General features: G+C 57.6%; 50 protein-coding genes (1 of these 50 only partly in view). 14 read left to right on the top strand and 36 right to left on the bottom strand.

Going from position 1 to position 57,671, the window contains the following annotated elements:
• The 12 genes from ACJ8HT_RS03280 to ACJ8HT_RS03225 form a co-directional block, all read right to left on the bottom strand.
• Positions 1-639: the 5' portion of a glycosyltransferase family 2 protein gene (locus ACJ8HT_RS03280; RefSeq protein WP_060424048.1), read on the bottom strand. It extends 105 nt beyond the left edge of the window; 639 of the gene's 744 nt are visible here — the first part of the coding sequence; the start codon lies at positions 637-639; its stop codon lies beyond the left edge, outside the window.
• A 7-nt stretch (positions 640-646) separates the two neighbouring features.
• The gene (locus ACJ8HT_RS03275; RefSeq protein WP_195873486.1) at positions 647-1,702 is read right to left on the bottom strand and encodes a glycosyltransferase family 4 protein; all 1,056 of its coding nucleotides are present in this window, start codon (positions 1,700-1,702) and stop codon (positions 647-649) included.
• A gap of 1 nt (position 1,703) precedes the next feature.
• Positions 1,704-2,609, bottom strand: coding sequence for a glycosyltransferase family 2 protein (locus tag ACJ8HT_RS03270; protein WP_049202058.1), 906 nt, complete (start codon positions 2,607-2,609; stop codon positions 1,704-1,706).
• Positions 2,610-2,612: 3 nt separating this feature from the next.
• Positions 2,613-3,767, bottom strand: coding sequence for a hypothetical protein (locus tag ACJ8HT_RS03265; protein ID WP_197652658.1), 1,155 nt, complete (start codon positions 3,765-3,767; stop codon positions 2,613-2,615).
• Positions 3,768-3,773: 6 nt separating this feature from the next.
• Positions 3,774-4,622: an ATP-grasp fold amidoligase family protein gene (locus ACJ8HT_RS03260; protein ID WP_197652657.1), complete on the bottom strand. Its 849-nt coding sequence runs from the start codon at positions 4,620-4,622 to the stop codon at positions 3,774-3,776.
• Positions 4,603-5,901, bottom strand: coding sequence for an oligosaccharide flippase family protein (locus ACJ8HT_RS03255; protein ID WP_197652656.1), 1,299 nt, complete (start codon positions 5,899-5,901; stop codon positions 4,603-4,605). Before ACJ8HT_RS03255 ends, ACJ8HT_RS03260 begins: the two co-directional genes overlap by 20 nt.
• Before the next feature lie 4 nt (positions 5,902-5,905).
• Positions 5,906-8,086, bottom strand: coding sequence for a polysaccharide biosynthesis tyrosine autokinase (locus tag ACJ8HT_RS03250; RefSeq protein ID WP_194572476.1), 2,181 nt, complete (start codon positions 8,084-8,086; stop codon positions 5,906-5,908).
• Positions 8,087-8,113: 27 nt separating this feature from the next.
• Positions 8,114-9,247, bottom strand: coding sequence for a polysaccharide export protein (locus tag ACJ8HT_RS03245; protein WP_197652655.1), 1,134 nt, complete (start codon positions 9,245-9,247; stop codon positions 8,114-8,116).
• 45 nt (positions 9,248-9,292) lie between these two features.
• Positions 9,293-10,342 (bottom strand): UDP-N-acetylglucosamine--undecaprenyl-phosphate N-acetylglucosaminephosphotransferase, encoded by a 1,050-nt coding sequence (gene wecA / locus ACJ8HT_RS03240; RefSeq protein ID WP_194572474.1) that lies wholly within the window; start codon positions 10,340-10,342, stop codon positions 9,293-9,295.
• A 174-nt stretch (positions 10,343-10,516) separates the two neighbouring features.
• Positions 10,517-11,479, bottom strand: a complete 963-nt coding sequence (locus ACJ8HT_RS03235) for an NAD-dependent epimerase/dehydratase family protein (RefSeq protein ID WP_038876968.1) — start codon at positions 11,477-11,479, stop codon at positions 10,517-10,519.
• 180 nt (positions 11,480-11,659) lie between these two features.
• Positions 11,660-12,559, bottom strand: coding sequence for a winged helix-turn-helix domain-containing protein (locus ACJ8HT_RS03230; RefSeq protein ID WP_197652653.1), 900 nt, complete (start codon positions 12,557-12,559; stop codon positions 11,660-11,662).
• Positions 12,560-13,332: 773 nt separating this feature from the next.
• Entirely contained in the window at positions 13,333-14,727 is a 1,395-nt protein-coding gene (locus tag ACJ8HT_RS03225; RefSeq protein WP_038876963.1) for a NarK family nitrate/nitrite MFS transporter, read from the bottom strand.
• A 351-nt stretch (positions 14,728-15,078) separates the two neighbouring features.
• Between ACJ8HT_RS03225 and narX the strand changes: the two genes are divergently transcribed.
• Together narX and narL are read left to right on the top strand one after the other, a co-directional pair.
• Entirely contained in the window at positions 15,079-16,863 is a 1,785-nt protein-coding gene (gene narX, locus ACJ8HT_RS03220; RefSeq protein WP_194572472.1) for a nitrate/nitrite two-component system sensor histidine kinase NarX, read from the top strand.
• A 10-nt stretch (positions 16,864-16,873) separates the two neighbouring features.
• Complete coding sequence (gene narL, locus ACJ8HT_RS03215; protein ID WP_004934684.1) at positions 16,874-17,524, top strand: two-component system response regulator NarL; 651 nt, start codon at positions 16,874-16,876, stop codon at positions 17,522-17,524.
• Here narL and ACJ8HT_RS03210 read toward each other — a convergent pair.
• Complete coding sequence (locus ACJ8HT_RS03210; protein ID WP_197652652.1) at positions 17,521-19,032, bottom strand: YchO/YchP family invasin; 1,512 nt, start codon at positions 19,030-19,032, stop codon at positions 17,521-17,523. The two genes, narL and ACJ8HT_RS03210, sit on opposite strands and share 4 nt — an antisense overlap.
• A 427-nt stretch (positions 19,033-19,459) precedes the next feature.
• On the opposite strand from ACJ8HT_RS03210, the gene ACJ8HT_RS03205 reads away from it, so the two are divergent.
• A complete protein-coding gene (locus tag ACJ8HT_RS03205; RefSeq protein WP_197652650.1) occupies positions 19,460-20,128 on the top strand; it encodes a prepilin peptidase in 669 nt (222 codons plus the stop codon).
• Here the strand turns inward: ACJ8HT_RS03205 and ACJ8HT_RS03200 are convergent.
• The 7 genes from ACJ8HT_RS03200 to ACJ8HT_RS03170 all read right to left on the bottom strand — a co-directional run bounded on the left by ACJ8HT_RS03200 (position 20,125) and on the right by ACJ8HT_RS03170 (position 28,663).
• Positions 20,125-21,735, bottom strand: a complete 1,611-nt coding sequence (locus ACJ8HT_RS03200) for a hypothetical protein (protein WP_197652648.1) — start codon at positions 21,733-21,735, stop codon at positions 20,125-20,127. The genes ACJ8HT_RS03205 and ACJ8HT_RS03200 overlap by 4 nt on opposite strands.
• A 231-nt stretch (positions 21,736-21,966) precedes the next feature.
• Positions 21,967-23,541 (bottom strand): ABC transporter substrate-binding protein, encoded by a 1,575-nt coding sequence (locus ACJ8HT_RS03195; protein WP_194572468.1) that lies wholly within the window; start codon positions 23,539-23,541, stop codon positions 21,967-21,969.
• Positions 23,542-23,673: 132 nt separating this feature from the next.
• On the bottom strand, positions 23,674-24,345 hold the full coding sequence (locus ACJ8HT_RS03190; protein ID WP_197652646.1) for an ABC transporter ATP-binding protein: 672 nt from the start codon (positions 24,343-24,345) through the stop codon (positions 23,674-23,676).
• The gene (locus ACJ8HT_RS03185) at positions 24,342-25,184 is read right to left on the bottom strand and encodes an ABC transporter ATP-binding protein (RefSeq protein WP_197652644.1); all 843 of its coding nucleotides are present in this window, start codon (positions 25,182-25,184) and stop codon (positions 24,342-24,344) included. Before ACJ8HT_RS03185 ends, ACJ8HT_RS03190 begins: the two co-directional genes overlap by 4 nt.
• A complete protein-coding gene (locus ACJ8HT_RS03180) occupies positions 25,174-26,043 on the bottom strand; it encodes an ABC transporter permease (RefSeq protein ID WP_033647740.1) in 870 nt (289 codons plus the stop codon). The genes ACJ8HT_RS03185 and ACJ8HT_RS03180 overlap by 11 nt, the downstream gene beginning before the upstream one ends.
• A complete protein-coding gene (locus ACJ8HT_RS03175; protein WP_033647742.1) occupies positions 26,040-27,095 on the bottom strand; it encodes an ABC transporter permease in 1,056 nt (351 codons plus the stop codon). The genes ACJ8HT_RS03180 and ACJ8HT_RS03175 overlap by 4 nt, the downstream gene beginning before the upstream one ends.
• A complete protein-coding gene (locus ACJ8HT_RS03170; protein ID WP_197652642.1) occupies positions 27,095-28,663 on the bottom strand; it encodes an ABC transporter substrate-binding protein in 1,569 nt (522 codons plus the stop codon). Before ACJ8HT_RS03170 ends, ACJ8HT_RS03175 begins: the two co-directional genes overlap by 1 nt.
• 279 nt (positions 28,664-28,942) lie before the next feature.
• Here ACJ8HT_RS03170 and ACJ8HT_RS03165 point away from each other — a divergent pair, with 279 nt between their 5' ends.
• Positions 28,943-29,590 carry a hypothetical protein gene (locus tag ACJ8HT_RS03165; protein ID WP_195873489.1) on the top strand — a complete coding sequence of 216 codons (648 nt, stop codon included), beginning with the start codon at positions 28,943-28,945 and terminating at the stop codon, positions 29,588-29,590.
• Positions 29,580-29,771: a hypothetical protein gene (locus ACJ8HT_RS03160; protein ID WP_033634949.1), complete on the top strand. Its 192-nt coding sequence runs from the start codon at positions 29,580-29,582 to the stop codon at positions 29,769-29,771. The genes ACJ8HT_RS03165 and ACJ8HT_RS03160 overlap by 11 nt, the downstream gene beginning before the upstream one ends.
• Positions 29,772-29,814: 43 nt before the next feature.
• Here the strand turns inward: ACJ8HT_RS03160 and cbl are convergent, their stop codons facing one another.
• From cbl to chaB, 3 genes are all read right to left on the bottom strand, one after another.
• Positions 29,815-30,768 (bottom strand): HTH-type transcriptional regulator Cbl, encoded by a 954-nt coding sequence (gene cbl / locus ACJ8HT_RS03155; protein ID WP_197652640.1) that lies wholly within the window; start codon positions 30,766-30,768, stop codon positions 29,815-29,817.
• A gap of 302 nt (positions 30,769-31,070) precedes the next feature.
• Positions 31,071-31,766, bottom strand: a complete 696-nt coding sequence (locus ACJ8HT_RS03150; protein WP_049202018.1) for a gamma-glutamylcyclotransferase — start codon at positions 31,764-31,766, stop codon at positions 31,071-31,073.
• 249 nt (positions 31,767-32,015) lie between these two features.
• Complete coding sequence (gene chaB / locus ACJ8HT_RS03145) at positions 32,016-32,243, bottom strand: putative cation transport regulator ChaB (RefSeq protein WP_064289935.1); 228 nt, start codon at positions 32,241-32,243, stop codon at positions 32,016-32,018.
• A 130-nt stretch (positions 32,244-32,373) separates the two neighbouring features.
• Here chaB and ACJ8HT_RS03140 point away from each other — a divergent pair, with 130 nt between their 5' ends.
• Positions 32,374-33,192 carry a siderophore-interacting protein gene (locus ACJ8HT_RS03140; RefSeq protein ID WP_194571884.1) on the top strand — a complete coding sequence of 273 codons (819 nt, stop codon included), beginning with the start codon at positions 32,374-32,376 and terminating at the stop codon, positions 33,190-33,192.
• Between the two features lie 294 nt (positions 33,193-33,486).
• Complete coding sequence (gene chaA / locus ACJ8HT_RS03135; RefSeq protein WP_025303229.1) at positions 33,487-34,590, top strand: sodium-potassium/proton antiporter ChaA; 1,104 nt, start codon at positions 33,487-33,489, stop codon at positions 34,588-34,590.
• Positions 34,591-34,626: 36 nt separating this feature from the next.
• Here the strand turns inward: chaA and lpxO are convergent, their stop codons facing one another.
• From lpxO to efeU, 5 genes are all read right to left on the bottom strand, one after another.
• On the bottom strand, positions 34,627-35,529 hold the full coding sequence (gene lpxO, locus ACJ8HT_RS03130; RefSeq protein WP_025303230.1) for a lipid A hydroxylase LpxO: 903 nt from the start codon (positions 35,527-35,529) through the stop codon (positions 34,627-34,629).
• A gap of 236 nt (positions 35,530-35,765) precedes the next feature.
• Positions 35,766-36,554 carry a phosphate starvation-inducible protein PhoH gene (gene phoH / locus ACJ8HT_RS03125; protein WP_015378226.1) on the bottom strand — a complete coding sequence of 263 codons (789 nt, stop codon included), beginning with the start codon at positions 36,552-36,554 and terminating at the stop codon, positions 35,766-35,768.
• Positions 36,555-37,271: 717 nt separating this feature from the next.
• Positions 37,272-38,570, bottom strand: coding sequence for an iron uptake transporter deferrochelatase/peroxidase subunit (gene efeB, locus ACJ8HT_RS03120; protein ID WP_197652638.1), 1,299 nt, complete (start codon positions 38,568-38,570; stop codon positions 37,272-37,274).
• An 11-nt stretch (positions 38,571-38,581) separates the two neighbouring features.
• Positions 38,582-39,718 (bottom strand): iron uptake system protein EfeO, encoded by a 1,137-nt coding sequence (gene efeO, locus ACJ8HT_RS03115; RefSeq protein ID WP_197652637.1) that lies wholly within the window; start codon positions 39,716-39,718, stop codon positions 38,582-38,584.
• Positions 39,719-39,738: 20 nt separating this feature from the next.
• A complete protein-coding gene (gene efeU, locus ACJ8HT_RS03110) occupies positions 39,739-40,584 on the bottom strand; it encodes an iron uptake transporter permease EfeU (RefSeq protein ID WP_025159831.1) in 846 nt (281 codons plus the stop codon).
• Between the two features lie 402 nt (positions 40,585-40,986).
• Here efeU and ACJ8HT_RS03105 point away from each other — a divergent pair, with 402 nt between their 5' ends.
• A complete protein-coding gene (locus ACJ8HT_RS03105; RefSeq protein WP_197652635.1) occupies positions 40,987-41,949 on the top strand; it encodes a glycosyltransferase family 2 protein in 963 nt (320 codons plus the stop codon).
• Between the two features lie 57 nt (positions 41,950-42,006).
• Here the strand turns inward: ACJ8HT_RS03105 and putP are convergent, their stop codons facing one another.
• Positions 42,007-43,491, bottom strand: coding sequence for a sodium/proline symporter PutP (gene putP, locus ACJ8HT_RS03100; protein WP_049197985.1), 1,485 nt, complete (start codon positions 43,489-43,491; stop codon positions 42,007-42,009).
• A gap of 571 nt (positions 43,492-44,062) precedes the next feature.
• Here putP and putA point away from each other — a divergent pair.
• The 3 genes from putA (at position 44,063) to ACJ8HT_RS03085 (ending at position 48,826) form a co-directional block, all read left to right on the top strand.
• Entirely contained in the window at positions 44,063-48,034 is a 3,972-nt protein-coding gene (gene putA, locus ACJ8HT_RS03095) for a trifunctional transcriptional regulator/proline dehydrogenase/L-glutamate gamma-semialdehyde dehydrogenase (protein ID WP_197652633.1), read from the top strand.
• 163 nt (positions 48,035-48,197) lie between these two features.
• Positions 48,198-48,401 (top strand): type II toxin-antitoxin system HicA family toxin, encoded by a 204-nt coding sequence (locus ACJ8HT_RS03090; protein WP_197652631.1) that lies wholly within the window; start codon positions 48,198-48,200, stop codon positions 48,399-48,401.
• Positions 48,402-48,412: 11 nt separating this feature from the next.
• Positions 48,413-48,826 carry a type II toxin-antitoxin system HicB family antitoxin gene (locus ACJ8HT_RS03085; protein WP_064289930.1) on the top strand — a complete coding sequence of 138 codons (414 nt, stop codon included), beginning with the start codon at positions 48,413-48,415 and terminating at the stop codon, positions 48,824-48,826.
• A 29-nt stretch (positions 48,827-48,855) separates the two neighbouring features.
• Here ACJ8HT_RS03085 and tcyN read toward each other — a convergent pair whose 3' ends face one another.
• The 7 genes from tcyN to ACJ8HT_RS03050 all read right to left on the bottom strand — a co-directional run bounded on the left by tcyN (position 48,856) and on the right by ACJ8HT_RS03050 (position 55,059).
• Positions 48,856-49,608 (bottom strand): L-cystine ABC transporter ATP-binding protein TcyN, encoded by a 753-nt coding sequence (gene tcyN / locus ACJ8HT_RS03080; protein WP_197652630.1) that lies wholly within the window; start codon positions 49,606-49,608, stop codon positions 48,856-48,858.
• 3 nt (positions 49,609-49,611) lie between these two features.
• A complete protein-coding gene (gene tcyL, locus ACJ8HT_RS03075) occupies positions 49,612-50,274 on the bottom strand; it encodes a cystine ABC transporter permease (protein WP_041035592.1) in 663 nt (220 codons plus the stop codon).
• On the bottom strand, positions 50,274-51,074 hold the full coding sequence (gene tcyJ / locus ACJ8HT_RS03070; protein ID WP_049271743.1) for a cystine ABC transporter substrate-binding protein: 801 nt from the start codon (positions 51,072-51,074) through the stop codon (positions 50,274-50,276). Before tcyJ ends, tcyL begins: the two co-directional genes overlap by 1 nt.
• A 115-nt stretch (positions 51,075-51,189) precedes the next feature.
• Complete coding sequence (locus tag ACJ8HT_RS03065; protein WP_197652628.1) at positions 51,190-52,182, bottom strand: D-cysteine desulfhydrase; 993 nt, start codon at positions 52,180-52,182, stop codon at positions 51,190-51,192.
• A gap of 126 nt (positions 52,183-52,308) precedes the next feature.
• A complete protein-coding gene (gene fliZ / locus ACJ8HT_RS03060; RefSeq protein WP_004934751.1) occupies positions 52,309-52,818 on the bottom strand; it encodes a flagella biosynthesis regulatory protein FliZ in 510 nt (169 codons plus the stop codon).
• A 55-nt stretch (positions 52,819-52,873) separates the two neighbouring features.
• Entirely contained in the window at positions 52,874-53,596 is a 723-nt protein-coding gene (locus ACJ8HT_RS03055; RefSeq protein ID WP_004934752.1) for an RNA polymerase sigma factor FliA, read from the bottom strand.
• Positions 53,597-53,778: 182 nt separating this feature from the next.
• Positions 53,779-55,059, bottom strand: coding sequence for a FliC/FljB family flagellin (locus tag ACJ8HT_RS03050; RefSeq protein ID WP_197652625.1), 1,281 nt, complete (start codon positions 55,057-55,059; stop codon positions 53,779-53,781).
• Between the two features lie 281 nt (positions 55,060-55,340).
• Between ACJ8HT_RS03050 and fliD the strand changes: the two genes are divergently transcribed.
• Genes fliD through fliT form a run of 3 tightly spaced genes read left to right on the top strand, consistent with a single transcriptional unit; the run spans position 55,341 to position 57,567 of the window.
• Positions 55,341-56,756, top strand: a complete 1,416-nt coding sequence (gene fliD, locus ACJ8HT_RS03045) for a flagellar filament capping protein FliD (protein WP_197652623.1) — start codon at positions 55,341-55,343, stop codon at positions 56,754-56,756.
• Positions 56,757-56,788: 32 nt separating this feature from the next.
• Positions 56,789-57,199 (top strand): flagellar export chaperone FliS, encoded by a 411-nt coding sequence (gene fliS, locus ACJ8HT_RS03040; RefSeq protein ID WP_049200238.1) that lies wholly within the window; start codon positions 56,789-56,791, stop codon positions 57,197-57,199.
• Positions 57,199-57,567 (top strand): flagella biosynthesis regulatory protein FliT, encoded by a 369-nt coding sequence (fliT, locus tag ACJ8HT_RS03035; RefSeq protein ID WP_049200239.1) that lies wholly within the window; start codon positions 57,199-57,201, stop codon positions 57,565-57,567. The genes fliS and fliT overlap by 1 nt, the downstream gene beginning before the upstream one ends.
• Positions 57,568-57,671: the final 104 nt, after the last annotated feature.

Genomic DNA, 57,671 nt, shown 5'->3' with positions numbered 1-57,671 from the left:
CGCGGCGCGGATTTTGTTGCCCGACAGCGAGTGGGTAGACAATCGGTAACAGGCCAGCGGTTCGGGAATGCAGTAGGCCAGGCCGTTACGCGCCTTCTGCAGCACCGCCAGCCACATCAAATAGTCCTCATGACCCACTTTTTGCTGATACACCTTGCCGATGCGCTTCTGGTTGTAGATGCCGGTGAGATTGCCGATCCAGTTGCTTTTCAACATGTCCTGATAGCCAATAAGCTCATCCGCGCCGCGGGTGTTTTTGATCAATTTCAGGTCGTCTTCGAAGGTGTAATAATGGGAACACACCACGTCATAGCGGCGGGTTTGCAAAATGCTCGCCTGGCGCGACAGCTTGTTGGGGAGCCATACGTCATCACTGTCGCAGAAGGCGATATAGTCGCCCTTCGCCGCCTCAATGCCGATGTTGCGCGTTTCCGCCACGCCCTGGTTATGCTCATTGCGTATGTAGGTGAGGCGATCGTGGATAAACGGCCGCACCACCTCGGCAGTATCGTCGGTGGACGCATCATCGATCACATACAGGTGATAATCGGTAAATCGCTGATTCAGCACACCCAGGATCGACTCTTTAATAGAGTGCGCCGCATTGTAGGCCGGCATTATCACGGATATCTTTTCCATTCTGTCCTCACTCGGTGAGCTGTTGCCACTGGGGATAAATACGTTCGGGAGAAAAACGACGGGACTTCTCTAACGCGGCGAGAGAAAAGTGCTCGCGCAAACCCGGATCGAGCATCAGTTTGATCACCCCTTCGCTGAAGGCGGCGGCGTCGTCATCGGGCACCAGATAGCCGTTGACGCCATCATCTATCAACTCGGCCGGGCCGGTCTTGCAGTCGTAGGCCACCAGCGGCAGGCCGAAACTCATGGCTTCGATCAGCACCATCGGCAACCCCTCATAGCGAGAAGTCATCAAATACAGGCTGGCTTGGCGATAATAGGCCGCCACGTCGGCGGTGGCCGGCAGCAGGCTCACCTGCCGCTCCAACCCGGCCTCTTCAATCTGCCGCCGCAATGCGTCGCGCTCCGGACCGTCGCCAATAATCAGCAGCTGCCAATCCGGCGCCTGCGCCGCCACTCCTCGCCACAACGCGATCAGACGATCGAAGCCTTTCTGATTGCTCAATCGCCCCACCGCCAGCGCCACCTTTTTCTGCAGCGCCGGCGCCGGCGCTTGCGCGCCAAACGGTGAAACGTTCTCGATCACCCGACATTTCCCGGCACCCACCCAGCGAGCGATGGCGTCGCTATCTTGCCGCGTCAGGAAAATCACGCAATCGGCCAGCCGATAAACCAACAACTTCAACCACTTAAATACGCACGGATACTGGTGAAAGCTGACGTGCTCACTCAATAGCAGCCGGCTGCGGGCGCAAAACAAGCGCAGAAAAGGCGTCATCACCACCGACAGTTTCCCCATGGAAACGGTAATGATCACGTCCGCGCGTTCACGCCGCAGTGCCAATGCAAGCCGCCATGGCCAGAACAACGAATCGCCACCGCCGCAGCGCAGCCGGACATCGCTCGCTAGCGGAAAGAAGCTCCGATCGCCAAACAGCGAAAACACCGCCACGTCGTAGCCCGGCAGACGCGCCAGCGCATTAGCCAATCCGCTGGCGACCCGTTCAGTACCGCCCTTACCCGCTATATTTTCGATAACGATGATTACCTTGCGTGGTTGCATATCATCTCCTGAATCCCTGGCGCACATTGCGCAGCAGCCGGCCGCCCACCGAGAACAACCCCAACCGCGCCAGACAATCGCCATACCATTTGATCATCTTGAACTTGCCGCTCAGGCTGCGCCGCACGATGCGTGACGAGTAATAATTAAACGCCTGGGCGTTTTCTGAATACAGCGAGGCCAGCAGATGCTTGCAGGCGAATCCGCTGATATGGCGATCGCTGGGGCTGAGGAACGTATTGATAAAGCGGTCGCTGGCTTCCAGATTAAGCTTCGCCGTCATGCGCCCGTAGCGCCCTACGTCGAGAAACACGCCGCCGCCGGCGTCGTGAGCCACATGCGCGCCCAAATTGGTGGCATTGACCAGAAAGCCCCAATCCTGATGCTTATTGAGAAACTCGGGAAATAAAAAGCGGCGATCGCTTTTTTTACGTATGCTGATGGTGGATGAACGAATATCGCCCATTTCCAGAAAAAGGAAATCCTCGCCGGAAGAACCCGATTTATAGTGGAAGTTGAAGTCACGTACCGAATCGCCGCTCACCTCCGCATAGTTACCGAAGATAATATCAATCTGACGATCTTCATGTTTATTCATGCGTCGAATAATATAGTTGGTCGTAAAGTAATCATCAGAGTCGAGGAAAAACACGATCTCCGATTGCGCCAGCTTGATACCCAAGTTACGTGATACCGCCGCATTGCTCTTCTTCTTTTTCTCATGCAGCATCACGTTGCTATTGGTCGCTGCTATCTGGCGAATATATTTGATGTCATCCTCGTCAGAGCAATCATCAACCAAAATCACCTGATAGTCGAACCCTTGACAAGCGTTGAAAATCCGCTTCAGAGTTTTAGGCAGGTAGCGCGCACTATTATAAATAGGGATCACGATCGAGAAATCCATTTCTTAACCCTCCAGTTTAGAATTTATCATTTCTTTTCCACGGCAAAGCAACAATAACGACACATTAAATACCGGGACCAAAAAATAGGTTTCCGTCAACGTTGTTAACAGGAAAACGACCACCACCCAGCGCATGAATCGACTCAGCCTTCGCATATTCCCCAACAGGTGAAAGTAACAGAAAAGCATGACAACAGAGGCGATGCCACCGGCCGAATAAAACATGGCAATGAAGAAGAAATCGACAGGCTTATAAGGTTCTATATTCATGCCAAACAGCGGATTGGGCAGTCCCACCGCCTGAAACATCTGCCAGGAGAACCAGACTCGCCCGGTCAACGCCTGGTTCAAGAGGACGTCCAATGCCGGATTGCTCCCCCAGAGCATAACGCTGGCGAATTGAAAGCCAACAATGATCAGCGTCAGCACGATGCAGACTTTTCTATTGGGGGCGACACGCAGCAGCGGCGCTAGCCAAAACAGCAATAACATCAACAACGCCAGCATAAAACAGGTGCGAGAATAGGAATACATCAGCACCGGGAGAATTAACGCCGACACCGCCAACGACGCGATATTTTTCATTCCACGCGTTAATTTTGCATGATCGATCAGGCACAGCAGTGTGGAGAACAAGGCAAAAGAATAATACGCCAGGGTATTCGGGTTATCGAAACCCAGCGTTAATCTGTTGCCGTAACGTTCATCAAGGTAAACAAACCCATTGGTGTAAAAGCTATAGGGAATGACCATCAGCAACCCTGCCACCACAAAGGCGATGGCAAACATTTCAGCGCCACGTCCCATGTCTATGCGGCGAAATAAAATGATCACCGCCGTGCTGAATACCGCGCCAAACAGATAATCACCATGCCCGGTGGCAATATTAACCAGAAACAACAGAGCCAAAAAACCCGCAACCGCCTTTTCCGCCAGCGTAGCGATAAAAAATGCATAACCGACATAGAGCAACATCAGGCCATTAAGCCCCATCACGGTTTTATTAATCAGCTCGCTGTTGAACGATCCCGAGGTCAGGAAGGTTTTCACGAAAAACATCAGCAGAAAGGTCAATACGATGGATTGATTGACTAAATCCCGCGACTGATTATAACCGGCGTTGGCATGCATCTGAAAATTGGAGGCGACTCTTTGCATAAGTGTTTACTCAGTAAAATAACTGCCCCATTCCTGCTCAATGTTTTTCGGCATCAGCTTGCTTAACCCCGCGCCAGGCGTAAACGTCAACTCGCCGAAATACACCTTCTCGCCGACCTGGTAGAAATCCACGCGGACATAAGAGAACTGCTGCGCGGCCTGGCGAGCCAAACGCGTCATTTCTTCCAGCCGTGTGGGGCGCGGCATCGGTTCGTCGGCATTCGGTAAGCTGATACGGATTTCGGTGCGGTTCCAGTCGATATCAAAAATGTCGCGGCGATGAGTGCCGAAACGCTGATAATCCACCTGAATGAACATGCGGATTTCATGATTGTCGTTGAAACAATGAAACTTGATATCGTTCGGCACCTGCTCGCCATCCAGCAACATGCGCTCCACCATGATGCAGGGTTCGATACCCAGATAATGTTTTTCGCGGCTCTGCTCGTAAAAGTTACTGTGCATCCAAGAGTTGCTGAGATCGTACAACTCCGCGTAGCTCACCTGCCGCTTGTCGAACACCAATCGGTTATAACCGCTGCCGTGGTTGGCTTTCAGCACGAAGGCGTTGGGCAACTGCCTGAACATGTCGTAGCTGAGCTCAGTGCCATGCGCATACAGCTCCACCAGATACTCCTCGCCCCACAGGCCGGCGATAAATTCGCGTACCTTGAACTTGTCCGACAAGGTGGTGTAGATGCTGCGCGGGTAAATCTTGCGACGCATGATCTTTTCGCTGAAACCGGTCGGTTTTGACAGGTGCGGCAGCTTCTTGAAATAGAGCGCGTATTTAACCTGATGGTGCCAGGCATCGGGTAGGCGCTTGGAAATGTTTTTAACCAGGGTATTTAACATGCTCTCTCCTTAATTTGCTGACAAGACGCGGCAGGCAGTAAAAACAGGTCAGCTGCAGTCGGGTAATTTTTCCACCACGAAATAGACTATTCAGCACAAAGAACGAAATGAATTCCGCCAACAGCGTAGACACCGCCGCCCCGGTCAGGCCATAGCGCGGGATCAGCAGCAGATTCATCACCACGTTCGCCACAGCCACCAACGGCATCTTGATGGCGATAAAGCGATAGCCGGCGAACAGCACGATGCTGCGGTAGGAAACCGTCCCCATGACCGAGAACAGCGAGGTCAGCGTACAAATAGCCAGGATGCTGGCAGCCGGTTGGAAAGCGGCACCGTACAGCAGCGCAATGGCCGGGTGGGCGAACCACCATAGGCCCAGCAACACCGGCAACGACAGGCCCAAGACCACCAGATAAAGCACCCGGATACGGTATTCCTGCTCCAACGGATCGCGACAGCTGGCAATGCCCGGCATCAACGAGGTGATCAGCGCCATCGGCACGAAAACCCAGCCTTGGCTGAGGGTGGTGGCGGCACTGAACCAGCCTACCGCCTGCTCGCCGACCAGATTGCCCAGCATGATTTGATCGATGCGGGTATAGATCACTATCGACAGGCTGGAGATGGCCAACGGCAGGCCCACCTTGAGCAAATAACGACCATAGCGCCCGGCCTGGCGTGGCGTAACCCGCAGCGAGGCCGCAGCTTCCCCACGGAATAACCAGAGGCGCGCCAGGTAAGGTACGGCGCTGCTGAGGATGTAGGGTACCGCGAACCACACCAGCGGCAGCGCGGCGCTCACCAGCGCCAGCCGCAGTCCGATCGACAGCAGCAGCGCCAGGTTGTTGATCAGCGTATTGCGTTTCGACTGCAGGCGGGCATCGTAATAAATCTTGTACACGTCCTGAATCGAGAAATAGGCGCTGACAAGCAGCAACAGCGTCATCAGTTGACTGGCGGGCGATTGGCTGAAATAGCTCCATGTCAGCATCGGCAGCGCCACCACCAGGAACAGCCAACGGCGCAGGCGTATTGACGCCAGCATCAGGCGAATGCCGCTCGGCTGTCGGCGGGCGACGCGGTTGAAAATGATGCTGTCGGCGCCCAACTGCACCAGTGGCACCACGATGGCAATCGTCGCCAACAGATAGTTGAGCGCGCCAAACTGCGCGGGCCCCAGATAGCGCGCAACGTAAATGGAGACGAAGATGCCGGACAGGCTGAGCGAAACGCGTTCGAGCATCAGCCACAGAGCATTGGTGATAATGGCCTTCACCCGCTTATTCTCCCGCCTGCGGGCGATCTTCCCGATGGCTTGGGTAGGCGAAGTTGTAGTAGCTCATGTCGGTTGCCGCCTTCTTCACCATGCCGTTGAGGATCACGCCCTTGATCCCCACCCCATTCTGTTCGAAACGGCGCATGCTGGTTTCGATCTGCTTGACGGTGTTGACCTCAAAACGCACCACCAGCAGCGAGGTGCCCGCGTGATTGCCGACGATCGCCGCATCCGTCACCGCCAGAATCGGCGGCGTATCGATCAACACCAGATCGTAGTTTTGCCCGGCCCAGCGCAGAAAATCGGCGAAACGGCGATGCATCAGCAGTTCGGACGGGTTAGGCGGCACCTGGCCGCGCGGCACGAAATCCAGATTGGCGATGGCGGTTTTCCGCACCGCCTCTTCCGCCATCACGTTGCCCACCAGCATGTCGGACAGGCCCTTATGGCCATCGTCCGCCAGCCAGCGGTGCAGGAAGCCTTTGCGCATATCGGCGTCGATCAGCAGCACCCGCTGCCCGGCCTGCGCCACCACCACCGCCAGGTTGGTACTGGTAAAGCTCTTGCCGCTTTCCGGGCTGGCACCGGAGACCATCAGAATGTTGTTTTTGGCCTCCAGCATGGCGAAATGCAGGCTGGTGCGCAGGCTGCGGATCGCTTCCACCGACAGATCCGTCGGTTCGGCCACCGCCAGGATCGGCAAGCGCCGGCCGCCGGATTTAGGTAGCAAATGACGCTGTTCGCGGTTGCGCTTCACCTGCCATGGCGACAGCGGCACGGTGGCGTAGACGTTGATGCCCCGTCTCTCCAGGGTATCGATATCATTGATGCCGCGATGGAAAGCCGCGCGCAACAGCACGACCGAGGCGGCGCCCGCCGCGCCCAGCAGCAGCGCCAACAGCACGATCAACGCCTTTTGCGGCTTAATCGGCCGGATAGCGGTTTCCGCCTCGTCGATGATGCGAACGTTGCCCACCGTGCCGGCCTTGCTGATGCTCAGCTCCTGCTGTTTGTTCATCAGTTGCATGTAAACCTGTTGATCCACCTGCACGTCGCGGGTGAGGCGCAGGATCTCCTGCTGCATTTTCGGCAGCGTCTGCACCTGTTTACCCAGCCGCGCCTTTTCCGCCTCCAGCGTGGCGCGCTTTTCCAGCAGCGCCCGGTAAGCCGGGTGCACACGGGTATAGAGCTTGGAGATCTCCGCTTCCTTGAAGGTCAGCTCGTTGAGCTGGGCCTCGAGCTGCACCTGAGTATCCAGCACCGATTTGGCTTCCAGCGACAGATCCACCGAGTCGTTTTGCTGGCGGAATTGATTGAGCTGGGTTTCGGCGTTGTTCAATGAGGTTTGCGTTTGCGGCAGCTGCTCTTGCAGGAACGCCAGCATACGCTGCGTCTCTTCCGTTTTGCGATCCACGTTCTGCTGCAGATAGTTATCGGTGATGTTCTTCAGCATCGCCTCGGCATTCTGCGGATCTTCGCTCGGCAGCGTAAAGGTTATGATGCCGCTGTCCTTGCCACCCGGCACCACGTCCAGGTATTTGCGCAGATCGTCCACCGCTTTTTGACGCGCGACTTTAACCACGGTGAAGCTGGCGCCCGGTGCCGCGTCCAGCGCCGAGACGGTCATGTTCCAATCGCCCTGCTTCACCGGCTGCCCGACAATCCCACTGAACAGTTTGTCGCCGTCATAGCTCAACTCGTAATGCTGCCCGTCGCGCACCGTCAGCGTCAGCGATTCGTCCTGCATGTCCGCCGGCGTCGTCAGCGTGGCAATGTCCAGGACCGGCGGTTTTTCGCCGCTCAGCCGGGCAAAACCTTTGCCGAACACCGGGAAATAGTCCGGGCTGACGCGCACCGTCAAGCCGAGGGCGTCCACCGTTTTGCCGAGCACGTAGCGTGACTTGACCAACGTCACCTCATCCTGCGTCGCTGAACTTTGCCCCATCGAGCTGTCCAGCGTTTCACGCAGCAGCGAATCGCCGGATAGCTGCTTCTCCACCTGCACCACCGCCGTAGCCTGATACACCGGAGTGGCCAACAGGGCGTAAGCGACACCCAGCACGCCGGCCAAACCGGTCACGACGGCGATCCGCCAACGGTTATCCCACAGCGGCCCTACCAGACGCTCCCACTCCAGCTTTTCATCTTGTTCGGCCACCATCACAGACAGCGCATTGTTTTTCATCTTCTGTTCCTTATTCACCCTGCGGAGTTACCAGTTGCGCAAGCGCAAGGTAGCCTCGCTGAGATCGTTAAAGCTGCTGATGGTCGGCACCAGCTGGCTGATCAAACGGTTCCAGCGCGCGACCGGCGCCGCAGTGACGTACACGACATCGTAAGGTTGCAGCTGGAATTCGGCGCCCATTGCCAGCGCGCTGGCGTCGGAGAGATCGAACTGATACAGCGTCGCCAGCCGCTGAGGCGCTTTACCGCCGCTCGGCCGGATCACGAACACCCCGGTCGCATCCGCCACCGTCTGGCTGATCCCTTCGGAAGATCCGAGGGCTTCGGTCAGGGTCATGCCGCTGCGATCCATCTTCAGCGTCGTTTGTTTGCCCACCTCGCCCATCACGAACACTTTCAATTCGTCATTGCGCGGAATGTAGAGGATGTCACCCGGTTGCAGCAGCGCGTTCTGGCTGATGTCGCCGCGCTGCATCAGCGCCTGCAACGAGATAGCGCGCTCCTTGCCCTGATGGGTCAGCACCACGTTGCGCCAGTCGGCGTTGTCCGTCAGGCCGCCGGCGGCGTTGATCGCATCCAGGATGGTCAACGGCACGTTGGTGATCGCCTGTTGACCGGAGGTTTTTACCTCGCCGGTCACGTAGGCCTTTTGCGAGCGGAAAGCGGCGATGCTGACGTCCACCTGCGGGCTTTCCACATACTGCGCCAGACGGCCGGCAATCAGGCTGCGCACTTCGGTGACGGTCTTGCCCACCACCGCCACGCGCCCGATATAGGGATAAAAGATCGTGCCATCTGCATGCACCCAGTTGCCGGTGTCGCTGGCGCTGCGGTACTGCCCGGCCGGCGTGGTCAACTCGGGGTGATCCCAAACCGTGACGTTCAACACGTCGCCGACGCCGATGCGGTATTGATAGCTCTGCAATCGCTGGTCCAGCGCCGGATTCGGCCGGGCGACCGGCTCTACACGCCGCATTTTCTGCAGCAGCATCGGCGACATGCGATAAACCTGTACCTGGTTATTCAAATCGAAATCGTCGTCCTGCTGCACGACGATGGCTTTTCCACTGGTCGGTAAATGCGAGCCGGGGACCACCGTACAACCGCTCAATAGCGCAGAGGTACAGACCAACGGCATCAAAAGAGGCAAATGAAAATTCATGGGGGTACCGTGATAGACGGGCTGCTGCCGCAGCCCGTGAAAAGATTAACGGCCAACGGTCGGGTTGTCGCTAAGCACCGTTGCCTGGCGCGGTTCACGCAGCATGGCGAAATAACCGCAAAAACAGAGTAGAAACGCCACCAGCATCAGGCTTTCCTGCAACTTCAACACTTCGCTGCAAATGCCGATGCAGGCCAGCGTCACCGCCAGCATGGTGCTCATCGCCAGCGCCTGACGCGCATTAAGCCCGCGACGCATCAGAATATGGTGTAAATGGTCGCGTCCCGCTTTGAAGGGGCTTTGGCGGCGCAACAGGCGACGCACCATCACGGTCACCATGTCCATCAGAGGAATGGCGATCAACCACAGCGCGGTGACCGGGCGCATCACCGCCTGCGGCCCCTGAGTCGCCAGCAATACCAGCCACAGCACGCTGAAACCAATCACCATGCTGCCGGCGTCACCCATAAAGATCTTGTTGCGCGCGCCGAACAGGCTCAGGTTAAACAAGAGGTACGCCGCCAGAGCGACGATCAGGCCCAGGCACCACAGCGCCAGGTCCTCCCGGCCGCCCAGTCCGAACACAATGGCCAACGCGACGAAGGTAACGCAGGACAAGGCGCCCAGTTGCCCATCGATACCATCGACCATGTTGTAGGCGTTGATCGCCCCCCAGACCGCCAGCGGCGTGAGCAGCAACGCGCCATAGCCAAGCATCACTTCCTGATGCCCCCAGACATAGCCCAGCGAGGAAAGCTGCATCCCTGCCGCCAGCATCATCGCCAGCGCGATCCCTCCCTGCACCATGACGCGCGGCGCCACGGGCAGATCAAAGCGGTCATCCAGCACGCCCAACACCACCAGCGCCGTGACGCACAGCAGGTAGATCGAGCTGTCGGGCAACCAGGCGGGTTGCCACAGCGTCATCAGCATCAGCGTCAGGTACACGGCGATACCACCGACCAGCGGAATATGCCCCAGATGTTGCTTGCGCGCATTGGGCTTATCCACCAGCCCCACCGCCAAGGCGGCCCGACGGGCAATAAGCACCCACGTCACCGCCAGCACAAATATCACGCTCAGTTGATATAACATCGTTCCTCCAGCGAATAAGCACGCTACCGCCCTTGAGTTACAGCTCCCAATGCGCTATTAACAAAAACAAAATTGATCCTGCCAGGATATAAGTCAGCATGAGTTAATCCTGAAAAATGCAGATTTATCCGCTTGTCGGCGGAAATAGGTAAATAACGTCAGCGTGCGGTTAAGTTATCTATCAGAAAACTCATGTTTAATGGTTCTTTCGATTGCCGAATCAAGTTCAACCGGCGCCACGAAATTATTCTGCACACTACTTTTAAATTGCGTTCTGGCGCAGAATTTCTGCACTCTGACGCGACTGATTGGGAATTTTTTTCGACTTATTTTACTCACGACATCCAATGCGGTTGCGCCGCATATTCCTACGGCGTAGGGAATGCGAATCGTCTTATTTTCTCGACCCAGCGAAGAGGAGATAACGTCGACCAATTGATTCATCGTGAAGTCCGGTTTATCGACGTAGTTGCTGACCTGATAAGTTGACTGTTGATCCAGTGCATGTTCCAGTCGAGCGGCAATATTTTCAACGTAGGCCATCGATTTCATATTATTGCCGCTGCCAATCATTACAAATCGGCCGCTGGCGATCTGACGGAATAGGTTATACACGTTGCCGCGGTTGCCTTCCCCGAATACCACCGTCGGGCGGATGATGGTCAATTTGTTGGTGCTGTCCGCCTTACGCCAGGCCTCATAAACATATTCCGCTTCGAGCTTGGACTTGCCGTAATGGTTGAAGGGTTCAAAACGTCCCCCTTCGTCGGTTTCCTGTTCAACGAACCCGTAAACGGCAACCGAAGAGGTGAAAATGATTTGGCGAATATTCAATGCGGAGGCGGTCATGCAGACATGGCGTGCGCCTTCAACGTTGACCTGATAATAGAGCGAAATGGGATCGACATTGTCCTGGTGCTCCGCCGCCAGATTAATGATGGCATCACAGCCCGCCAGTGGTTCTTGCAAAGTCTGGGGTTGCGTCACATCGCCATACTGATAGAGAGCAGGAAAATGTGCACTGGGTTGCTTATCAACGATGACCAACGACAGGTCGTCGCGCATACTGAGACGTTTCGCCAGGCGTGTTCCGATAAAACCGGAACCCCCGATAATAGCTACTTTACGCTTATCCATAATTTGTCACTCAGCAGGTTCTCATTATTCCTGTCACCATGGCGGAAACAGGACGCTAATATGCGTTAGGTAATGAGTTCCAGACTGGACAAATCGAACCTGGCTTTCAAATAACAAATAATGAAATAAAAGATTTCACTAAATGTGAAATTATCGCTAAAGATAAAACCTCATTCAGTGCTAATTTTTAACATCGTAAGCGACTTGATATTGCAAGGTTTTATTAGGCAATATGAGATTAATCCGACCCTTGCCAGGTGTAGAAGAGGTCTCATATTTTACCGGCAATTTAAGCTGGCCTTGCTTAGGGTCGACGCATTCAATGGTCGCCTGCTCCATGCTCTCTCCCTGGTACAAACAGAACAAGGTTTGCGGGCTGTTGGTATGAGGGTTGTTCAGCGTCAGCGTCAACACGACGCGCGTGTTGTTCTGAATATCATTGATCACCGGCGGGCGGGTTTGGTTACCCAGGACATATGAAAAATGTGAAATAACCAGCAAAGAAGCGAATACCGTCAGGTATTTCACTACGCGGCTGGCAGGCATGGTGAAAAAACGGCGCATCGTCGCCGACTTCTTTTCCTGTGTCGGTGTCTTGGATGACTCCATCGTTGCGACGGGCGCAGCGACAAGCGTCGATTTACGCGGCTTATCTATTTTCTCTTCGTTGATTTCAGGCGGTTCATTTTCATTTTCAGAAAGTTCCGCTTGAATATCATCACCAATATCATTGTCACCATTTAATATATCATCGCCAGCGTAGTCTTCATCTTCGGATATAAAGTGAAAAACGGCTTGATTTTCCACCTTGTAACCCAAGCGAGGAATAGTTCTGATAAGCGTGTGTTCCGCATCGCTAATTTTCTGACGAATAGATTTAATTGTTTGATTTATCGTCGAATCTGAACAATAAGTTCCTTTCCAGATATTTTCTATAATTTCCGTTCGGGTAACCAGTTCTGGTGATCTGGCGACAAGCAGCGAAAGAATTTGATACTCCTTCCAACGCAGACGGAATTTCTCCCCGGCAGGAGTCAGAACATCGAGATTCCTAATCTTTATTCTTTTATCAAGATTCACTTTTAATTTCCTTAGCGTGCCTGTCCTGCACACTTTGTATAGAAATATCAAAAAATGTTCAAGAAATTAAATGTAAACTCAACAGGTTGCATCCATTGGATATTGGCTTTTATAAAAATTTTCTGATTTCATTTTTTACATTAGGCCTTATTGAGGATGTTATGTTTATCCAAATGACTCTATTTCCCTGTTGGCAACATGGATTTCTTTCATCGTTACCGTAAAATTCAAACGAGCACCTCATTGATTTAAAAAGAAAAAACCAACAGTGTTGTTTGATTGTTAATCGAATAAAATTGTGAAATTTCATTCCGTGCCGTGAATTCATCCTGTTTTTCCACCTAATCTGATTGCCAGATAGACTACAAAAAGCCGGAAAAAACAGAATGAGAGTTATCTGATTTAACCCCGACATTCATTCCACTCGGCAGGCGCAGCATCTAAGACAAAACCCTATTGCTGATTTTATAGCAATCGCACTAATTATGCCTTACCCTCTCGGAAATTTCATTTAACCTGCGGGAAAGACATTAATATTTTAATGTAAGAATACTCCCAACAAAACGAAAAAACCGTGCAAATAATATAATCCCTTTGCGCGAAAGCATTCTGACATTGAGAGATAGTGCTATAAAAAAAGAAAAAAATGGCAAGCGGAGATGAGAATTTTACCTAAAGACAGAAAATTTCACTGAGGAGGGGAGGAGAGAAGACTCGGGATGAGCGAAATATCCCTCCCCTGCCGGGAAGGGATAGAGAAAGCCATTTGATACTCAGGCCTTTTTCTTACGGCCATACACCGCCCAGGTGATCACCACGCACAGGATATAAAACACCAGGAACACCTTCATCGCCCCGGCCGGCGAACCGGTCAGCGCCAACGAGGTGCCGAACGCCTGAGGAATGAAGAAGCCGCCGGCGGCGCCAATCGCCGAGATAAAGCCCAATGCAGCGGCGGAATCTGTCACCGCTTCACGCTGTGCGCTCTCATCGCTGCCACCGGCCGCTTTAACGCGATCGACAGTGATTTTACGGAAAATGACGGCAATCATTTGGAAAGTCGAGCCGCTGCCGAGGCCCGCGGTGAGGAACAGCACCATAAAGATACCATAGAAGGCGATGAACGAACCGCCCTCACCCGCATTCGGCAACGTCAGGAACAACAGTGCAGCGAAAACGGCCATCACCACAAAGTTGATCAACGTCACCCGTACGCCGCCGAAACGGTCAGACAGCGCACCGCCAACCGGCCGCGCCAGCGCCCCGAGGAATGGGCCGAAGAACGCATAATGCAGGATCACCACGTCCGGGAACTGCGTTTTCGACAGCATGGCGAAACCGGCGGAGAAACCGATGAAGGATCCGAAGGTTGCGAGGTACAGCAGGCTCAGCATCCACAGATGCCCGCGCTTGAGCACCGGCAGTTGCTGACGCAACGATGCCTTGGCCGCCGCCAGATCGTTCATGCCGAACCAGGCCGCCAGCGTGGCAACCAGCAGGAATGGCACCCAGATCCAGGCGGCATTTTCCAGCCACAGCTGGCCACCCTCTGCCTGATTTTGCGCCGTGCCGCCAAACAGGCCAAACAGGCTGAAAGAGATCGCCAGCGGCGCGACCAGCTGCATGACGCTGACGCCCAGATTCCCCAACCCGCCGTTGAGGCCCAGTGCGCCGCCCTGACGCGCTTTCGGGAAGAAGAAGCTGATGTTGGCCATGCTGGAGGCAAAGTTGGCGCCGGCGAAACCGCACAGCAGGGAAATGATGACGAACACGCTGTACGGCGTGCTGCTGTCCTGCACCGCGAATCCCAACCACAGGCACGGCACCAGCAGGAAGCAGGTGCTGATAGCGGTCCAGCGGCGGCCGCCAAACAGCGGGATCACGAATGAATACGGCACGCGTAAAATAGCGCCCGAGACCGACGGCAGCGCCGTCAAAAGGAACAGCTGGTCGGTGGTGAAGTTGAAGCCGACCTTGTTCAGATTGACCGCAACGGCGCTGAACAGCATCCAGACGCAGAAGGCCAATAGCAGACAGGGAATGGAAATCCACAGGTTGCGGGTGGCAATACGATGGCCACGCTGCTGCCAAAAGGCGCTGTCTTCAGGACGCCAGTCCTGAATCAGCGCACCGGTTTTCTTTGATGAAGGCGTTGCAAGTTGCGACATAAAAACCTCAGACACGGGGGATCATTCCGCACACCCTAGGGGGCGGCCCCGGCGGCAAAGTTGATGTATATCAACCCGAGTGCAAGTAGTTGGCGACGTAAATAGCGCCTTCATCCCCTTAGGGGTACGCCCCAATTAAAAATTAAATTAATTAAAATCAATGCATTGAAAATAAAATACTCATCACCTTCATCGTTTCGCCCCGCCATCGGAAACTAATGGGTACTTCATTCGAGGTATGGGGTTATGCTCAGGGATAATCAAAAATACGGCTGAATCGTTACTTGTTTACTCCCGCCGCCGCCTTCGCCCCCGAGCTTCAGCGGCGCAAAATGCCAGGAATCCGCGCTTATGAAACGCCTGTTGGCTCCGCTTTCGATCGTAAATCAGGTCGCCCTGCTGATGTTGCTGTCGGGCATTCTGGGCGTGGCCGGCATGGGGATTTCCGCCTGGATGTCGCAGAGCATTCAGGGCAACGCGCACGCCATCAACAAGGCCGGTTCGCTGCGCATGCAAAGTTACCGGCTGCTGGCGCAGGTGCCGCTGGATGAACGGCACGAAACGCTGATCCGGGAGCTGGAGCGCGACGAAAACAGCCCCGACCTGCAGCGTTCGGTGGAGCAGGAAGGGCTGACGCAACCTTTCAACGCCTTGCGCGACTATTGGCAACAAACCTTGCAGCCTCGCCTGCGAACCGCACAGCGCCCGGCTGACGCCGCGCCGCAGGTGGCGCACTTCGTACAGCTGCTGGATAAGCTGGTCTCGGATATCGACAGGCAAACCGAGCGCCGCCTGCTGATGGTGACGCTGGTGCAGGCCGGCTTCATCGCGCTGACCCTACTGCTGCTGATCGGCACCACCTGCTACCTGCGCCGCCGCTTGCTGCATCCGTGGCGACAGCTGGTGGAGATGGCGTTGGCGGTAGGCCGCGGCGATTTCAGCCGCCGCTTCGCGCAGCGCGGCCACCAGGATGAAATGGCGTCGCTCGGCGGCGCGTTGAATACCATGTCCGACGAGCTGTCGGCCACCTATAGCGGGCTGGAGCAGCGCGTGGCCGAGAAGACCGCCGACCTGCAGCAGAAAAATCAGGTGCTGAGCTTCCTCTATCGCGCCAGCCGCCTGCTGCACGCCAGCGAACCGCTGTGCAGCCGCCTGACGCCGCTGCTCAATCAACTGCAAACCCTGACGCCGCTGCGCGCCATTCAGGTACGGCTGTATGAAAACGACAGCCGGGAGCCGCTGCTGCAGCTGAGCGGCAACCAGCCGCTGCGGCCCGAGCATTGCCATAATCCGGTGTGCAGCGCCTGCCTGAACGACAGCGACCGCCAGCATCCCGACAACCCGTCGCTGAGCTGGAGCCTGAGCGACAAGCTCGGCGACTACGGCGTGATCGTGGCGCAGCATGCGCCGCAACAGCCGCTGAACGATGAGCATCGCCAGCTGATCAACACCCTGGTAGAGCAGTTGACCAGCGTGCTGGCCATCGAGCGTCAGGTCGACCACCAGCAGCAGCTGATGCTGATGGAAGAACGGGCGGCGATCGCCCGCGAGCTGCACGACTCTATCGCCCAATCGCTCTCCTGCCTGAAGATGCAGATCGCCTGCCTGCAGATGCAGGGCGAAACGCTCTCGTCCGCCAGCCAGGCGCTGGTGCAGCAGATGCGCGAAGAGCTGAACGGCGCCTATCGCCAGCTGCGTGAGCTGCTGACCACCTTCCGCCTGCAGTTGACCGAACCTGGCCTGCTGGCGGCGTTGCAATCGACGGTAGCGGAGTTCAATCCCAAACTGGGTCTGACCATCCATCTCGATTACCAACTGGGGCCGCGCACGGTGCCCGCCTACCAGGCCATTCACCTGCTGCAGATCGCCCGCGAGGCGCTCAGCAACATCCTTAAGCATGCCGCCGCCAGCCAGGTGAGCATTCAGGTCATCAACAAACGGGGCGAAGTGACCCTGAGCGTATGCGACAACGGACGCGGCCTGCCGGCCGAAACGTCTCGCCCCGACCATTACGGCTTGATCATCATGCGCGATCGCGCCAAGAGCCTGCACGGCCGCTGCGACATTTTACCGCGCAGCGGCGGCGGCACCGAGGTACGAGTCAGCTTCACGCCGGATAACCACGCCATCGACTAACGGAGACACCATGACGACAGAAACCGCCGCCACAATCTTACTGATCGACGACCACCCGATGCTGCGCAACGGCGTAAAACAGCTGATTGGCATGGACGCTCGCCTGCAGGTCATCGCCGAAGCCAGCAACGGTGAGCAAGGGGTCGCGCTGGCGGAACAGCACGATCCGGATCTGATCCTGCTCGATCTGAACATGCCCGGCATCAACGGGCTGGAAACGCTGGATCGCCTGCGCCAGACCGACCTGTCAGGGCGCGTCGTGGTGTTCAGCGTGTCCAACCATGAAGACGACGTCGTCAGCGCGCTCAAACGCGGCGCCGACGGCTATCTGTTGAAAGATATGGAGCCGGAGGATCTGCTGAAAGCGCTGCATCAGGCGGCGGCCGGGCAGATGGTGCTGAGCGAGACGCTGACGCCAATCCTCGCCGCCAGCCTGCGGGAAAACCGCCCCAGTGCCGATCGCGATATTCAGCAATTGACGCCGCGCGAACGGGATATTCTGAAGCTGATCGCTCAGGGGCTGCCGAACAAGCTGATCGCCCGCCGCCTGACCATCACCGAAAGCACCGTCAAGGTGCACGTCAAACACCTGCTGAAAAAGATGAAGCTAAAATCCCGCGTCGAGGCGGCCGTGTGGGTGCTGCAGGGTAAAAACGGTTAATCACCGCCGTACAGCGGCCCGGTTTGCGCCGGAATGGGCGGCGGCGTCAGGGTTTTGATCGGCGGCAGGTCCGCGTCTTCCCCGGTGGTCGCGGTCAGCGGCGGCGCCACTTTCAGCTCTATCCAGTTGGACGTCACGCGCTGCTGTTTATCGTCTTCCAGCGTGACCGACAGCCGATAGCTGTTGGCGGCACCCGGCGCGTCATCCCACGGCGGCACAATCGCCGTCCAGCCCTGCGGATCGTTGGCATTGTGCGGCGGCGTCAGGCTCAACGCCTGCGTATCCCCCTGCCAACTGACGTGAGAAATCCCGTTCAACGCCTTGATTTCAAGCACCAGCGGCACGGTTTCTCCCGCCTGCAGGCTCCATGGCGGCGTGGCCAGGAACACCTGCAGCGTCTTACGCTGGCGGAACTCCAGCACTGGCACGTTCTTGCGTTCGATAGGATCGTAGCGGCTACCGCGCAGCGACTTGGCCTGCGCCACATACTCCGGCGAAATCTGCTTCACCAGCGGTACGCCGAGCCGATAGCTCAACGCCAGTTCAACCTGATCCTGGCTCTGCCCGCCCGCGCCAATCTTGTGCAACGCCTTCATCGTCACCAGCGGTACCGGGGTGTAATTGAGCCCCAGTTGCATCGCGCGCGGATCATTTTGCTTTTTGCCGCTGCCGAACAGATCGACATTGTCGCCCAGGTACTGCTCATAGCTGAGCGAACCGCCGATCTGGCGGTAAAACGGCAAGTAGCCTTGCGTCGTGATGTCGTAACCGCGTGCCGGGCGGCTGAAAAACACCCCGTCGCCGGGCTGCTGCGACAGCGCCGACAGCGGGTAGTAATAGTTGGTGGAGAAACGCAGGTAGTCTCCCCAGGCTTCCGCACCGACGCTGCCACGATTGCGCTGCCGGGCGAAATCGCTGTCGAGCGCCGTGTTGTAGCCCAGCAGCCAGTCGCCGACGATCCAGCGCTGCCCCAGCGCAAAATTACCCAGCGCCCCGGCGCTTTGCTGCAGCCAGCCGATCTGGCTGTAGGTCAGCAATCCGTCGATATCGTACAACGGGCTGAATAACTGCCCGTTGCTGCCGGTAAAATCGCCCTCGCCGGTCATCTTCAGCGATAACCGGGCAGTGCCCAGCGGCGACAGCAGTTCCTGCGCCTGCTGCTGCAAAGCGCCCGTCGCCTGCCCCAACAAATAATCCTCGGCGCGGCTGCGCATTTGCTGGCGTGAAACATTGTTCAGATCTTTTTCGCCGAGCTGTTTGGCCATCTCGGCCCACTGCTTTTCGCGCGCGGCGTCGTCGGGCGTGCCGCCCAGCTCCGGCAAATTCTCGGCCGGATCCGCGGCTTGCTGTTCGGAAGGACTTACGGTATCCGGCGCCGGCGGCGACTCGGCGTACACGGGCAACGCGCCGGCCAGCCACACCAGCGGCCCGGCCAGCCACGCCGTCTGGCGGCAGCGCCAGAGTCGTTTTTTGGTCTTGATGAGTATTGCCTGAATCACGTCTTTCATGACACCGTTGGCTTGTCTCCTTCCTGGAATACACCAACTCACTGCTTTGCCGCCGCTGTTCCCGCGGCAGATCTGAAAAAACTCACGCCCCCGGCCTGGCGGGTGCGCCTCTCCCTTAAGCCTAGCGGCTTGACGAGCAGAAACAATAGGATAAACCCCAATCACATCACGTGACGCCGTCACATGGCGCCATTAACTCAGCCACGCCGTTCACCCAGTGAATTCATACCATTTTAGCGCCAATTTTGCCGATAAAACGTGCGGTAAAAGCTGCGAGCCGACACGTAGATGCTTGTTTCCTCATGCAATACGTCAAGCCACGCTGCGAACAACCACGCATATCCCGCAGGCCGCCGCATTTCACCCCGGTGAAATACGCATTTTGCCGTTATTTTAAACGTCTGTTTTACGGCTGGCGGAACCTTGAATGTTTATTCCTTTACTGTGGCACGCGCTGTTTTTCACCGCGCTGCTGTCAGCAGGCATGGTTGCCTTCTCGCTCATCACCTGGCTGGAACGAACGGAATACGTTCGCGATAACCCGCCGAGATTGCGCCGCAGCAGCCTGCTGCTGACGGCCTTCGGTTTAGCGTTGGCGACGTTGCCCTTCGACCTGCCGGCAGCGCACCGGCTGTGGCTGCCACCGGCCGCGGCGCTGCTGATCGCCCTGAGCTGGCTCGACTGGCGCCACCGATGGCTGCCGGACCGGCTCACCCAGCCGCTGCTGTGGAGCGGGCTGCTGTGTAACCTTGACGCCCGCTGGGCGCCGCTGGACGATGCGGTTATCGGCGCTGCAGCCGGTTACGGGGCGCTGTGGCTCCTCAACGCGCTTTATCGGCAGGTGCGGCGGCGTAACGGCATCGGCCAGGGCGATTTCAAACTGTTGGCGGCACTGGGCGCCTGGCTCGGTTGGACGACGTTGCCGCTGTTGGTCTGTCTGGCGGCAGCGTTCGGGTTAAGCCTGGCGGTAGCGCACGGCCTGCTTAACCGCCGCGGCTGGCGAACGCCGCAACCTTTCGGTATCGCCTTGGCGGCGGCCGGTTGGCTACAGCTCTTGATGGGCGCCGACCAAAGCGCGCTGACGTTGTTCGGTTAGGTCTTCAGCGCCTCGATCAGCCGATTGAGTAATCCGGCCACTTCTGCCGTGCTGGCCGTTGTCGGATTGGCCAGTGGCTGGACCGCCGTGAGCCTCGTCGCGGATAACATCTCATCGCTACGGATTTCCAACGCATCGGAGGGGGGCGCGCTCAACGAAGCGCCGTCCGGCCGCCAGTAACTGCCGCGTGTAGTCTGTACCTGATAACTGCCAAAGCCGAAATCCTTCTCGACGCGATAATATATTTCGCAGCTCAACGGCCCAGTGCGCCGCAACATAAAGGCGCTTTTCGCGCTATAGCTGCCTCTATTGACGACAAAGGCGGTCGCCTGCGAAGACAGGTCGAACGTGATATATAAATCGCACGCCAGCACCTTGGTACTTACGCCCTGCTGAAGCGTAATGTGCGTTGTGGGTTGCCGATCCGGCGCGGTCAGGGTGCCTAACAAAGTCCACGATGGCTGTTTTGAGATATTGCGCGGCAAATGATTGCTGGTGGAGGAAGGGGCAATAGCCCGCTCACCCAGACTGTACATCGCTTCGACCCCGCTTAAAAACGACGTAACGTCGACGGTGCTTTTGCCGGCCACCGGGATGCCGCCGTTGTATACGTTACTGAAAGTGACCTCGGTATTGTTGTTGCAGGCGGCGATCGCCACCGGGAAAGGCGTTTTCGAACCGCTGTAAAGATTCAACTGACCGATATCCCAACGGGATTCGTTGATGAATCGGCACAACACGCCCCCACTCTCCACGTTCTGCGCGTCCTGGATATTGATATTGCCTATCGTGCCCTGGGCAAAGTTGGTGGACAGCACGCTGGTGCTGGCGGCACGCTGCGTGTTGCGGTTCTCGCAGCCCAATGAATTGATCGTGCCGTTAAAGTCTTTGAAATTGTAGATATCGCCGATGCAGTCATCTGCAGCCAACGAGCCGACAGTAGAGTAAAACCCTGAAATTCTGAACGCGGTGCCTTTGGCGCGAGCGGCGTAGAGCCCGTCGATAAAATTGGTGGTGCCGGATTTGTTCATCCACAGCACCCCATCCCCCGGGCGATTGACGTTAGCTTCCATCTGCACGTTCACCAGCCAGTTAATGAACATGTCGCCCGACACAAACAGCGAATAACCGCCAACCTTGGTGTAGATGTCACGGATATCAAACTTCGTCATATTGAGATCGCTGAACCACACGCCGTGGGTATCGTCTGCGCCGGTATCATCCCGCAACGTCAAGCCGTGCAGCGTCAGATTGGCGAAGCCTTTCACCACGATCACCGCTTTCTTGGTTTCGCCTTGTTCATTGGTATAGCTGCTGTCTGCGGTCTTGACGATTTTGGTCGCCCGCCCCAATCCGACCACCCGCAAACCGATGCCGCCGTAGATGTCCGTTGTCGTCTGAATGACTACGTGCCCAGCGACCGTATACACCCGTTTGCCCAGGGACAACGTACCGCCGGCTTGCAGCGCCGCCGCCGCCGCTTTGTTGATCGCCGGCCCCCAGTTGCTTCCGTCGCTGTCCTGATAAAACTGTTCCGGCGTCACAACCTCACCGGTGGCGAGCAAGGTTGCTGCGCGCTCCACTGAAGCGTTTCCGTTATTGTCCATAATCTCTCCTGACGTGATGTGTCCGCATCATTGCGAACGACCGCGCTGAAAGACGTAAACAACGCCGCCTTTCAGCGCCAATCTATCACCGCCATATGAGCACGTTATGAAATTTCATTTTATTTCACCTTGATACAACATCTCGCGCGTCGTGGTTGCAACAGCACGCGATTTCACACGCTGTCGGCCTTTGGCGCGCCAAAAAGCCCGGCCAGGCGCGCGACGCAGTCGCTACTTACTCACCCGGTCCAGATACAGCATGCTGTTGGCGATATCCACCCGGGCATCTTCAACGTTGTCCCGCAATGCCACCAGCGTTTGCCCCTGCAGAGCCACCACATAAGGTGAACTGACCTGCAGTTCACGTTGCAACGTGACGTAACGTGCGCTGCGCGCGGCGCTGTTGCCCTCCGCGGCCGCGGCACGCGTTTCCGCGCTGATGGCGGGAATGCCCCACTGGGTGCGCCAGGCCAGGGTTTTCGGCCCACCGGGCACGTTGTAGGCAAAGGCGCTGGCGTTGGTGTTAGGATCCAGGTAGTCGGCGCCCCAGTAGGTGAAGATCGCCTGAAAATCGCGGCCGCGCATCTTGCCCCACAGATCGCTCTCCACCACCGGCTGGATATCCAGCCGCAGCCCGGCCTGCGCAAAGCTGGCCTGCAACGCCTGCGCGATGTCGGTATACGGCGGCTGGTTGATGACGATCAGACTGATGCGCGTCCCTTCGGCGATGCCGGCCTCGCGCAGGATCTGTCTGGCTTTGTCCACGTCGAGCCTAAACGGCCGATCGTCGAGCGCCCCGTCCAATCCCTGCGGCAAGAAGGCCTGATGCACCCGATATTGCCCTTTCAACAGCTGCTCGGCGATGCTCTGATAATCCACCAGCCAGCGCGCCGCCTGCCACAGTGCCGGATTGCCCAGCGCCGGGTTGTCTTTGCTGCCGGTGTTAAAACCGAGGTAATAGACCCGGGGCGCATCGGCCTGCTCGATGCGTACGCCCGGCACATTGCGCAGCGAGTCGAACTGATCGGCCCCCAGATCGTAGGCCACGTCGGCATCCCCTTTCAGCAGCAACAAACGGCGGGTGCCGGCGTCGCTGACATTCTTGAACAACACCGTTTTCAGCTTGGCTGGCGACAGCGCCTGGTCGTTGCGGCCAAACAGCAGCGCCTCGTGCGGTACATAGTTGTTCACCCGATACGGGCCACTGCCGGCGGAATGGCTGCGCAGCCAGGCATTGCCGTAATCCCCCTGCTGCGCGTGCTCGTTCAGCAGCTTCTCATCCACGACCGAGGCCACGTTCGCCGTCAGCAGGCGTAGCGCCAGCTCGCTGCCGATGTTGGCGGGCCAACGGAGCTGCACCTGGTTATCTCCCACCTTCTTCAGCTGTTGTTCAACGTTATCCGGCGTCCAGCCAAACTCGCCGAGAATAAACGACGGCGCCTTGTTCAGCTTCACCGCGCGGACCAGCGAGAAAATCACGTCCTCGGGCCGCAGCGGATTGCCGGAAGCGAAGCGTTGCTGCGGTTTCAGGGTAAAGGTCAGGCTGCGGCCATCGGCGCCCGCTTGCCAACTGCCTGCGGCATCCGGCGCCAGCTTTTGCGGCGCATTGCGATCCGGCGCCACCAGGCGCTGATAGAGGTTGACCAGATTGGCCGAGCTGACGGTTTCAAAACTCTCCGCCGGATCGAGGCTGATGATGCCCTCCAGCGAACTGACGACCACCAAGGTATCCTGCGGGGTGGCGGCCTGCGCGCCGAAAGCGGCCGCCAGCGCGCCATACAATAAAGTTGGAATTAACCGTTTCATCGATACACTCTCCACAATCACGCGGTTGCGCTGTTTGTCGAGTGTAGGGGGTAAGAATTAACGGCAGAACGACGATAAATTGCTTTATTTATTACCAAGATGGATATGCCCGCCGCGTTGGCGGGCATAGGTTCAAACGATGATGCGGCCGTGCGCCATCGCCACCGAACGATCGCACATGTGGTCAATCACGCCCGCATCGTGGCTGACCAGCACCATAGTCAGATCGCCCGCCTGTTTCAGCTCGTTGAGCAGGTTGAGGATCTCCGCCTGCACCGACATGTCCAACGCCGAAGTCGGTTCGTCCAGCAACAGCAGCTTCGGCCGCAGCAGCAATGCGCGCACGATAGCCACGCGCTGCCGCTGGCCGCCCGACAGCTGATGCGGGTAGCGATCCAACAGGCGCGGATCCAACCCGACCTGGCGAAAGCCCGCGCTGATTCTGCGTTCGATGTCGCTTTCCTTCAGCAGTTTGAGTGGCTCCGACAGCGTGCGCAAAAGCCGATGTTTGGGGTGTAGCGATGCATAAGGATCCTGAAACACCATCTGCACCTCGCGCCGCAGTTCGCCGGTAAACGCCTGCCCCGGCTGCAGCCGCCGCCCCAGCAACTCAAAGCCACCCTGCCAGCTGCCGTTCAGCCCGGCCAGCACCCACAGCAAAGAGGACTTGCCGCAGCCGGAAGGCCCCACCAGCCCGAAACACTCGCCCGGTTCGATGCGCAGGTTAACCTCATGCACCACGGTGCGCAGTTCGTAGCCCTGGCGGTGACTGACGCTCAGGTTCTCCAGTGCAATCACGCTCATTTCAACGTCTCCAACAGCGCGCGATCCAGCACCGGCAGCGGTTTGCCGCGCGTCTCGCGGCTCGGCCGACACGCCCACAGCGTGCGGGTATAAGGATGCGTGGCCTGCGCCAGCTCTGCCACCGGCAGCTGATCCAACAGCTCGCCTTTGTACATCACCAGCACCCGCTCGCAGTGGTGCGCCACCTGCTGCAAATCGTGGCTGATCAGGATCAGCCCCATATTGCGTTGCGCCACCAGATTGTCTATCAGCTGCAGCACCTGATCGCGCATCTGGTGATCCAGCGCCGAAGTCGGTTCGTCGGCAATCAACAGTTGCGGATCGTTAATCAACGCAATGGCCAGCATCACCCGCTGCCCCATGCCGCCGGAGAGCTGATGCGGATAGCGGCGGCACAGCGCCGCCGGATCGGGCAAGCCCACCGCCGCCAACATCTCCAGCACTTTTTCACGCCGCTCGGCGCGGCTCAGCTTTGCATGCAGCACCAGCGGCTCCTCCACCTGACGGCCGAGCGGCTGATTGGGATTCAGCGCATGCTTGGGATCTTGCATCACCATCGCCACCCGGTCGCCGCGCAGCCGGCTCCACTGGCGCTCGCTCAGGCGCGTTAAGTCTTCATCGCCCAACGTCAGGCGCTGCGCCTGCAGCTGCAACGGCGGCGGCAATAGCCCCATCAGCGCACGCGCGGTCAACGACTTGCCGGAGCCGGACTCACCGACCAGCGCCAACCGCTCCCGCCCCATGCTGAACGAAATATTCTTCACCAGCGCCACCGGCTGTGGCCCCGGCACGCCGATCGCCAGGCGTTCGACGGTCAATAAGGTGTTATCAGTGCCCATGTCGAGGATCCATTTTGTCGCGCAGGCCATCGCCCAGCAGGTTAAACGCCAGGCTGGCGAACAGGATCGCCCCGCCCGGTGCGGCGGCGACCCACCATTGGTCGAAAATCACTTTACTGCCTTCGGCCACCATCGAGCCCCATTCGGCGGTCGGCGGCGCGACGCCCATGCCGAGGAACCCCAGACCGGCAGCGGACAAGATGATGCCCCCCAGACTCAGCGCCGCGCGCACCACCGCGCTCGGCAGACATAAAGGCAAAATGTGGCCGACCATCAGCCGCAGCCCGTTGATGCCCTGCATGCGCGCCGCCGCCAGATAGTCGCTGCGGCGCAGCGCCAGGGTTTCGGCCCGCGCCTGGCGGGCAAAGGCCGGCCAGCTGGTCAATGCCAGCGCCAGCGCGCCGTTCATCAGCCCCGGCCCCATGACCGCCACGAACGCCAGCGCGATCACCAGACTCGGCAGCGACAGGAAAATGTCGGTCAGGCGCATCAAAATGCGCTCTACCCAGCCCCCAAGGTAGCCGGCGCCAATGCCGACCAGCAGGCCGATGGGAATGGTCAACACCAAAATCAGCGACACCAGAATCAGCGTTGGTCGCGCGCCGTAAATCACGCGGGAGAGCAAATCGCGGCCAAAGCCGTCGGTGCCCAGCCAATGTGCGGCGGAAGGCGGCAATAATCGCAGCTCGATATGCTGCAGATTGGGATCGAAAGGCGCCAGCCACGGGGCCAGCAGCGCGGTGACGATCAAAATCGCCACCAGTGCCGCGCCCAGCGTCAGCGTGGTCAGGCGCCGGCCGCGGCGGTAACCGACGGCCGGCTCGCTTTGCGGTTCGTGTTCAGAGAGATATTGGCTCATCGGGTTCGCGGATCCACTAAATAGGTCAAGGCGTCGGCCAGCGCATTCAACAGCACGAAACAGGTGCCGATCAGCAACGTGGCGCCGAGGATCGCCGGCGTGTCGGCAGCAAACAGCGCCGAGGTCAGATAACGCCCGACGCCGGGCCAGGCAAACACCGTTTCGGTCAATACCGCACCTTCCAGCAGGCTGGCATAGGAGAGAGACAGTACGGTGATCAGCGTGCCCAGCACGTTGGGAAACACATGGCGCAGCAGAATGCGCAGGCGCCCGGCCCCCTTGGAACGCGCCAGCGTCACGTATTCCTTGTTGCACTCTTCCAGCATCGCCGCCCGCAGCAATCGGGTAATACCCGCCATCGACAGCAGCGCCAACGCCACGACCGGCAGCCACAGGTGGCCGATGGCGTTGTAGAACATGTCGCGATCGCCGGACAGCCAGCTGTCGATCAATACGAAACCGCTGCGCGGCTCCATGCTGTACAAGTAGATGTCGTCAAGCCGCCCCGGCCCCGCCGACCAGTGCAGCGTGGCATAGAACAGCAGCAGCCCGAGCAGGCTCAGCCAGAAAATCGGCACCGAATAACCGATCAGCGACAGCAAACGCGCCGCGTTATCCAGCCAGCTGCCTGGTTTGAGCACCGCCAGAAACGCCAGCGTAATGCCGCCGAGGGCGCCGAGGATAATGGCGCAGGTGGCCAGCTCCACCGTCGCCGGGAAGGTACGCAGCAGATCGCTCAACACCGGCTGGGCGGTGATACGCGAAATGCCCAAATCGCCGTGCGCCAGGTGCACCAGATAACGCCAAAACTGCACCGGCAACGGCTGATCCAATCCCAGCTCGTGCCGCACCTGCGCATAGGTGGCTTCACTGGCGTGATCGCCCGCCACCTGCAGCGCTGGATCGATCGGCGCCAGGTGCGACAGCATGAAGGTGAACAGCAGCAGGCCAAGCAACGTCAGCGCCAACGACAAGGCGCCGCCGAGCAGCCGCCCGCCCCAACGCCAATACCGCCGGGCCGCCCCGGCGCTGGCGGACAGTTCAGCGGCCATTACTTGCTGACCTTGCTGTAGAACACCATGTCAGGGTTGATGCCCTGCACATAGCCCTTGAGGTTGTCACGCACCGCAATCAGGCTGCGCGCCTGCAGGCCGATGACGAACGGCGAGCTTTGCTGTACCTGTATTTGCAGTTGCTGGTAGTCGGCCACCCGTTTGGCGGTATCGTTTTCCGCGGTGGCGGCCAGCGTCAGCTTGCTCAGCGCCGGGATCTGCCAGTTGGCGCGCCAGGCCAGCGTCTTGCTGCCGTCTTCCGGGTTGTAGGCGAAGGCTGCGGCATTGGTGTTAGGGTCGAAATAATCCGGCCCCCAGGAAGTCAGCGTCGCATCGTAGTTAAGCGCTTTCACCTTGGTGGAGACCTGCGAACTGATGCCCGGCACCAGTTCCACCTTCACGCCGCCCTGAGCAAAGCTGGCCTGCAGCGCCTGAGCGATATCCAGGTACGGCGGTTGGTTGTTGACGTCCAGACGGAAACTGACGTTGCTGAGCCCCGCTTTGGCCAGTATCTCTTTGGCTTTTTGCGGATTGAAGCTGTACGGCTGATCCTTGAGCGCCCCCAGATAACCGTCCGGCAGGAATGCCTGATGGCTCTGGAACTGCCCTTTCAGCAAATCGTCGGCGATGCCTTTGTAATCGAACAGCCAGCGCGCCGCCTCCCAGAACGCCGGATTGCCAAGCGCCGGCGACGCCTTGGCGTTGAACTGCAGGAAATAAAGCGAAGCGTAAGGAATGGCCAACGGTTTGACGCCCGGCTTACCCTTCAAGGCCGCCATCTGGTCTGCCCCCAGGTTGCGCGCGATATCGGCATCGCCCTGCTCGATCAGCAAGCGGCGTGCGGCCGGATCGGGCACGTTTTTGATCAGGATGGTTTTCAGCGTCGGCGCCCCTTCCGGCGAGCCGGGGTTGGCGTCCAGCACCACCACTTCGTGCGGCACATAGGTGCGGATTTTGTAAGGGCCGCTGCCGGCGGAGTGGCTGTTCAACCATTGGTGCCCCAGATCGTCGCCCTGCTGGTGCGCCAGCGCCTCTTTGGCGTCGACGATCGACGATACCGGCGCCGACAGCAGGCTGAGCACGAAGGCCGGGCTAACGTTTTCACTCCAGCTGATTTTTACCGTGTGATCATCCACCTTGCTCAGATGTTGCTCCACGTTCTTCGCGTTCCAACCCAGCTGCGTCAGGATAAACGACGGCTCCAGATTCAGTTTTACCACCCGTGAAAGCGAGAAGATCACATCTTCCGGCCGCAGCGGATTGCCGCTGGCGAACCTGGCGTCCGGGCGCAGGCTGAAAGTCAGGCTGCGATTGTCGGCGCCGGCCTGCCAGCTGCTGGCCAATGTCGGTTTGAGATCGATAGGGTTGTGCGGATCGGACTGGATCAGACGCTGATACAGGCTATTGAACGACTGCACCGTGGTTAACTCAAATCCCTGGGCCGGGTCAAAGCTGACCACGTCATCGATAGACTGCGCGATCACCAGCGTGTTGGCCGGCGTCGCCGCCTGCGCGTTAACGCTGGCCGCCACGGCTAAAAACAGCAAAGAAGGAACGAGCGCTTTCATCTGAAACTCTCCAAGCGGATGGAATATATAATAATTTCGCGAGTGTATGCGAGCACGATCGGCAGCTGAAGGTACTTAAATCACTATAGATATTCTTTTTCTGTATATAGATGGGGTTTTGATTATTAGAGAGAGTATTGCACGCCAGATCGCACTCTCACGGCACCTGGCCGCAATGGATAACTGTCTTTGCGGCGCAGTTCGCAGCGGTGAAACGCGGGGTTTGAGTCTGTTTCATTGGGTGATTAACGTGAGCTCGGTCACCCAAGGGACGGGAAAATGGAAAACCATCCACCAGAAAATGGCGTCTCACACCGGCATGAGAGAGCGATAGAGCAAACACTGGCAGACATGAACAGCGTCCTGCTTGAGTCGGATCTGTTTATGACTCGTCTGACGGTACAAGACCGGCGCTGGCAAAAAGGCAGAAAAAACGGACATACGTTAAATTGGCGCTCTCTTTTTAAATATCATGCCCAAACGCCGATGAGTTTCGCTTTCGTCTATCGGCAAATGGCCAGCCCGCTGAGCCGCGCCGGCTTTTGCCTGTGCCGTTACCTCCAGGCAGAGAACGTTATCGATCTTGTCGCATTGGAGAATTTCTCCCTGCGTGAAGCGCAACATCCACTGAAAGGCAATATGCTGCGTAACTGCTTGCAGGTGCTGTATCTGTATGGCCTGAACCTGCAAGAGCAGAGGCTGACGCCGGAGCCTCCGCCGGACATACTTATCAGCCACGCAATCAATCACCGCGTGTTGGCGCTGTATACTCGTCAGGCCGCCTTTGAAGTAATACCCGGTACCATGACATGTAAAACCAGCTTCAACGCACTGAAAAAGTACATACAATCGCTGGAAAAGTACGGGGCCAAATGTGATAAGGTGCGTATAAATAACGAGCAGAAAGGAAGCCAAAATGGAAAATAAGGATCTGACCGACCCTACGCTCTCCATTCAAGAGCAAAAACGCATCGCCATCGAGATTTTGCGCCAACACCATCGCTGGGAGATGGCCAACCCGCGTCCGCCTGAAGAACTCCCGGAATGGGAAGCCATCGGCCCGTTCAGAAAAAGCAAACGTCACCTGATCGAACGTACCGACGACTAATTCCCCTTCCCCCGCGGCAATCCAGCGGGGCCCAGCTGTCCGATTAAATCTGGTAGTCAATCACCGCATCCAACTGCGACGAGAAGACCTTGTCCTTGATTTCGGTCAGCGACAGCGTCGGGTTGCACAGCTGGATAAAACGCCAGGCATAGTTGCGCTGCAGCTGGCTGCGTTTCAGGCCCAGCCATACCGTATTGGGTTCAAACAGGTGCTCGGCATTGAGGCTCACCAACCCGCGGTCGCGCTCTTTTTCATACGACATGTCCGCCAGCACACCCACGCCCAACCCCAGCTCGACGTAAGTTTTAATCACGTCGGAATCTTGCGCGCTGAGCGCGATGTCCGGCATCAGGCCCGCCGCTTTGAACGCCGCATCCAGCTTCGCGCGCCCGGTAATGCCCTGACGGTAAGTGATCAGCGGCAAGGTGCTGAGCATCTCCAGCGTCACCTGCGGCTGACGCGTCAACTCGTGCCCTTCCGGCACCAGAATGGTGTGATGCCAGCGATAGTAAGGGAACGCCGCCAACGATTCGTCGCTCATCAGCCGTTCGCTGGCGATGCCGATATCGGCTTCGCCGGCGGCCAGCATCGAGACGATCTCCTCCGGGCTGCCCTGATTGAGCACCACCCGCACCCGCGGGTAAAGCGCGCGAAACTCTTTGATTACCCCCGGCAGGCTGTAGCGCGCCTGGGTATGCGTCGTCGCGATATGCAGCTGCCCCGAATCGTTGCTGCTGAAGACGTCCGCCAGGCGACGGATGTTATTGGCGTCGTTGAGAATACGTTCCGCAACCACCAGCAGCTCTTTGCCGGGTTCGGTCATGCCCAGCAGCCGCTTGCCGCGGCGAATGAATATTTCAATGCCCAGCTCTTCTTCCAGCTCGCGAATATGCCGGCTGACGCCGGACTGCGAAGTAAATAAGGTATTGGCGACCTCGGTCAGGTTGTAGTTGCAGCGCGCCGATTCGCGAATAATTTTTAATTGTTGAAAGTTCATCCCCGTCTCCCTGTTTCTTGCGGTAGCGTTTGCCATATTGATACGGAGTCCTGCGGGGCTGAACAAATAAGAAATAGCCTTTAGTTATGCAATTTAATACTAAGTGAATTATTTATCGTTACTCTTGGGGGATGAAGACGGGGGGAAATGATGAATAGCTTTAAAAATAAAGAGATAAATAACCACACAAAGAAAGAGTCTTGGATAATCATGCAGAATAAAGTTATTAAATAGAGGTATTAGATATATGAAAAAGGGCTCAGCGTGCTGAGCCCTTCACTGTTTGCCAACCAGCCAACGCCTCAGGCCGTGGCCTCCGCCCCGAAAGCGCCGGGCCGGTTCTGCTGCAACCATTGCTGTACATAGCGCACCAGATCGCCGATGCAATCATCCTGCATGCCGTGGTGCTTCAGCTCGTTATCCAGCGCAAACAGGTATTGCGCGTTGGTGCCCAGCGGGCCGCTGGCGCTGGCGATCAATGGCGCGATCACCTGGTGGCTGGTGTCTGCTTCAAACAGCGGATGCTGTGCGTTCATCACGAACACCAGCGCAGTGACAACCTCACCGCCCTCCAGTTGCAGCTCACACCAGGTCGGCACATAGCAATCGGTTATCATTTCGCGCTTCCACAGCAGCTCCAGCTCTTCGCGCAGCTTGCTTTCCGGCAGACGGAAGGCCAATCCGGTGGTCTGGCCGCCCTCTTTCAGCGCCAGCATGCGCCCCGGCTGATGCAGCGTGCCGCGCCCGGCGGTCAAGCGCATGCAGAACGCCCGGTGCCAGCCCTGCAGCATGGCAGGCCGCACTTCTTCCGATTCAAAAACCGGGTTCCACATCAGCGAACCGTAACCGAATACCCAAACCGGGCTGTGATCCGGCCGGCGCGATAACGTGCAATCCAACGAGGCTGCGCGCTGTTCAGGCGTCAGCAACAGCGACTCCTCAATAGCGCCGAATGCGGTTTTGCAATCCGCTTTTTGCAGAAAATCTCGCGTTAACACTGTTACAACCTCCCGGGAATACGATTTCTCGTCCTCCCTCGCCACTACTGAACCTTTGCAATTTTATTTTTAGGTGCGGAATTTTATTAATTCAATAACCGCGCCGATTAATAATGACCATATTCTTTTCCCGCCGCGCAATCAAGTTGCAAAGCGGTGTTAACGTGGAAAAGTATTTGTACTGAGCAGCAATAATATTAATTGCCGGGTCAGCATAACGTCTACGCGATTTTATCAGGCCATAAAGCGTTACTTTTTGTGCCAACGCTCATCGTCGCCCTTGCGATAGCTTTGCTTGACCGCCGCCCAGGCCACCTTGTGCGCCGTCTCCTCCCGGCTGTCGTCACCGCGGCGGTCCTCAGGATCCCGGTATTGTTGCCAGGCGCTGTTGAACGCTTCCTTATAGATCGTCTGCGCATGGGCCGGCAGCACATGCTTCACATTGTCCGGCAAGTCGTTCGTGTCTTGATAGGGCATCACGTCCTCCCGTGCGTATTCCGTGAAGCTTAAGCCTAGCTCACACGCCGTTGCGCCTCAATGAGCAAACAATTCTCATTATCAAACGGCATGATATACTCACCGCCAAACGAACTATAAGGAGATCCCCGTGACTACCGAAGCCCCTCGCTCACGCGCCCCCTACCTGATCGCCGTCAGCGCCGTACAGGACATTACGCCGCACCTGCGCCGCATCACCTTTACCGCGCCCGATCTGCGCTACTATCCGGCCAACGCCGCCGCTGCGCACATTAAAGTGTTTTTGCCGCTCGCCGGCCAAACCCAGCCGGATCTGCCAACGCTGACCGAAAACGGTCCGCGCTGGGCGGCGGACGCCGTGCGCCCGATCGTACGCACCTATTCTATTCGCGCCGTGCGCCCGGAACAGGCGGAGGTGGACATCGAGTTCGCGATCCACGATCACCAAGGCCCGGCGGTCGACTTTGCGCGCCAGGCGAAGGCCGGCGATAAAATCGGCATCAGCAACCCGGGCGGCCCGAAACCTATGCTGCCGGCGGCCGATTTCTACTGCCTGGCGGGCGATCCTTCCTCACTGCCTGCGCTGGCCGCGCTGCTGGAGAATTTGCCGCCGCACAGCGCCGGGCGCGCTTTCGTCCGCGTCGACAGCACCGCCGACGCGATTGATCTGAAGAAACCGGCCGGCGTTGAGGTGGATTGGATCGTTGGCGGCACGGAGAAAACCGACGAACTGATCGCCCGCTTCCGCGCGCAATCCCTGCCTCAGAGCGAAACGCACTTCTGGCTCGCCGGTGAAGATCGCCTGGTGGTAGAGCTGCGCCGTTACCTGCGCCGTGAACGCCAATGCGATCGTAATCGTCTTTATGCCGTACCTTACTGGCGTGAGGGACTAAATGAAGAGGGTTACCACAATAAACGGCATGAAATCATGGATAATATTGACGACTAACGACTGTATATTCCTTGATTAACCACGAACTAAACAAGTAAACACGACTTTTCTCAAATCTAACGTTAAAAATCGGCGTTATTGCGTAAAAGTAAGTAAATAAAACCGCACCCTGTGCGGTTTTTTTGCTACCCTGATCACATAAAGCAAGCAATTGCTTTCTCAGATAAAAACAACATCACACCGGCGCCGTGGGTGTATCCTAATATAAAATACCTACTGGAAACGCAGAGTTGCCGCATCACGGCGACCGGCGCTGACGGGCTACGCTGTTTGAGAAGGAGTGCCACCCTCATGAAGTCGCAACACGATCCTGGCCGATCCACCAAATCTCGCCACACCGAATACTCGCTGATCTTCCCCATCGCCGCGCTGGTGGTGTTGAATTTATGGGGCAGCACCGATAACTTTCCGCTGATCGTCGGCATTAATATTCTCGCGCTGGTGGGTATCCTCAGCAGCGCCTTCAGCGTGGTGCGCCACGCCGACGTGCTGGCGCACCGTTTGGGGGAACCCTACGGCTCGCTGATCCTCAGCCTGTCGGTGGTGATCCTCGAGGTCAGCCTGATCTCGGCGCTGATGGCCACCGGCGACGCCGCGCCGGCGTTGATGCGCGACACGCTGTACTCCATCATCATGATCGTTTCCGCCGGCCTGGTCGGTTTCGCGCTGCTGCTCGGCGGGCGCAAGTTCGCCACCCAGTACGTCAACCTGGGCGGCATCAAACAGTACCTGATGGCGATTTTCCCGCTGGCGGTGATCGTGCTGGTGTTCCCGAGCGCGCTGCCGGGCGGCAACTTCAGCACCGGGCAAGCGCTGCTGGTGGCGCTGATCTCCGCCGCCATGTATGGCGTGTTCCTGGTGATCCAGACCAAAACTCACCAGAGCCTGTTCGTGTACGAGCATGAAGACGACGATGGCGACCCGCACCACGGCAAGCCCTCTTCGCACAGCAGCGCCTGGCATGCCGCCTGGCTCATCGTGCACCTGATCGCGGTTATCGCCGTCACCAAGTTCAACGCCAATCCGCTGGAAGGTCTGTTGACCAAAATGAATGCGCCGGCTCAGTTCACCGGTTTCCTGGTAGCGCTGCTGATCCTGTCGCCTGAAGGGCTGGGGGCACTGCGCGCCGTGTTGAACAACCAAGTGCAACGCGCCATGAACCTGTTCTTCGGTTCGGTGCTGGCGACCATCTCCCTGACGGTTCCGGCGGTCACCATCATTGCCACCCTGACTGGGCAGACGCTGATCTTCGGCCTGCAAACGCCGCATATCGTGGTGATGCTGACAGTGCTGCTGCTGTGCCAGCTGTCGTTCTCGACCGGCCGCACCAACGTGCTGAACGGCACCGCCCACCTGGCGCTATTCGCCGCCTATATGATGACTATCTTCGCCTGATCAAAAAGGGGCGCACACCGTGCGCCCCTGTCTTCGTTATACCGAGAAGAATATCGCCGCGGCGATCCCCCCGAACAAAATCCACTTGATGATGTAATAACCGGTGCGGTTCCAGGCCTTCAGGCGTTTCCCCACCCGGCGTATCGCATAGATGTATTTGAACATCTTGTTGACGCCGCCAGTGCGATCGCCCTCTTCATTAGGCGCGGTGGCGGCGCTCATCAGATTGCGCCCCAGCCAGTGGTTCACCGCCTGCGCCCAACGGTAGCGCATCGGCCGTTCGATGTCGCAGAACAGGATCAGACGATTTTGCCCGCTCTGATTTTCCGCGTAGTGCAGGTAGGTTTCATCGAACATCACGCCTTCACCGTCGCGCCAGCTGTAGCGCTCGCCGTCCACCTCAATGAAGCAGCGGTCATCGTTGGGGGTTATCAGCCCCAGGTGATAACGCAGCGAACCGGCATAAGGATCGCGGTGGCGCGGCAACCGGCTGCCGTCCGGCAGTTCGGCGAACATCGCCGCCTTGACCGAAGGCAGGCTGCGCAGCAGTTCCGTGGTCTGCGGGCACAGGGTCATGGCGGAAGGATGGCTGTCCTCATACCATTTCAGATAAAAGCGTTTCCAGCCGGTCTTGAAGAACGAGTTGAACCCGGCGTCGTTGAATTGATCGGACGCTTTAATCTGTTGGATCTCCATCAGCTTCTGTCCTTCGTCGCGGATGGTTTCCCAATTCTCCCGCAGTACCGCCAGCTCAGGGAACTGCTCCGGCTTCAGGTACGGCGTGGTCGGCACACGGGAAAACAGGTACATAAAGACGTTCAGCGGTGCGGTAAAGGTGGAATGGTCAGACAGCTGTCGCCACACGTTGTAGCGTACCCGCCCGCGGTAATGCACATAGACGACGCATAAAATAAGCAAAATCAGAATGATATATTTCATGTTTGAATCGCATCAAGGAACTCACGCTCAATGCGCCGCACGGCGCACACCCCAGATAGTGTCCTTTTGGCGACGCACGCAAGTTGCGCGCCAATCTGGAACCCATTAATCATTAACGCTAACTCAACGAAAATCTATACAAAAAGCCACAATAATTTACACAAAGGTTAAACGAGAGGGGAAATTGCGCAGATAAAAAAGGCCGCCGAGGCGGCCTTTTTTCAGTAGCGGATAGGTTAACTGTAAGCGTTGAGCGTGCGCTGGCACAAAGCGGAGCGCACGCAGTCCTGTTTCTCAAAGCGGATAACGCCGATCATCTCGTCCTCTTCGAAGCGCTCCAGCGCGTCACTGAGGCCGGATTTCACGCCGCGCGGCAAGTCGCACTGGGTCACGTCGCCGTTGACGATAACCGTCACGTTTTCGCCCAGGCGGGTCAGGAACATTTTCATCTGGCTGGCGGTCACGTTCTGGGCTTCATCCAGGATAACGACCGCATTTTCGAAGGTGCGTCCGCGCATATAAGCGAACGGCGCAATCTCTACCTTGCCGATTTCCGGGCGCAGGCAGTACTGCATAAAGGAAGAGCCTAAACGGCGCACCAGGATGTCATACACCGGGCGGAAATAAGGCGCGAATTTCTCAGAGATATCCCCCGGCAAGAAACCAAGGTCTTCATCCGCCTGCAAAACAGGACGGGTAACGATAATCCGATCCACCTCTTTATGGATCAGCGCCTCCGCCGCCTTGGCGGCGCTGATGAATGTTTTGCCACAGCCGGCTTCGCCGGTGGCGAAGATCAGCTGCTTATTCTCTATGGCTGATAAGTAATGACCCTGAGCTTCGGTTCTAGCCTCGATGGGTGAGCTATCGCGCTTGTCTCGCGCCATGCCGATAGACTCGACTCCCCCCATTTGCACCAGCGAGGTCACAGACTCTTCTTCCAGCTGGCGATGACTACGAGCGTCACGACGAATAACGCGTTTCGCTTCACGACGTGCTTTGATCACTGCTTTCTGTCTACCCATAGTGGCACCTTACAGTTTGTTTCACCTACCGCAACGGCCAGGCCGCGCGATTATGTTTCACACACGTATTAGGTTTTGGCCTCCTCCGAGCCAATAAGAGCCAAGGGACAAGGTGAATCGACGGCAACGCTTAAGCGCCGTGTCTTCACGGGACAACGCGGACTGCATTAAAAAACGTGGAGTAAAAAGTGATGAGATTCGATAGCGATAAGAGTGCGGGGTTGCCGGTAAAAGAGAGTCGGAGAGAGAACCCTCGTTACAACGAGAAATCAGGGGAGATGTGTTATTTTTTCTTTCCAGCCCAACCAAGGACTTTACCATTAGCGATCCCCGCAGTGATATTTACAGCTTCAAGCTGTGCACCGTGTGAAAACTACCGCCAGATGATTACAGTATAATGACATTCAATCCTGTCGCGTTACTAAAATGTAAAAAATTTTATATGTTTTGTTTTTAGTAAGCGCAAAAACACTATATCACGCTCGGCACGTCATTCCACAAAAAATTTAATTACATAAATATCAACAAGTTACAATTAAAAACCGCGAATGACACTTTGCCTTGCCGATTAAATTTTGCACAATACAAAGTTGGCGGGCCGTTCAGATTTTTTAATCCGCAGGTGAAGGATTGAATTGAATTTCGTCGCTTAATGTCCCGGGTAATAGGCAAGCCAACGTAAAACGAGGCGGAAGATCCCACCTCGTCATTGCGCACTCAGGCCTTGAGCAGGCCGCTGGCCAAATAGTCGCCACCCTCTTTCACGCCCGGTAATACGAAGAAATATCCGCCGCCGATCGGCTTGATGTATTCTTCCAGCGCTTCGCCGTTGAGCCTTTTTTGTACTGTCAGGAACCCTTTCTCCAGATCGGCCTGATAGCAGACAAACAGCAGCCCCATTTCCAGCTGCCCGGCATTGGAAACGCCAAGGGAATAGCTGTAGCCACGCCGCAGCATCAGATTGCTTTGGCTTTCCGGCGTGCGGGGGTTAGCCAACCGGATGTGCGCATCCATCGGGATCACCTTGCCGTCGGGATCGTTCGCGTAGTTCGGCTCGTCATGTTCATGCTTCATGCCGAGCGGCGCGCCGCTGTGCTTTTCGCGGCCGAAAATGGTTTCCTGCTCCTGCAGCGGCGTGCGATCCCAAAACTCCACGCGGAAGCGAATAATGCGGGCGGCCTGGTAGCTGCCGCCCGCCGTCCACGCCGGCTCGCCGACGTTGTCGCCGACCCACACCACCTTATCCATCAGCGGTTTGTCGTCGGTTTTCGGGTTGGCGGTGCCGTCTTTGAAGCCCAGCAGGTTGATCGGCGTCTCTTTGCCTTTGCTGCGCGCCGCATGCGCGGAGATAAATCCTTCCCGCTTCCAGCGCACGCTGAGCAAATCCGGCGAATGCTTGATGATGTCGCGCAGTGCATGGATCACCGTTTCATTGGTGTTGGCGCAGATCTGCAGCAGCAGATCGCCGTGGCAAAGCCCGGCGTCCAGGGCATCGTTGGGGAAGCGGGCCATTTTCTGCAACCGCAGCGGCTTTTGCGCCTGCAGGCCAAAGCGTTCGTCGAACAGCGATGCGCCGACCGAGACGGTAACGGTCAGGTTATCCGGGTAAATCTCCGGCCCCATGATCCCCGAATCGAGCGGCGGCAATTTGGCGTCCACCTCCGGCGCCTTGCCGCCGTGGGTCAGGAACGCGATGCGGTCGGTCAGCAGCCGGAACAGGCGCTCCAGGTCCGCTTTGCTGGTCGCCAGCACGTCGAACGCCACCAGCATCATCGCCGCCTGTTGCGGGGTCAGCACCCCGGCCTGATGGCGGCCATAAAACGGCTGTTTCTGCCAGCGCTCATCCTGCGGCGCCGCCACCGGCTCCGCCGCTTTGTCCGCCGCCTGCACCAGGCGGCTGCCGCCCAGCGCCAGCGCGCTCAGCCCCAGCCCCTGCAACAAACGGCGGCGTGAAGGGGATGCAGCCCCCTGAGAGTGCGGATGAGGCCCGTTATTCGGGCCTGCCTTGTTGCTCATAACCGTATGCCTCAGTCCAGACCCAATACGCCGCGCAGTTGGGAAAGGTCTTCCGCCAGCGTGGTGATCGGCCCTTTCAACGCATTGCGGTCGGCATCGGTCAGCTTCTCATAGGACTCATACCCCTCTTTGGTTTGGTACTTCGCCAAAATGGTGTCGACGGTTTTGAAGTTGGCGTCGATCTTGTCCAGCATCGGCTTGTTGGCCTTGACCAACAGCGGGCGCAGCAGGTTGACGATCTTCTGCGCACCGTCGACGTTGGCCTGGAAATCCCACAGGTCGGTGCGGCTGTAACGGTCTTCTTCACCGCTGATCTTGCTGGCCGCCACTTCTTCGATCAGCCCGGCTGCGCCGCCCACCACCTTGCTCGGCGGGAAGGTCAGTTCACCCACGCGTTTTTGCAGTTCAACGGTGTCGTGATACAGACGATCGGCATATTTGCCCATGTCTTTGGTCGAGTTGTCGGCAAACAGCGCCTTCTCCAGACGGTGGAAGCCGGTAAAGTTCGGATCCGCCGATTTCTTCTCGTAGTCGTCTTCACGGGCGTCGATGCTGCCGTCCAGATCGGAGAACAGCTCGGCGATCGGCTCGATGCGCTCATAGTGCTGGCGGGTCGGCGCGTACAGCTTGCGCGCTTGCTCCACGTTGCCGGCCTTCACCGCGTCGGTGAACAGCTTGGTCTGTTTCACCAGCCCGTCGACTTCTTTGATGACGTAGACTTTGTATTCGGCGATCGGGCCAACCAGATCCAGCGCGTTCGGTTTGCCGTCGGTGGCGCCGTTGGCTGCCGCGGTGACGGTCAGTTTGCCTTTTGGGTTGCTCAGCAGCCCGCAGGTCATGTCGTATTCGCCCGCTTCCAGCGTGGCGGTCATTTTCTGGGTGAAGCCCGGCGCGATGTTTTCGCGCTCTTCCACCACCATCACCCCTTTCAGGATTTCCCATTCGACGTTTTTCTGGCTGGTGTTATGCACCACAAACTGCGTCTTGCCGGCCGGCACCGTCAGTTGCATCGGTTCGCACTGCTTGTCGTTGACCGTGACTTTGACCTGCGGCACGTCCGCCGCCAACGCGTCGATGCTCAGCGCAAACGCCGGGATAGCCAGTAATGCTGCGTGCAACGCCTTGCGGCGAAATAACGGAGTAGACATACGAGATTCCCTATTAAACATTAATGATTGATTTTACGTTGCGCCGGGGCCGCTGCCGGCTCCGCGCGCTGCGGCAGGAAAAAGAAAATCAGCGCCGGGATCAGATACAGGAAATAGACGGCCACTTCGCTGACCGTCGGCGCTTCCTGATAACCGAGGATGCCTTCCAGCAGGGTGCCGAACAGCGAATGGGTCGACAGGGTGCTGCTGAAATCGAAAGCGATGTCCTGGAAGTGATTCCACAGGCCGGCTTCGTGGAAGGCGCGGATCGCCCCGGCGGCCAGGCCGGCGGCGACGAACAGAATGAACAGGCTGGTCCATTTGAAAAACTTGGCCAGGTGCAGCTTCACACCGCCCCAATAAATCATCATGCCCAGCACGATGGCGGCCACCAGGCCGAGCACCGCGCCGATCGGCGCCGCGGCGCCCACGTCTTGCTGGAACGCCGCCAGCAGGAAGAACACCGACTCCAGCCCTTCGCGCGCCACGGCGAAGAACACCATCGCCACCAGCGCCCAACCCTGCCCTTTACCGGCGTTGAGCGCCTGATCGATCGCCCCTTCCAGATGCACCTTGACCGACTTGGACACCTTACGCATCCAGAACACCATATAGGTGAGGATCACTACCGCCACCACCGCCACGATGCCCTCGAACAGCTCCTGCTGTTTCTGCGGGAACTCGCCGGTGGTTTCATTGATGAAGATACCGAGCGCCAGACACAGCGCCGCAGCGACAATCACGCCGATCCACACCGCGCCCAGCCATTGGCTGCGCTGCGTGCGCTTCAGGTAGCTGGCGATCAGGCTGACGATCAGCGCGGCCTCCAGCCCCTCACGGAACATGATAAGAAAGGGAACGAACATAAATAATCACCCCTGAAAAGACCGCGGCGGCAGAGACGGTGCTTGCGAAATGAGCCACGGCGACTATGTAAAGAAACGTAAAAACCAACGAGAGTGATTATCATTCTGCCAAGAATAAATACAAGAGGCATGACGGTGATTTTTTCTAATCAAATGTCGCCAGGTGTTACAGCTGGGTGGTGCTGAGCGCTCACGAAGTGCCATGATATACTGCAAAGAGCAGAAGTATGCCGTTCTGACACCATAAACAGCGAAGATGTCGACGCCGTTTGCTTTACGGACAAACCAGAAACGGTAGGATGGGAGCATCCATTATGATCCGTAGGAGTATGATTTAATCCTGCCGTCAGAGCCTGATTAACCGGTATGAGGCGAGCCCGTAGCAAGTTAAATGGAGTAAAAATGAAAATATCCGCCATCGTTCCGGCGTTTAACACGGAAAACTACATTAGTGAGTGCGTTGAATCTTTATTACAGAACGACCAGGATAATATTGAAATCATTCTGGTCAACGATGGTTCAACCGACAAAACGGGCACGATACTGGATAGCTTCGTTGCACCTTGCATTAAAGTGATCCATACCGAAAATAAAGGGCAATCGTCCGCCAGAAACACGGGGCTTGCTGCTTCATCAGGCGACTATGTGATCTTTGTCGATAGCGATGACAAACTCGCGGAAAATGCGCTGGATCGATTAGCTGGCATGCTAAAAGAAACCCGGGCGGACGTGGTCTTTTTCGAGTCTTCCGTGTTCTTCGACGATGAAAGTCTGGCTGAGCGATTCAACCCTAAGTATGAAAGAAATGGCTTATTAAGTAACATCACCTGTTCAGGAACGGATTTTTTTCAGAAAGCAGTCAATGTCGGTAACTACATCGTCAGCCCTTGCCTGTATATATCCAGTAGAAAAGCCTTAAAAAACATCCAGTTCAAAAACGGTATCGTACACGAAGACAACATATTCACTACGCGTCTTCTGCTTGAGAATGATATTACCGTTCATTGTGTCAATGAAAAATTTTATTTACGTCGAGTGCGTCATGGCTCCGTAATGACGCAAAGGAAAGGCGATGGACATGTAAACGGCTACTATAACTGCATTACCGAGCTGATTAATGATCCCCCAACCAATGCCGGCCGGGTACAGGACGAGTACAATAAGTTCATTTGCCATATGGTCGATTGCTTCAAGTACACCAATGGCGACATCATTGCCGATTTGAAAGGTGAACTTGCCGAGAAAAACGACGTAGTTTTAGGTAAGTTAGCGGGGTTGGAGCGAGAAATCGCTGAGCTGCGCAACTCCACATCGTGGAAGATAACCTCACCATTAAGACGCATGGTGACTTTATTGAAAAGATAACCCTACAACTTTGTAAAAAGAAGGGGCGCCATTGGCGCCCCTCGTTATTTGCGGCAGTTACACCGTTTTGTACTCAGCTTCCGCCTGGTCGAAACGCTCGGTCATGGTGGCGGAAGGCTGGCGACCCATCAGGCTCACCACCACGATGGCGAGGCTGCCCAGGATGAAGCCCGGGATGATTTCATACAGACCCAGCCACTCGTATTGTTTCCAGACAATTACCGTCACCGCACCGACCAGCATACCGGCCAGCGCGCCGTTGCGGGTCATGCGCGACCACATCACCGAAATCAGCACAACCGGGCCGAAGGCGGCGCCGAAACCGGCCCAGGCGTAGCTCACCAGGCCCAGCACGCGGTTCTCCGGGTTGGCCGCCAATGCGATGGCGATCAACGCCACCACCAGCACCATCACGCGGCCGACCCACACCAGCTCGCGCTGGCTGGCGCCTTTGCGCAGGAACGCCTTGTACAGGTCTTCGGTGATCGCGCTGGAGCACACCAACAGCTGGCAGCTCAGGGTACTCATGACCGCCGCCAGAATCGCCGACAGCAGCACGCCCGCTACCCATGGGTTGAACAGCAGCATCGCCAGTTCGATGAACACGCGTTCCCCGTTCTTCGACACGTTACCGGCTTGATCCGGGTTGTTGGCGAAGTAAGCAATGCCGAAGAAACCGACGGCGATGGTGCCGGCCAGGCACAGGATCATCCAGGTCATGCTGATGCGGCGCGCGCTGCGGATGGTGCGGTGAGAATCCGCAGCCATGAAACGCGCCAGGATGTGCGGCTGGCCGAAGTAGCCCAGGCCCCAACCCAGCAGCGACAGGATGGCGACGAAGTTCAGCCCCTTCAGCATGTCGAGGTTGGCCGGGTTCTGCGCCTGGATCACCAGCATCGAGGTATCGATGCCGCCAACGGCGAAGATCACGATCACCGGCGTCAGGATCAGCGCGAAAATCATCAGGCTGGCCTGTACGGTGTCGGTCCAGCTCACCGCCAGGAAACCGCCGATAAAGGTATACAGGATGGTCGCCGCGGCGCCGGCCCACAGGGCGGTTTCGTAGCTCATGCCGAAGGTGCTTTCGAACAGGCGCGCGCCGGCTACGATGCCGGAGGCGCAGTAAATGGTGAAGAACACCAGGATGACGATGGCCGAGATCACGCGCAGCAGCTTGCTGTTGTCTTCAAAGCGGCTGGTGAAATAGTCCGGCAGCGTCAGGGCGTTGTTGTTGGCTTCGGTATGTACGCGCAGCCTTCCTGCCACCAGCTTCCAGTTCAGGTAAGCGCCGATGGTCAGGCCGATAGCGATCCAGCTTTCGGAGATGCCGGAGAGGAAGATGGCGCCCGGCAGGCCCATCAGCAACCAGCCGCTCATGTCGGAAGCGCCGGCGGACAACGCGGTCACCACGCTACCCAAACTGCGGCCGCCGAGAATATAGTCGTCAAAGTTATTGGTTGCCCGGTAGGCAAGCAGGCCGATCAGCACCATCCCGAAAATGTACACCAGGAAGGTCACCAGCATAGGTGTGCTCATTGTCATTTAATTCTCCACTTTCATTATTATTCGCGTTTCGCTTCGGCCAAGCCGGCGCCGGTAAACCCACGCGCAATGCATTTCACTGGCCGCCGCGCCGGAACGTGGCGCAGCCTGCGAGCAAGTGCAGGTAAAATAGTTTCTGCCCGTAATTGTTGACCGTCGGTTATCCTAGATGAGCCTTTCATCAACCAACAAGATATTTAACAACAAAGTTACACAAAGTTTACCCTGCGTCACATTTACCGGACCCAAAGGTTGCACTCACGACAAGCAAAATGAGTTGCACCTGGTTATTACCCTTATATACCGCAAGGTAAAGCGTCTGCGGCAGCATAAACCCCGCCGCGTTCGCTCAATAACGCAACATTCGTGCCAACTGCCCATGTTAAAAAATCGATGAAACTCACACTTCGCTCATCAGCCTGATTTAACAAGGTTGCACAAAGTTGCAACATGCAGGATATTGTCTGCATTCTTGACACCACACATCTCACGAACCTATCCCAACAGGCTTTCCGGCCTGCTGTTTGTCTAGCCTGATGGGATAGGTTCTAAACACAGGAGTTGGATAGGCATGGGCACTACCACAATGGGCGTGAAACTCGACGAGGCAACACGCGACCGGATCAAGAGCGCCGCGCAGCGCATCGATCGCACGCCGCACTGGCTCATCAAGCAGGCCATCTTTAATTACCTCGAGCGTCTCGAGAGCGGTTCCGATATTCCTGAAATTCCAGCGCTGGCCGCTGCGGGCCAGGCTGAAGCGGACGACATTATGCCGCAAGCGCAGGAAGAGTCACACCAGCCATTCCTCGATTTCGCCGAACAAATTCTGCCGCAGTCGGTCACCCGCGCCGCCATCACGGCCGCCTATCGTCGCCCGGAGACCGAAGCGGTGCCGATGTTGCTCGAACAGGCGCGATTACCCGCCGATCTTGCTCAGGCTACTCACAAAATGGCCTACGGCATCGCCGAGAAGTTGCGTAACCAAAAAAGTGCAAACGGCCGCGCCGGCATGGTGCAAGGCCTGCTGCAAGAGTTCTCCCTCTCCTCGCAGGAAGGCGTGGCGCTGATGTGCCTGGCGGAAGCGCTGTTGCGTATTCCGGACAAACCGACCCGCGATGCCCTGATCCGCGACAAGATCAGCAACGGCAACTGGCACTCGCACCTGGGGCGCAGCCCGTCGCTGTTCGTCAACGCCGCCACCTGGGGTCTGCTGTTCACCGGCAAGCTGGTGTCCACGCATAACGAAGCCAATCTGTCCCGTTCGCTGAACCGCATTATCGGCAAGAGCGGCGAGCCGCTGATCCGCAAAGGCGTGGACATGGCGATGCGCCTGATGGGCGAACAGTTCGTGACCGGCGAAACCATCGCCGAAGCGCTGGCCAACGCGCGCAAGCTCGAAGAAAAAGGCTTCCGCTACTCCTACGACATGCTGGGCGAAGCCGCCCTGACCGAAGCCGACGCGCAGGCCTACCTGGTTTCCTACCAGCAGGCGATCCACGCCATCGGCAAAGCCTCCAACGGCCGTGGCATCTATGAAGGCCCCGGCATCTCCATCAAGCTGTCCGCCCTGCACCCGCGCTACAGCCGCGCGCAGTACGAACGCGTCATGGAAGAGCTCTACCCGCGCCTGCTGTCGCTGACCCTGCAGGCACGCCAGTACGATATCGGCATCAACATCGATGCCGAAGAGGCCGACCGTCTGGAGATCTCGCTCGACCTGCTGGAGAAGCTGTGCTTCGAACCGCAGCTGGCCGGCTGGAACGGCATCGGCTTCGTGATTCAGGCCTACCAAAAACGTTGTCCGTTCGCCATCGATGCCGTGATCGACATGGCGCAACGCAGCCGCCGTCGCCTGATGATCCGTCTGGTGAAGGGCGCCTACTGGGACAGCGAAATCAAACGCGCCCAGATGGACGGCCTGGAAGGCTACCCGGTCTACACCCGCAAGGTCTATACCGACGTTTCCTACCTGGCCTGCGCCCGCAAGCTGCTGTCGGTGCCGAACCTGATTTATCCGCAGTTCGCGACCCACAACGCCCATACCCTGAGCGCCATCTATCACCTGGCCGGCAACAACTACTACCCTGGCCAGTATGAGTTCCAGTGCCTGCACGGCATGGGTGAGCCGCTGTACGAGCAGGTGGTGGGTAAAGTGGCCGACGGCAAACTGAACCGCCCTTGCCGCATCTATGCGCCGGTCGGTACCCATGAAACGCTGCTGGCTTACCTGGTGCGCCGCCTGCTGGAAAACGGCGCCAATACCTCGTTCGTCAACCGCATCGCCGATGCCACCCTGCCGCTCGACGAGCTGGTGGCCGATCCGGTCAGCGCCGTGGAAGCGCTGGCCGCCAGCGAAGGCCAAATTGGCCTGCCGCATCCACGCATTCCGCTGCCGCGCGAGCTGTACGGCGAGAAGCGCACCAACTCCAGCGGTCTGGATCTGTCCAACGAACAGCGTCTGGCCTCGCTCTCCAGCGCCCTGCTCACCAGCGCCAGCCATCCGTGGCGCGCGGAACCGATCATCGACGCCGAGTTGGATCAGGGCGTGGAGCAACCGGTGATCAACCCGGCCGAGCCGGGCGATGTGGTCGGCTACGTGCGTGAAGCCACCGAAGGCGAAGTCAGCCGTGCGCTCGACGCCGCCGCGGCCGCCGGCCCAATCTGGTTCGCTACGCCGCCGACGGAGCGCGCCGCGATCCTCGAACGCGCCGCCGAGTTGATGGAGAGTCAGCTGCAAAGCCTGCTGGGCATTCTGGTGCGTGAAGCGGGTAAAACCTTCAACAACGCCATCGCCGAAGTGCGCGAAGCGGTGGACTTCCTGCACTACTACGCCGGCCAGGTGCGCGACGATTTCGCCAACGACAGCCACCGTCCGCTGGGCCCAGTGGTCTGCATCAGCCCGTGGAACTTCCCGCTGGCGATCTTCACCGGCCAAATCGCCGCCGCGCTGGCGGCGGGCAACAGCGTGCTGGCCAAACCGGCCGAGCAAACGCCGCTGGTGGCTGCGCAGGCGGTGCGTATCCTGCTGGAAGCCGGCATTCCGCAAGGCGTGCTGCAACTGCTGCCGGGCCAGGGTGAAACCGTCGGCTCGACGCTGGTCAACGATGCCCGCGTCCGCGGCGTGATGTTCACCGGGTCTACCGACGTCGCCGGCATTCTGCAGCGCAGCATCGCCGGTCGCCTGGATCCGCAAGGCCGTCCGACGCCGCTGATCGCCGAAACCGGCGGCCTGAACGCCATGATCGTCGACTCTTCGGCCCTGACCGAACAGGTCGTGACCGACGTGGTGGCCTCCGCCTTCGACAGCGCCGGCCAGCGCTGCTCCGCGCTGCGTATCCTGTGCATTCAGGAAGACGTGGCCGAGCACACGCTGCAAATGCTGCGCGGCGCGATGGCCGAATGCCGCATGGGCAATCCTGAGCGCCTGTCTACCGACGTGGGCCCGGTGATCGACGCCGAAGCCAAGACCGGCATCGAGCGCCACATTCAGGCGATGCGCGCCAAAGGCCGCAAGGTGTACCAGGCCGCCAAAGGCAGCGCGCAGGATGAGAAAGAGTGGGCGCGCGGCACCTTCATCAAACCGACGCTGATCGAACTCGACAGCTTCGACGAGCTGCAAAAAGAGATCTTTGGCCCGGTGCTGCACGTGGTGCGCTTCCAGCGCAACAATCTGGACGCGCTGGTCGATCAGATCAACGCCGCCGGTTATGGCCTGACGCTGGGCATTCACACCCGTATCGATGAAACCATCGCCCGGGTGACCGAACGCGCCAAGGTCGGCAACCTGTACGTCAACCGTAACATGGTTGGCGCGGTGGTCGGCGTACAGCCGTTCGGCGGCGAAGGCCTGTCGGGCACCGGCCCGAAAGCCGGCGGCCCGCTGTACCTGTACCGTCTGCTGGCTAACCGTCCGGACGACGCGCTGCAGCGTACGCTGCACCGTCAGGACGAAGAGCGCCCGATGGAAGCCACGGCGCGGCCGCAGCTGTTGGGCGCGCTGCAATCGCTGGAGAAATGGGCGGTCACCAGCCAACACGGCGAACTGGCGGCATTGGCGCAGCGCTATGCGGAACTGGGCCAGGGCGGCACCGTACGCCCGCTGCCGGGCCCGACCGGCGAGCGCAATACCTATGCCCTGCTGCCGCGTGAACGCGTGCTGTGCCTGGCGGATAACGAAGCCGACGCGCTGATCCAGTTGGCCGCCGTGCTGGCGGTCGGCAGCAGCGCGCTGTGGCCGGAAGCGGAGCTGCAGCGCAATCTGTTCCGCCGCTTGCCGAACGATGTGCAGGCGCGCATCGCCTTCAGCAAAGACTGGCAGCAGGACAAGGTCGAGTTCGACGCCGCCATCTACCACGGCGATGCCGACCAGCTGCGCACCCTGTGCGAGCAGATCGCGCAGCGCGGCGGCGCCATCGTCTCGGTGCAGGGCTTCGCTCACGGTGAAACCAACATCCTGTTGGAACGCCTGCTGATCGAGCGTTCGCTGAGCGTCAACACCGCCGCCGCCGGCGGTAACGCCAGCCTGATGACCATCGGTTAACACATCGTCAAGGCGGCCATGCATTGCCGCCTGATTTGCTCACCGCTACGCAAACCCTGCACTTGTGCAGGGTTTTTTATTGCCCGCAGCCCGGTCAGCCGTTAGCGTATTAATCTCCTTGCCTGAGAGTGTGTATGGTATGTAGATTAAGGACAATAACATCGTGAAGAGTGCAGAACTGATTGCGTTGCTAGAAAGCCACGGTTGGGCATTGCGGCGGGTAAAAGGTAGCCACCATCAATTCAAACATCCCGATTTTGCGCTGATCATCACCGTACCGCACCCAAAGAAAGATCTAAAGCTGGGCACGCTGCGGCAGATACTTAAAGACGCGGGATTAAGTGCGCTTCACATCGCCACGCGTTAACAGGAGAGACCATGTTTTATCCCGCTTATATCCATACAGAATCAAACGGCAGCGCCAGCGGTTTCTTTCCCGACGTCCCTGGCTGCTACTTCGCCGGTGCTAGCCTGGACGACGCTTTTGCCGATGCCCAAAGCGCACTGGATGCGCACTTTGAGTTGTTGAGCGAAGACAATCAGCCGATACCGCGCCCGCATGCCGTCGCGGCCCATCTTGCCAAAGGTGCGGAATCCTTCGAGGGTGGACAATGGTTATTAGTCGCTATCAACATGGATAAATTTGACGGCCGGGCCGAACGGATTAACATCACCTTGCCCCATCGCCTGTTAAGTCGCATTGACTCTCGGGTTCGGCAACATCCGGGATACGGTAGCCGCAGCGGATTTCTCGCCGCCGCCGCGCGAAACGAGTTGTTGAAAACGGAGTGAATGCGGACGGGGGAAGCTCCCCCGCCGTCTTATTGATTCAGGAATTTGTCGAGGAATTGCTGGGTACGCTGGTGCTGCGGGTTGGCGAACAGCGCTTTGGCCGGGCCCTGTTCAACGATGCGGCCGTGGTCCATAAAGATAACCCGGTCCGCCACGTCACGGGCAAAGCTCATCTCATGGGTGACGATCACCATGGTGCGTTTCTCTTCCGCCAATGAGCGCATGGTATTGAGCACTTCCCCCACCAGCTCGGGATCGAGCGCCGACGTCGGCTCATCGAACAAGATCACCTCCGGCTGCATCGCCAGCGCGCGCGCAATAGCCACTCGCTGCTGTTGGCCGCCGGACAGCCGCCGCGGATACGCCAGCTCCTTGCCGTTCAACCCTACCTTGGCCAGCAACGCGCGAGCGCGCTGTTCTGCGCTGGCTTTCGCCTCGCCTTTGACGATAACCGGCCCTTCGATGATGTTTTCCAACACCGAACGGTGCGGGAACAGGTTGAAGTTCTGGAACACGAAACCGACCTGCTGGCGCAGCGCCCGCACCTGATTTTTCTGTTTGCTCAGCGGCTTGCTGCCGTCGATCAGGATATCGCCGACGCGAATGGTGCCGGAATCCGGCTCCTCCAGCAGGTTAATGCAGCGCAATAAGGTGGTTTTCCCCGAGCCGCTCGGCCCGATGATCGCCACCACTTCGCCGGCGTCCACCGCCAGATCGATCCCATGCAGCACCGTCTGACCCTTGAACTGCTTGGTCAATTGCTTAACTTCAATGGCACTCATGCGCTACTCCTGATCCTGGCGATTAACGTGGGCTTCCAGACGGTTTTGCAGCGCGGAAAGCAGGGTCGCCATCACCCAGTAAATCAGCGATGCCGCCAGGTACATGGTGAACACTTCCAGCGTGCGCGAGGTGATCAGCTGCGCCTGACGGAACAGTTCCGGCACCTGAATGGTGGCGGCCAGCGAGGTGTCTTTCACCAGGCCGATAAAGCTGTTGCCCAGCGGCGGCAAGGCGGTGCGCGCCGCCTGCGGCAAGATTACTCGACGCAGGGTTTGCCAGCGGGTCATGCCGATGCTGGCGGCGGCTTCCCACTGCCCTTTGTCGATCGACGAAATCGCCGCGCGCAGCGTTTCCGAGGTGTAGGCGGCGGTATTGAGCGACAGCCCAATCAGCGCCGCTGGGAAGGGATCGAACTCGATGCCGAACTGCGGCAAACCGTAATAGATCATAAACAACTGGGCGATCAACGGCGTGCCGCGAAACAGCGACACATAGATACGCGACAGCCACGCCAGCGGCCACAGCGGCGAAAGGCGCATCAGCGCCAGCAGAAAACCGAGCAGCAACCCCAACGCCATGCCGCCCAGGCTGAGCTGAAGCGTCAGTATTGCGCCCTTCAATAAAAATGGCGCTGAATCCAGCGCCAGTTGAATACTTTCGTGCATTATTTAGTTACGTCCGCGCCAAACCATTTCTCGGAGATCTTCGCCATCGTGCCGTCTTTTTGCATCTCGGCGATCGCCTGGTCAATCGCGGCCAGCAGCTCTGGGTTGTTCTTGCGCAGCGCCACGCCGGACTCCTGGCGAGAGAACGCCGGGCCGGCTACCGCCAACGTATCGCCGGTTTTCTTCACCAGATCCAGCGCCGCCAGACGATCCACCAGAATGGCGTTGATGCGGCCAACGCGCAGATCCTGATACTTGGTCGGGTCGTCGTCGTAGGTGCGCACGTCCACGCCCTGCACATTCTCGCGCAACCATTGCTCATAGTTGGTACCCAAGCCAACGCCGACCTTCTTGCCCTTCAGGTCTTCCGGTTTGGTGATGGTGCCTTCGTTGCCTTTTTTCACCAGCGCCTGGATACCGGAAACGGTGTATGGGGTGGAGAAGTCATATTTCTTCTTGCGTTCATCGGAGATAGTCACCTGGTTGATGACCACGTCGATACGCTTCGAATCCAGCGAAGCCAGCATGCCGTCCCACTTGGTCGGGTTCAGCTTGGCTTTCACGCCCAGATGTTCCGCCAGCGCATTGGCGAAATCCACTTCGAAACCGGTCAGCTTGCCGTCTTCCCCCTGGAAGCTAAACGGCGGATAGGTGCCCTCCAGGCCGACGATCAGCGTGCCACGCTGTTTCACCTGCTGCAGCAGATTGTCGGCAGCGTAGGTTTGGGTCGCCAAACCGGCGGCTAATGCGACGCCCACTACGCCCAACAACCATTGACGACGAACTTTCGCAAACATCATAAACACCCCTGTGTGTTATTTATCTTTTTTGATATCAGCACTTTAACAGTGCGACCGCCCGCATAAAGGAATATAACTTTATAAATATAGTTCAAAATGGAATAACAAGCGGTATTTACACCTGCGGATGATAGGCGAACAACGCCGGCGCACCGCCGGTGTGAACGAACAGAATAGGGCCTTCATCACGGAAACGCCGCTGGGCAATGCCGTCGATCAAACCGGCCATCGCTTTGCCGGTGTACACCGGATCCAGCAACACACCTTCTTGCTGCGCCAGCAGCTGCACCGCCGCCATGCCCTCTTCGTTCGGCATGCCGTACTGCGGCGCGAAGTAATCATCCCACAGTGCGATCGGCGCCAGTTCGTCGATATTCAGCGAACAGGCCAGAGCTTTCTGAATCTGTTCCACCTTCGGCAGCTGATCGATCACCGTGCGCGAGACCGTCACGCCGATCAGCTCAGTTTCCGGCAGCAGCTGCTGCAGCCCCACCGCCAGCCCGGCGTGGGTGCCGGCGCTGCCGGACGCCACCACCACCGAACTGAACGCCACGTTGCTGCGTTGGCTCTGCTCGGCGATTTCCAATGCGCACTGCACGTATCCCAGCGCGCCCAGGGCATTGGAGCCGCCCACTGGCACCACGTAAGGCCGGAAGCCCTGCGCCTCAAGGCGCGTCGCCAGCTCCGCCAGCTGCTGCTGCGGATCGTGCAGCGCTTCGCACATCACCACCTCGGCGTTGAACAGGCCGAGCAACAGGCGGTTGCCGTTGGTCAGGTAGTTTTCCGCGCGAGTGTCGATAGGGTTTTCCAACAGCGCGACGCAGTGCAGGCCCAGTTTCGCCGCCACCGCCGCCGTCTGGCGCACGTGGTTGGATTGAATGGCACCGGCGGTGACCAGCATATCGGCGCCTTGACGCAGCGCGTCGGCGGCCAGGAACTCAAGCTTTCTCAGCTTGTTGCCACCCATCGCCATAGGGGTGACATCGTCACGTTTAAGGTAGATTTCGCGGCCGAGGTAATCGGAGAGACGGGACAGCTTTTCCAGCGGTGTGGCGGTGCCAACCAGATCCAGACGCGGAAATTGCGCCAGTTGTTGTTGCAGGTTCACTACTTTCCCCCCAGGGAATCGAGTATCAACATCAGATAAGCGATAGGTTTATCAGATGTGAACTGAATAATCATCCTTTATCACGGGGGGAACAGCAGGCCCCGGCTCAACGGCCGGGGAAAAGTCTCAGTAGCTGCGCTGCCAGGCGAGATACTGATCGTATTTGCGCAGCGCGATGCGGTAGTTATTGTGCGCCGCAGTAGGCAGATCGTCGATGATGCGCTGATGGCTGGCGCTGTTGGCGAACTTGTCCGCCGGGTAATTGCGCGCCACCAGCATTTCGTCCAGCCGGCGCAGCCGCACCACGTACTCGCGGATGGTGCTGTGGCTCATCTCAGTCTGTTCGAACAGATACTGTTTGAACGCCATAATGTCGAAATAGCTCGGGTGGCTGTTGCAGGAGATCTCGCTGCAGAAGCGGCACAGCGCGGTCAGCTCGTGCTGCACGTTTTGCCAGACCGCATCGTCGATCGGCTGATCCATGCGCGCGATGGCTTCTTTATTGATGATTTTGCCGCGAAACACCAGCGCCATGCGATCCAACAGTTTGCCGCACTGGGAGCAATGGGTCTGGCTGTGCTTGTAGTCTTTCAGGTAACGGCTAAGCGGCCGTTTTTTCAACAGTATTCCTGGCATAAGGGGCAGTCCGGTTGTCGCATGGGTCATCGAGTTGAGGGGCGGCGGGCCGCCGTCAGGTATCGTTCGCCAGCCGCGCGCGCAGCCGTTTGATCGCCTGACTGTGCAGTTGGCTGACGCGGGATTCCCCAACGTCCAGCACGGCGCCGATCTCTTTGAGATTCAACTCTTCCTGGTAATACAGCGTCAGCACCATTTTTTCGCGTTCCGGCAACGCCTCGATGGCGTCGATCACCCGCTGGCGCAGGCTGCCTTCCAACAGGTGATGCAGCGGATTGGCCTCTTCATGCCCTTCCAGCATCGGTTCCGCGTTCTCGCCATGCTCCTCGCGCCATTCGTCGTAGGAGAAAAGCTGGCTGTTATTGGTGTCCAACAGAATTTGACGATACTCATCCAGCGAGATATTCAGCGTCTGCGCCACTTCCGTCTCACTCGCCGGACGGCCGTAACGCTGTTCCAGTTGCCGCATCACCTGCGCGACTTCGCGCGCATGGCGCCGCACGCTGCGCGGCACCCAGTCGCGGCTGCGCAGCTCGTCGAGCATCGCGCCGCGAATGCGTTGCACCGCATAGGTAGTAAAGGCGGTTCCCTGTAGGGCGTCATAACGCTCAACGGCGTTCAATAGCCCGATTCCCCCGGCCTGCAGCAAGTCGTCGAGCTCCACGCTGGCGGGCAGCCTGACCTGCAGGCGCAACGCCTCGTGGCGCACTAACGGGACGTAGCGCAGCCAGAGAGAATTTTTGTCCATCACGCCTTCGGCGGTATACAGATCGCTCACTATGTCTTAAACCTGCGGATAAGAGAGTCAGCGCTATTATGCGTAGGGGGCGGAATGCCAATCGGCTGAACAGTCACACAAAACGGGCTTTATTTGCGCCATGTAATAACCGCGCGGTGCGCGAGCATAAAAAAACCCCGCCGAAGCGGGGTTTCTTTGCGACAGTTAATCGGGAGAGACGATTAACGCAGCAGGGACAGCACGTTCTGAGTAGACTGGTTAGCCTGTGCCAGAACAGAGGTGCCAGCCTGTTGCAGGATGTTGGCACGGCTCATGTTGGACACTTCGGTCGCGTAGTCAGCATCCTGAATACGGGACTGAGAAGCAGACAGGTTGTTAACGGTGCTGTTCAGGTTGTTGATAACAGAATCGAAACGGTTCTGTACCGCACCCAGGGAAGAACGCAGGCCGTCAACTTGAGACAGTGCGTCGTCCAGTTGTTTCAGCGGGTTGATCACATTCTTGTTTTCAGTTGTTGCGGTCACAGTCCCGTCGGCAGCTACGGTTGCATCTTTATACATTGTTTTACCATCAGTACCGGTAGTTTTAACAACGTATTTGGATGCACCAGTGCTGTCAGTAAAGGAGTGCAGTTCTTCACCTGAAGCCAATCCCTTAACTGTCACATTTTTGTCAGATTTTACGTCGACATTAGTCACTGCTGTAGGGGTACCGGCTGCTGCTGCAGTAGTAACATCTGAAGCGGTATCATAGTTGAATGAACCATCAGCTTGTTTTGTTGCTTCGTAGTACTTAGCGGTACCAGTAGTATCTTTAATCGCATACTTAGTTGTGCCGCCATCGGTATAGCTAACTACTGAAGCTTTTGTCTTATCGGCGATATCTGCGCCCGACGCGTCTTTACCTACGGTAGCGGGTACAGATTTGGTTCCTGGTACGCTGTTAACTACAGCGCCAATTTTATTGTTTTTGTCGGAAACATCGAAAGTAGTAAGATTCAGGGTATCTTTGTTGATGTTTTTCAGATCGATGCTGATGGTTTCGCCGTCGTTAGCGCCAACCTGAATAGTCAGAGACTGATCCTTGCTCAGAACTTTTACACCGTTGAAATCAGTTTGTTGGGAGATACGGTCGATTTCAGACAAACGCTGGGTGATCTCATCTTGGATAGATTTCAGATCGCTATCAGAGTTAGAACCGTTCTGCGCCTGTACGGTCAGACGACGGATGTTCTGCAGGTTGTCGTTAACTTCGTTCAGTGCACCTTCGGTGGTCTGCGCCAGGGAGATACCGTCGTTGGCGTTGCGAGAAGCCTGAGTCAGGCCTTTGATGTTCGCGGTGAAACGGTTAGAGATCGCCTGACCCGCAGCGTCGTCTTTCGCGCTGTTGATACGCAGACCGGAAGACAGACGCTCAATCGCAGTACCCAAAGAAGACTGAGATTTGTTCAGGTTGTTCTGCGCCATCAGCGACAGGCTGTTAGTGTTGATTACTTGTGCCATTGTTTGCTTTCCTTACGAGTCAGTTGCGTTCTTCGCAACACAGTTAAAAGGTTCGGGCTTGTTTGCCCACGGCGTCAACCACCGTCCCCTCAGGTATCGGCCCTCCCCTAACAACCTTTAGAATTTTTTTAATTTTTTTTGCGCCGCCGGCAATGGCGGAAATAGCGCGGTTTTTCCCTCTTCTATTGCGCCATAGGCTTTTTGTTTTTTTCGGTAAACTTTTTCATCACTGGGCCGATAACGCGTAAAGCGAATAAAGTCATCATCAAGGAGAATTACTCATGGCAACGATCAGTTCATTAGGTCTCGGCTCAGGACTCGACCTCAACGGCTTGCTGGACAAGCTGAGCAAAGCGGAACAACAGCGCCTGACGCCGTACACTACCCAGCAGACCAGCTATAACGCCCAGCTGACCGCTTACGGTACGTTGAAAAGCTCACTAGAGAAGTTTGACAATCTGAGCAAAGACCTGGCCAAACCAGAGTTCTTCAACAGCACCACCGCCACCAAGCACGATCAGTTTACCGTGACCACCACCGACAAGTCGGTACCGGGAAACTACTCGATCGAGGTGCTGAAACTGGCACAGCCGCAAACGTTGACCACCAAAGCGACGATTACCGATCAGCAGGCCAAGCTGGGCACGCCGGGCAACAGCAATCGTTCCATTAGCATCACCGCCGGCAACCCGCCGAAAGAGACCAATATCCCACTCGGCGACGATCAGACTTCGCTGGTCGAGATGCGCGACGCCATCAACAAATCGAAATCCGGCGTTACCGCCAGCATCATGCGCGTCGGCGACAATGACTATCAACTGGCATTGAGCTCCACTACGCCAGGCGAAAAAAGCACCATTGCGGTGCAGGTCAATAACGACGACAAGCTCGGCGCCATCCTCAACTACGATCCTAAAAATCCGCCGAAAGATGGCAGCACCGCAATGAAACAAACCGTGCCTGGCCAGGATGCGGAAATCGTCGTCAACGGCACGAAAATCAAGCGCAGCACCAACTCGATCGCCGATGCCCTGCAGGGCGTAACGCTCGACCTGAAAACCACCACCAAGGCCGGCGAACCGCAAAACCTGGTGATCGGCATCGACAAGAGCGGCAGCGCCGACAAGATTAAAGAGTGGGTGGATAACTACAACACACTGCTGGACACTTTCAACTCGCTGACCAAATACACCCCGGTCAAACCCGGCGAAGCGCAGAACGCCAAAAACGGCGCGCTGCTGGGCGACAACACCCTGCGCGGTATCCAGTCCTCGATCAAAAGCGCTCTCAGCGCGGCTCAAGACAACCCGGAGTTGAAAGGCCTGGGCAACCTCGGTATTTCCACCAACACCAAAACCGGCAAGCTGGAAATCGACAGCACCAAGCTGAACAAAGCCATCGACGAAAAACCGGAGCAGGTCGCCAACTTCTTCGCCGGTAACGGTAAAGACACCGGTATGGCCACCCAGATCCACAACGATATCCAAAATTACATCAAGGCCGGCGGCATCATCGAGAACTCTACTAAGAGCATCAATACTAACCTCGATCGCCTGAACATCCAGATCACCACGGTTACCGCCAGCATTCAGAACACCATCGACCGCTATAAGCAGCAGTTCGTTCAGTTGGATACCATGATGTCTAAATTGAGCGGCACGGGTGACTATTTAAAACAGCAATTCTCGGCAAAGTGATCCCTTAACTAGGTAACAGGTAAAGAAACAACATGTATAACAGAAGCGGCACTCAGGCCTATGCACAGGTCAGTCTGGAAAGCGGCGCCATGAGCGCCAGCCCGCACCAGTTAATCGTGATGTTGTTCGACGGGGCGCTCAGCGCCCTGCTTCGCGCACGCATCCTGATGAACCAGGGCGATATCGCCGGCAAAGGCATGGCGCTGTCCAAAGCCATCAACATCATCGATAACGGCCTTAAAGGCGGCCTGGACCCTCAGCAGGGCGGCGAGATCGCCGAAAATCTGGCGGCGTTGTACGACTACATGAAGCGTCGGTTAATGCAGGCCAACCTGCACAACGACGAAGCGGCGATCGCCGAAGTGGTCAAACTGCTGGAAAACATCGCCGACGCCTGGCGCCAGATCGGCCCCAACTACCAACCTTCGCAGGACGCCGTGTAATGGAACGTCAACAGCAGCTGTTAGCCGCTTATCAACAAATTTACAGCCTGAGCAGCCAGATGATCGCGCTGGCGCAAACCGGGCGCTGGGAGGAGCTCGTCGAGCTCGAATTCGCCTATGTGACGGCGGTGGAAAAAACCGCCGCCTTTACCGGGCAAGCCGGCCCGTCTATGGCACTGCAGGAGATGTTGCGCAATAAGCTGCAACAGATCCTCGACAACGAAACCGAGCTCAAACGTCTGTTACAGCAGCGAATGGATGAGCTGAAAATGCTGATCGAACAGTCCACGCGCCAGAACGTGGTCAACACGACCTACGGCCAGTTTCATGACCGTGCGCTGTTGCTGGGGGAACCACAGGTCCGATAAGATCGACAATACTGACGAAAATGGATTAAATAGCACTATGCGCTATTACTCTCGGGTTACGTTAGGATATTAATCTATGGCATTTGAATTATTCAGTTTATGGG

Source organism: Serratia sp. CY44782, from assembly GCF_052168715.1.
Classification (GTDB): Bacteria; Pseudomonadota; Gammaproteobacteria; order Enterobacterales; family Enterobacteriaceae; genus Serratia; species Serratia nevei.
This window is presented reverse-complemented; position numbering and strand designations above follow the sequence as displayed.

What these genes read in the sequence shown, in the direction of transcription:
- ACJ8HT_RS03275 (WP_195873486.1), bottom strand. Translation starts at nt 1,702, where the DNA reads ATGCAACCACGCAAGGTAATCATCGTTATCGAAAATATAGCGGGTAAG.
- ACJ8HT_RS03270 (WP_049202058.1), bottom strand. Translation starts at nt 2,609, where the DNA reads ATGGATTTCTCGATCGTGATCCCTATTTATAATAGTGCGCGCTACCTG.
- ACJ8HT_RS03265 (WP_197652658.1), bottom strand. Translation starts at nt 3,767, where the DNA reads ATGCAAAGAGTCGCCTCCAATTTTCAGATGCATGCCAACGCCGGTTAT.
- ACJ8HT_RS03260 (WP_197652657.1), bottom strand. Translation starts at nt 4,622, where the DNA reads ATGTTAAATACCCTGGTTAAAAACATTTCCAAGCGCCTACCCGATGCC.
- ACJ8HT_RS03250 (WP_194572476.1), bottom strand. Translation starts at nt 8,086, where the DNA reads ATGAAAAACAATGCGCTGTCTGTGATGGTGGCCGAACAAGATGAAAAG.
- ACJ8HT_RS03245 (WP_197652655.1), bottom strand. Translation starts at nt 9,247, where the DNA reads ATGAATTTTCATTTGCCTCTTTTGATGCCGTTGGTCTGTACCTCTGCG.
- wecA (WP_194572474.1), bottom strand. Translation starts at nt 10,342, where the DNA reads ATGTTATATCAACTGAGCGTGATATTTGTGCTGGCGGTGACGTGGGTG.
- ACJ8HT_RS03235 (WP_038876968.1), bottom strand. Translation starts at nt 11,479, where the DNA reads ATGGATAAGCGTAAAGTAGCTATTATCGGGGGTTCCGGTTTTATCGGA.
- ACJ8HT_RS03225 (WP_038876963.1), bottom strand. Translation starts at nt 14,727, where the DNA reads ATGTCGCAACTTGCAACGCCTTCATCAAAGAAAACCGGTGCGCTGATT.
- narX (WP_194572472.1), top strand. Translation starts at nt 15,079, where the DNA reads ATGAAACGCCTGTTGGCTCCGCTTTCGATCGTAAATCAGGTCGCCCTG.
- narL (WP_004934684.1), top strand. Translation starts at nt 16,874, where the DNA reads ATGACGACAGAAACCGCCGCCACAATCTTACTGATCGACGACCACCCG.
- ACJ8HT_RS03210 (WP_197652652.1), bottom strand. Translation starts at nt 19,032, where the DNA reads ATGAAAGACGTGATTCAGGCAATACTCATCAAGACCAAAAAACGACTC.
- ACJ8HT_RS03205 (WP_197652650.1), top strand. Translation starts at nt 19,460, where the DNA reads ATGTTTATTCCTTTACTGTGGCACGCGCTGTTTTTCACCGCGCTGCTG.
- ACJ8HT_RS03200 (WP_197652648.1), bottom strand. Translation starts at nt 21,735, where the DNA reads ATGGACAATAACGGAAACGCTTCAGTGGAGCGCGCAGCAACCTTGCTC.
- ACJ8HT_RS03195 (WP_194572468.1), bottom strand. Translation starts at nt 23,541, where the DNA reads ATGAAACGGTTAATTCCAACTTTATTGTATGGCGCGCTGGCGGCCGCT.
- ACJ8HT_RS03190 (WP_197652646.1), bottom strand. Translation starts at nt 24,345, where the DNA reads ATGAGCGTGATTGCACTGGAGAACCTGAGCGTCAGTCACCGCCAGGGC.
- ACJ8HT_RS03185 (WP_197652644.1), bottom strand. Translation starts at nt 25,184, where the DNA reads ATGGGCACTGATAACACCTTATTGACCGTCGAACGCCTGGCGATCGGC.
- ACJ8HT_RS03180 (WP_033647740.1), bottom strand. Translation starts at nt 26,043, where the DNA reads ATGAGCCAATATCTCTCTGAACACGAACCGCAAAGCGAGCCGGCCGTC.
- ACJ8HT_RS03175 (WP_033647742.1), bottom strand. Translation starts at nt 27,095, where the DNA reads ATGGCCGCTGAACTGTCCGCCAGCGCCGGGGCGGCCCGGCGGTATTGG.
- ACJ8HT_RS03170 (WP_197652642.1), bottom strand. Translation starts at nt 28,663, where the DNA reads ATGAAAGCGCTCGTTCCTTCTTTGCTGTTTTTAGCCGTGGCGGCCAGC.
- ACJ8HT_RS03165 (WP_195873489.1), top strand. Translation starts at nt 28,943, where the DNA reads ATGGAAAACCATCCACCAGAAAATGGCGTCTCACACCGGCATGAGAGA.
- ACJ8HT_RS03160 (WP_033634949.1), top strand. Translation starts at nt 29,580, where the DNA reads ATGGAAAATAAGGATCTGACCGACCCTACGCTCTCCATTCAAGAGCAA.
- cbl (WP_197652640.1), bottom strand. Translation starts at nt 30,768, where the DNA reads ATGAACTTTCAACAATTAAAAATTATTCGCGAATCGGCGCGCTGCAAC.
- chaB (WP_064289935.1), bottom strand. Translation starts at nt 32,243, where the DNA reads ATGCCCTATCAAGACACGAACGACTTGCCGGACAATGTGAAGCATGTG.
- chaA (WP_025303229.1), top strand. Translation starts at nt 33,487, where the DNA reads ATGAAGTCGCAACACGATCCTGGCCGATCCACCAAATCTCGCCACACC.
- lpxO (WP_025303230.1), bottom strand. Translation starts at nt 35,529, where the DNA reads ATGAAATATATCATTCTGATTTTGCTTATTTTATGCGTCGTCTATGTG.
- phoH (WP_015378226.1), bottom strand. Translation starts at nt 36,554, where the DNA reads ATGGGTAGACAGAAAGCAGTGATCAAAGCACGTCGTGAAGCGAAACGC.
- efeB (WP_197652638.1), bottom strand. Translation starts at nt 38,570, where the DNA reads ATGAGCAACAAGGCAGGCCCGAATAACGGGCCTCATCCGCACTCTCAG.
- efeO (WP_197652637.1), bottom strand. Translation starts at nt 39,718, where the DNA reads ATGTCTACTCCGTTATTTCGCCGCAAGGCGTTGCACGCAGCATTACTG.
- efeU (WP_025159831.1), bottom strand. Translation starts at nt 40,584, where the DNA reads ATGTTCGTTCCCTTTCTTATCATGTTCCGTGAGGGGCTGGAGGCCGCG.
- ACJ8HT_RS03105 (WP_197652635.1), top strand. Translation starts at nt 40,987, where the DNA reads ATGAAAATATCCGCCATCGTTCCGGCGTTTAACACGGAAAACTACATT.
- putP (WP_049197985.1), bottom strand. Translation starts at nt 43,491, where the DNA reads ATGACAATGAGCACACCTATGCTGGTGACCTTCCTGGTGTACATTTTC.
- putA (WP_197652633.1), top strand. Translation starts at nt 44,063, where the DNA reads ATGGGCACTACCACAATGGGCGTGAAACTCGACGAGGCAACACGCGAC.
- ACJ8HT_RS03085 (WP_064289930.1), top strand. Translation starts at nt 48,413, where the DNA reads ATGTTTTATCCCGCTTATATCCATACAGAATCAAACGGCAGCGCCAGC.
- tcyN (WP_197652630.1), bottom strand. Translation starts at nt 49,608, where the DNA reads ATGAGTGCCATTGAAGTTAAGCAATTGACCAAGCAGTTCAAGGGTCAG.
- tcyL (WP_041035592.1), bottom strand. Translation starts at nt 50,274, where the DNA reads ATGCACGAAAGTATTCAACTGGCGCTGGATTCAGCGCCATTTTTATTG.
- tcyJ (WP_049271743.1), bottom strand. Translation starts at nt 51,074, where the DNA reads ATGATGTTTGCGAAAGTTCGTCGTCAATGGTTGTTGGGCGTAGTGGGC.
- fliZ (WP_004934751.1), bottom strand. Translation starts at nt 52,818, where the DNA reads ATGCCAGGAATACTGTTGAAAAAACGGCCGCTTAGCCGTTACCTGAAA.
- ACJ8HT_RS03050 (WP_197652625.1), bottom strand. Translation starts at nt 55,059, where the DNA reads ATGGCACAAGTAATCAACACTAACAGCCTGTCGCTGATGGCGCAGAAC.
- fliD (WP_197652623.1), top strand. Translation starts at nt 55,341, where the DNA reads ATGGCAACGATCAGTTCATTAGGTCTCGGCTCAGGACTCGACCTCAAC.
- fliS (WP_049200238.1), top strand. Translation starts at nt 56,789, where the DNA reads ATGTATAACAGAAGCGGCACTCAGGCCTATGCACAGGTCAGTCTGGAA.
- fliT (WP_049200239.1), top strand. Translation starts at nt 57,199, where the DNA reads ATGGAACGTCAACAGCAGCTGTTAGCCGCTTATCAACAAATTTACAGC.